The 56,115-nt window shown below is 66.1% G+C and carries 58 protein-coding genes and 1 tRNA gene; 48 read left to right on the top strand and 11 right to left on the bottom strand.

What is annotated here, in order from left to right; translation table 11 throughout:
- Nucleotides 1–33 precede the first annotated feature (33 nt).
- On the bottom strand, nt 34–1,821 hold the full coding sequence (locus tag V8Z74_RS13255) for an acetolactate synthase 3 catalytic subunit (RefSeq protein WP_349709585.1): 1,788 nt from the start codon (nt 1,819–1,821) through the stop codon (nt 34–36).
- A 274-nt stretch (nt 1,822–2,095) separates the two neighbouring features.
- On the opposite strand from V8Z74_RS13255, the gene V8Z74_RS13250 reads away from it, so the two are divergent.
- From V8Z74_RS13250 to V8Z74_RS13225, 6 genes are all read left to right on the top strand, one after another.
- A complete protein-coding gene (locus V8Z74_RS13250; RefSeq protein ID WP_066481875.1) occupies nt 2,096–2,662 on the top strand; it encodes an RNA polymerase sigma factor in 567 nt (188 codons plus the stop codon).
- The gene (locus V8Z74_RS13245; protein WP_066481878.1) at nt 2,659–3,132 is read left to right on the top strand and encodes a DUF3619 family protein; all 474 of its coding nucleotides are present in this window, start codon (nt 2,659–2,661) and stop codon (nt 3,130–3,132) included. The genes V8Z74_RS13250 and V8Z74_RS13245 overlap by 4 nt, the downstream gene beginning before the upstream one ends.
- Before the next feature lie 40 nt (nt 3,133–3,172).
- Entirely contained in the window at nt 3,173–4,012 is an 840-nt protein-coding gene (locus V8Z74_RS13240; protein WP_349709584.1) for a DUF3106 domain-containing protein, read from the top strand.
- A gap of 63 nt (nt 4,013–4,075) precedes the next feature.
- A complete protein-coding gene (locus tag V8Z74_RS13235; protein WP_245633436.1) occupies nt 4,076–4,570 on the top strand; it encodes an RDD family protein in 495 nt (164 codons plus the stop codon).
- 32 nt (nt 4,571–4,602) lie between these two features.
- Nucleotides 4,603–5,001 carry a diacylglycerol kinase gene (locus V8Z74_RS13230; RefSeq protein WP_349709583.1) on the top strand — a complete coding sequence of 133 codons (399 nt, stop codon included), beginning with the start codon at nt 4,603–4,605 and terminating at the stop codon, nt 4,999–5,001.
- On the top strand, nt 4,998–5,591 hold the full coding sequence (locus V8Z74_RS13225) for an LOG family protein (protein WP_066481896.1): 594 nt from the start codon (nt 4,998–5,000) through the stop codon (nt 5,589–5,591). Before V8Z74_RS13230 ends, V8Z74_RS13225 begins: the two co-directional genes overlap by 4 nt.
- Before the next feature lie 77 nt (nt 5,592–5,668).
- Here the strand turns inward: V8Z74_RS13225 and V8Z74_RS13220 are convergent, their stop codons facing one another.
- Nucleotides 5,669–6,007, bottom strand: coding sequence for a P-II family nitrogen regulator (locus tag V8Z74_RS13220; RefSeq protein ID WP_066481915.1), 339 nt, complete (start codon nt 6,005–6,007; stop codon nt 5,669–5,671).
- A 49-nt stretch (nt 6,008–6,056) separates the two neighbouring features.
- A complete protein-coding gene (locus V8Z74_RS13215; RefSeq protein WP_066481922.1) occupies nt 6,057–7,703 on the bottom strand; it encodes an NAD+ synthase in 1,647 nt (548 codons plus the stop codon).
- A 96-nt stretch (nt 7,704–7,799) separates the two neighbouring features.
- Between V8Z74_RS13215 and V8Z74_RS13210 the strand changes: the two genes are divergently transcribed.
- Complete coding sequence (locus V8Z74_RS13210; protein ID WP_349709582.1) at nt 7,800–9,209, top strand: GNAT family N-acetyltransferase; 1,410 nt, start codon at nt 7,800–7,802, stop codon at nt 9,207–9,209.
- Here V8Z74_RS13210 and V8Z74_RS13205 read toward each other — a convergent pair.
- Both V8Z74_RS13205 and acs read right to left on the bottom strand, forming a co-directional pair.
- Nucleotides 9,206–9,667, bottom strand: a complete 462-nt coding sequence (locus V8Z74_RS13205; RefSeq protein ID WP_349709581.1) for a LapA family protein — start codon at nt 9,665–9,667, stop codon at nt 9,206–9,208. The two genes, V8Z74_RS13210 and V8Z74_RS13205, sit on opposite strands and share 4 nt — an antisense overlap.
- Before the next feature lie 205 nt (nt 9,668–9,872).
- Nucleotides 9,873–11,867 carry an acetate--CoA ligase gene (gene acs / locus V8Z74_RS13200; protein WP_349709580.1) on the bottom strand — a complete coding sequence of 665 codons (1,995 nt, stop codon included), beginning with the start codon at nt 11,865–11,867 and terminating at the stop codon, nt 9,873–9,875.
- Nucleotides 11,868–12,249: 382 nt separating this feature from the next.
- Here acs and V8Z74_RS13195 point away from each other — a divergent pair, with 382 nt between their 5' ends.
- From V8Z74_RS13195 to V8Z74_RS13155, 9 genes are all read left to right on the top strand, one after another.
- Nucleotides 12,250–12,861, top strand: a complete 612-nt coding sequence (locus tag V8Z74_RS13195; protein WP_349709579.1) for a YqhA family protein — start codon at nt 12,250–12,252, stop codon at nt 12,859–12,861.
- Between the two features lie 724 nt (nt 12,862–13,585).
- On the top strand, nt 13,586–14,860 hold the full coding sequence (proV, locus tag V8Z74_RS13190; RefSeq protein ID WP_349709578.1) for a glycine betaine/L-proline ABC transporter ATP-binding protein ProV: 1,275 nt from the start codon (nt 13,586–13,588) through the stop codon (nt 14,858–14,860).
- 15 nt (nt 14,861–14,875) lie between these two features.
- Nucleotides 14,876–16,162, top strand: a complete 1,287-nt coding sequence (gene proW / locus V8Z74_RS13185) for a glycine betaine/L-proline ABC transporter permease ProW (protein ID WP_502879537.1) — start codon at nt 14,876–14,878, stop codon at nt 16,160–16,162.
- Between the two features lie 52 nt (nt 16,163–16,214).
- Nucleotides 16,215–17,282, top strand: coding sequence for a glycine betaine/L-proline ABC transporter substrate-binding protein ProX (proX, locus tag V8Z74_RS13180; protein WP_502879536.1), 1,068 nt, complete (start codon nt 16,215–16,217; stop codon nt 17,280–17,282).
- Nucleotides 17,283–17,442: 160 nt separating this feature from the next.
- The gene (gene proX, locus V8Z74_RS13175) at nt 17,443–18,519 is read left to right on the top strand and encodes a glycine betaine/L-proline ABC transporter substrate-binding protein ProX (protein WP_349709577.1); all 1,077 of its coding nucleotides are present in this window, start codon (nt 17,443–17,445) and stop codon (nt 18,517–18,519) included.
- Between the two features lie 221 nt (nt 18,520–18,740).
- A complete protein-coding gene (proX, locus tag V8Z74_RS13170) occupies nt 18,741–19,700 on the top strand; it encodes a glycine betaine/L-proline ABC transporter substrate-binding protein ProX (RefSeq protein ID WP_502879541.1) in 960 nt (319 codons plus the stop codon).
- Between the two features lie 253 nt (nt 19,701–19,953).
- Entirely contained in the window at nt 19,954–20,646 is a 693-nt protein-coding gene (locus V8Z74_RS13165) for a DUF3334 family protein (protein ID WP_066481955.1), read from the top strand.
- Nucleotides 20,647–20,809: 163 nt separating this feature from the next.
- A complete protein-coding gene (locus V8Z74_RS13160; RefSeq protein ID WP_349709575.1) occupies nt 20,810–21,295 on the top strand; it encodes a MarR family winged helix-turn-helix transcriptional regulator in 486 nt (161 codons plus the stop codon).
- Nucleotides 21,296–21,351: 56 nt separating this feature from the next.
- Nucleotides 21,352–22,536: a multidrug effflux MFS transporter gene (locus V8Z74_RS13155; RefSeq protein WP_349709574.1), complete on the top strand. Its 1,185-nt coding sequence runs from the start codon at nt 21,352–21,354 to the stop codon at nt 22,534–22,536.
- Here the strand turns inward: V8Z74_RS13155 and V8Z74_RS13150 are convergent.
- The 3 genes from V8Z74_RS13150 to fumC form a co-directional block, all read right to left on the bottom strand.
- Nucleotides 22,459–24,213, bottom strand: a complete 1,755-nt coding sequence (locus V8Z74_RS13150) for a SulP family inorganic anion transporter (protein WP_349709573.1) — start codon at nt 24,211–24,213, stop codon at nt 22,459–22,461. The genes V8Z74_RS13155 and V8Z74_RS13150 overlap by 78 nt on opposite strands.
- A 1-nt stretch (nt 24,214) precedes the next feature.
- A complete protein-coding gene (locus V8Z74_RS13145; RefSeq protein WP_502879534.1) occupies nt 24,215–24,865 on the bottom strand; it encodes a ParB-like protein in 651 nt (216 codons plus the stop codon).
- A 79-nt stretch (nt 24,866–24,944) separates the two neighbouring features.
- Nucleotides 24,945–26,336 carry a class II fumarate hydratase gene (fumC, locus tag V8Z74_RS13140; RefSeq protein WP_066481968.1) on the bottom strand — a complete coding sequence of 464 codons (1,392 nt, stop codon included), beginning with the start codon at nt 26,334–26,336 and terminating at the stop codon, nt 24,945–24,947.
- A 366-nt stretch (nt 26,337–26,702) separates the two neighbouring features.
- On the opposite strand from fumC, the gene V8Z74_RS13135 reads away from it, so the two are divergent.
- The 15 genes from V8Z74_RS13135 (at nt 26,703) to murI (ending at nt 38,068) form a co-directional block, all read left to right on the top strand.
- Nucleotides 26,703–28,256, top strand: a complete 1,554-nt coding sequence (locus V8Z74_RS13135) for a fumarate hydratase (RefSeq protein WP_066481969.1) — start codon at nt 26,703–26,705, stop codon at nt 28,254–28,256.
- An 80-nt stretch (nt 28,257–28,336) separates the two neighbouring features.
- Nucleotides 28,337–29,203 (top strand): ornithine carbamoyltransferase, encoded by an 867-nt coding sequence (locus tag V8Z74_RS13130; protein WP_349709571.1) that lies wholly within the window; start codon nt 28,337–28,339, stop codon nt 29,201–29,203.
- 178 nt (nt 29,204–29,381) lie between these two features.
- A complete protein-coding gene (locus V8Z74_RS13125; RefSeq protein WP_066482313.1) occupies nt 29,382–29,780 on the top strand; it encodes a GFA family protein in 399 nt (132 codons plus the stop codon).
- 120 nt (nt 29,781–29,900) lie between these two features.
- Complete coding sequence (locus V8Z74_RS13120; protein WP_349709570.1) at nt 29,901–30,275, top strand: VOC family protein; 375 nt, start codon at nt 29,901–29,903, stop codon at nt 30,273–30,275.
- A 33-nt stretch (nt 30,276–30,308) separates the two neighbouring features.
- Nucleotides 30,309–31,166: a class I SAM-dependent methyltransferase gene (locus V8Z74_RS13115; RefSeq protein WP_349709569.1), complete on the top strand. Its 858-nt coding sequence runs from the start codon at nt 30,309–30,311 to the stop codon at nt 31,164–31,166.
- A 23-nt stretch (nt 31,167–31,189) separates the two neighbouring features.
- A complete protein-coding gene (locus tag V8Z74_RS13110) occupies nt 31,190–31,483 on the top strand; it encodes a hypothetical protein (RefSeq protein WP_349709568.1) in 294 nt (97 codons plus the stop codon).
- Nucleotides 31,484–31,494: 11 nt separating this feature from the next.
- The gene (locus V8Z74_RS13105; protein ID WP_349709567.1) at nt 31,495–32,046 is read left to right on the top strand and encodes an SMI1/KNR4 family protein; all 552 of its coding nucleotides are present in this window, start codon (nt 31,495–31,497) and stop codon (nt 32,044–32,046) included.
- Nucleotides 32,047–32,088: 42 nt separating this feature from the next.
- On the top strand, nt 32,089–32,490 hold the full coding sequence (locus V8Z74_RS13100) for a YybH family protein (protein WP_349709566.1): 402 nt from the start codon (nt 32,089–32,091) through the stop codon (nt 32,488–32,490).
- A gap of 4 nt (nt 32,491–32,494) precedes the next feature.
- Nucleotides 32,495–33,133, top strand: coding sequence for a DUF938 domain-containing protein (locus V8Z74_RS13095; protein ID WP_066482007.1), 639 nt, complete (start codon nt 32,495–32,497; stop codon nt 33,131–33,133).
- An 11-nt stretch (nt 33,134–33,144) separates the two neighbouring features.
- Entirely contained in the window at nt 33,145–34,629 is a 1,485-nt protein-coding gene (cls, locus tag V8Z74_RS13090; protein WP_349709565.1) for a cardiolipin synthase, read from the top strand.
- A gap of 58 nt (nt 34,630–34,687) precedes the next feature.
- The gene (locus V8Z74_RS13085) at nt 34,688–35,287 is read left to right on the top strand and encodes a hypothetical protein (RefSeq protein WP_349709564.1); all 600 of its coding nucleotides are present in this window, start codon (nt 34,688–34,690) and stop codon (nt 35,285–35,287) included.
- Between the two features lie 57 nt (nt 35,288–35,344).
- Nucleotides 35,345–35,809, top strand: coding sequence for a DMP19 family protein (locus V8Z74_RS13080; protein WP_066482024.1), 465 nt, complete (start codon nt 35,345–35,347; stop codon nt 35,807–35,809).
- On the top strand, nt 35,806–36,426 hold the full coding sequence (locus V8Z74_RS13075; protein ID WP_349709563.1) for a hypothetical protein: 621 nt from the start codon (nt 35,806–35,808) through the stop codon (nt 36,424–36,426). The genes V8Z74_RS13080 and V8Z74_RS13075 overlap by 4 nt, the downstream gene beginning before the upstream one ends.
- Nucleotides 36,427–36,558: 132 nt before the next feature.
- Nucleotides 36,559–37,080 (top strand): hypothetical protein, encoded by a 522-nt coding sequence (locus V8Z74_RS13070; RefSeq protein WP_349709562.1) that lies wholly within the window; start codon nt 36,559–36,561, stop codon nt 37,078–37,080.
- Between the two features lie 115 nt (nt 37,081–37,195).
- Nucleotides 37,196–38,068, top strand: coding sequence for a glutamate racemase (gene murI, locus V8Z74_RS13065; protein ID WP_349709561.1), 873 nt, complete (start codon nt 37,196–37,198; stop codon nt 38,066–38,068).
- A 23-nt stretch (nt 38,069–38,091) separates the two neighbouring features.
- Here murI and V8Z74_RS13060 read toward each other — a convergent pair whose 3' ends face one another.
- The 3 genes from V8Z74_RS13060 to V8Z74_RS13050 form a co-directional block, all read right to left on the bottom strand.
- Nucleotides 38,092–38,724, bottom strand: coding sequence for a YgjP-like metallopeptidase domain-containing protein (locus V8Z74_RS13060; RefSeq protein ID WP_349709560.1), 633 nt, complete (start codon nt 38,722–38,724; stop codon nt 38,092–38,094).
- A gap of 166 nt (nt 38,725–38,890) precedes the next feature.
- A complete protein-coding gene (locus V8Z74_RS13055) occupies nt 38,891–39,517 on the bottom strand; it encodes a DUF6806 family protein (protein WP_066482040.1) in 627 nt (208 codons plus the stop codon).
- A gap of 319 nt (nt 39,518–39,836) precedes the next feature.
- A tRNA-Leu gene (locus tag V8Z74_RS13050) sits at nt 39,837–39,928 on the bottom strand.
- Between the two features lie 768 nt (nt 39,929–40,696).
- On the opposite strand from V8Z74_RS13050, the gene V8Z74_RS13045 reads away from it, so the two are divergent.
- From V8Z74_RS13045 to V8Z74_RS12965, 17 genes are all read left to right on the top strand, one after another.
- A complete protein-coding gene (locus V8Z74_RS13045) occupies nt 40,697–41,443 on the top strand; it encodes a hypothetical protein (protein ID WP_349709559.1) in 747 nt (248 codons plus the stop codon).
- 118 nt (nt 41,444–41,561) lie between these two features.
- Nucleotides 41,562–41,774 (top strand): AlpA family transcriptional regulator, encoded by a 213-nt coding sequence (locus V8Z74_RS13040; RefSeq protein ID WP_087535285.1) that lies wholly within the window; start codon nt 41,562–41,564, stop codon nt 41,772–41,774.
- 43 nt (nt 41,775–41,817) lie between these two features.
- A complete protein-coding gene (locus V8Z74_RS13035) occupies nt 41,818–42,693 on the top strand; it encodes a ParA family protein (protein ID WP_087535286.1) in 876 nt (291 codons plus the stop codon).
- Nucleotides 42,677–42,919: a hypothetical protein gene (locus V8Z74_RS13030; RefSeq protein ID WP_087535287.1), complete on the top strand. Its 243-nt coding sequence runs from the start codon at nt 42,677–42,679 to the stop codon at nt 42,917–42,919. The genes V8Z74_RS13035 and V8Z74_RS13030 overlap by 17 nt, the downstream gene beginning before the upstream one ends.
- Entirely contained in the window at nt 42,912–44,513 is a 1,602-nt protein-coding gene (locus V8Z74_RS13025; protein WP_087535288.1) for a ParB family protein, read from the top strand. The genes V8Z74_RS13030 and V8Z74_RS13025 overlap by 8 nt, the downstream gene beginning before the upstream one ends.
- Before the next feature lie 15 nt (nt 44,514–44,528).
- Nucleotides 44,529–45,089, top strand: coding sequence for a DUF2857 domain-containing protein (locus tag V8Z74_RS13020; RefSeq protein ID WP_087535289.1), 561 nt, complete (start codon nt 44,529–44,531; stop codon nt 45,087–45,089).
- 3 nt (nt 45,090–45,092) lie between these two features.
- A complete protein-coding gene (locus V8Z74_RS13015; protein ID WP_087535290.1) occupies nt 45,093–46,346 on the top strand; it encodes an STY4528 family pathogenicity island replication protein in 1,254 nt (417 codons plus the stop codon).
- A 316-nt stretch (nt 46,347–46,662) separates the two neighbouring features.
- Complete coding sequence (locus tag V8Z74_RS13010) at nt 46,663–47,451, top strand: PFL_4669 family integrating conjugative element protein (RefSeq protein ID WP_087535291.1); 789 nt, start codon at nt 46,663–46,665, stop codon at nt 47,449–47,451.
- A complete protein-coding gene (locus V8Z74_RS13005; RefSeq protein WP_087535292.1) occupies nt 47,448–47,975 on the top strand; it encodes a DUF3158 family protein in 528 nt (175 codons plus the stop codon). The genes V8Z74_RS13010 and V8Z74_RS13005 overlap by 4 nt, the downstream gene beginning before the upstream one ends.
- Nucleotides 47,976–48,048: 73 nt before the next feature.
- Nucleotides 48,049–48,489, top strand: a complete 441-nt coding sequence (locus V8Z74_RS13000) for a single-stranded DNA-binding protein (RefSeq protein ID WP_087535293.1) — start codon at nt 48,049–48,051, stop codon at nt 48,487–48,489.
- A 277-nt stretch (nt 48,490–48,766) separates the two neighbouring features.
- Nucleotides 48,767–50,788, top strand: a complete 2,022-nt coding sequence (locus tag V8Z74_RS12995; protein WP_087535294.1) for a DNA topoisomerase III — start codon at nt 48,767–48,769, stop codon at nt 50,786–50,788.
- Between the two features lie 520 nt (nt 50,789–51,308).
- Nucleotides 51,309–52,907: a DNA cytosine methyltransferase gene (locus V8Z74_RS12990; protein ID WP_087535295.1), complete on the top strand. Its 1,599-nt coding sequence runs from the start codon at nt 51,309–51,311 to the stop codon at nt 52,905–52,907.
- A 243-nt stretch (nt 52,908–53,150) separates the two neighbouring features.
- Nucleotides 53,151–53,708, top strand: a complete 558-nt coding sequence (locus V8Z74_RS12985) for a hypothetical protein (RefSeq protein WP_349709558.1) — start codon at nt 53,151–53,153, stop codon at nt 53,706–53,708.
- A gap of 333 nt (nt 53,709–54,041) precedes the next feature.
- Nucleotides 54,042–54,266, top strand: coding sequence for a hypothetical protein (locus V8Z74_RS12980; RefSeq protein ID WP_021264244.1), 225 nt, complete (start codon nt 54,042–54,044; stop codon nt 54,264–54,266).
- Between the two features lie 21 nt (nt 54,267–54,287).
- The gene (locus tag V8Z74_RS12975; RefSeq protein ID WP_058489326.1) at nt 54,288–54,680 is read left to right on the top strand and encodes a hypothetical protein; all 393 of its coding nucleotides are present in this window, start codon (nt 54,288–54,290) and stop codon (nt 54,678–54,680) included.
- 210 nt (nt 54,681–54,890) lie between these two features.
- Entirely contained in the window at nt 54,891–55,628 is a 738-nt protein-coding gene (locus tag V8Z74_RS12970; RefSeq protein ID WP_021264242.1) for a DUF5983 family protein, read from the top strand.
- A 93-nt stretch (nt 55,629–55,721) separates the two neighbouring features.
- Nucleotides 55,722–56,000 carry a hypothetical protein gene (locus tag V8Z74_RS12965; RefSeq protein ID WP_021264241.1) on the top strand — a complete coding sequence of 93 codons (279 nt, stop codon included), beginning with the start codon at nt 55,722–55,724 and terminating at the stop codon, nt 55,998–56,000.
- The last annotated feature ends 115 nt before the right edge of the window (nt 56,001–56,115 follow it).

Genomic DNA, 56,115 nt, shown 5'->3' with positions numbered 1-56,115 from the left:
ATATCCAAAGAAAATGAAGCCGGCCCCGGCGGATCACAGATCGTCCGCGCCCAGCAGCATTTCCGTGATGCCGCGGCCCGCCTGCACCATGGGGAACACGTTCTCGGTCGGGTCGGTCCGGAAATCCAGGAACACCGTCTTGCTCTCTTCGCGGACAATGCGGCGCGCTTCGCGCAGCGCGCCCTCCACGTCGGCAGGCTTTTCGATCAGCATGCCGCGGTGGCCATAGGCCTCGGCCAGCTTCACGAAGTCGGGCAGCGAGTCCATGTAGCTACTGGAATAGCGGCCCGAATACTCGATCTCCTGCCACTGGCGCACCATGCCCAGATAGCGGTTGTTGAGCGCGCAGACCACCACCGGCGTGTTGTACTGGCGACAGGTGGCCAGTTCCTGGATGTTCATCTGGATCGAGCCTTCGCCCGTGATGCAGAAGACTTCCGATTCAGGCTTGGCCAGCTTGATGCCCATGGCATAGGGCAGGCCCACGCCCATGGTGCCCAGGCCGCCGGAGTTGATCCAGCGGCGCGGCTCGTCGAAGCGGTAGTACTGGGCAGCCCACATCTGGTGCTGGCCCACGTCGGATGTGATGTAGGCATCGGCATCCTTGGTCATGTTCCAGAGCGTGTCCACCACGTACTGGGGCTTGATCACCTCGGTATTGGCCTTGTCATAGCTCAGGCAGTCGCGGCTGCGCCAGCCTTCGATGGTCTCCCACCACTGCGCCAGGGCGCCGCCATCGGGCTTCTGGGCGGATTCGCGCAGCATGGCGATCAGCTCCCCCAGCACGTCCTTGACGTCGCCCACGATGGGCACGTCCACCTTGACGCGCTTGGAGATCGAGGACGGATCGATGTCCACATGGATGATCTTGCGCTCCACCGACATGAAATGCTTGGGATTGCCGATCACGCGGTCGTCGAAGCGCGCGCCCACGGCCAGCAGCACGTCGCAGTTCTGCATGGCGTTGTTGGCTTCGATCGTGCCGTGCATGCCCAGCATGCCCAGGAACTTGCGGTCGCTGGCCGGATAGGCGCCCAGGCCCATCAATGTATGGGTGACCGGGTAGCCCAGCATGTCCACCAGGGTGCGCAACTCGTTGCAGGCATTGCCCAGCAGCACGCCGCCACCGGTGTAGATATAGGGGCGCTTGGCGTTGAGCAGCAGCTGCAGCGCCTTGCGGATCTGGCCCGCATGGCCCTTCTTGACCGGGTTGTACGAGCGCATCTCCACTTTTTCGGGATAACCCGTGTAGAGCGCCTTCTTGAAGGACACATCCTTGGGGACGTCCACCACCACGGGACCGGGACGGCCGGTACGGGCAATGTGGAAGGCCTTCTTGATGGTCTCGGCCAGATCGCGCACATCCTTGACCAGGAAGTTGTGCTTGACGATGGGCCGGGTGATGCCGACGGTGTCGCATTCCTGGAAAGCGTCGGTACCGATGTAATTGGTCGATGTCTGGCCCGCGATCACCACCATGGGGATGGAGTCGGTATAGGCGGTTGCGATGCCGGTCACGGCATTGGTCAGTCCGGGGCCGGAAGTCACCAGCGCCACGCCCACCTCGCCCGTGGCGCGCGCAAAGCCGTCGGCCGCATGCACTGCCGCCTGCTCATGGCGGACCAGCACGTGCTGGATGGAATCCTGCTTGTAGAGCGCGTCGTAAATGTACAGAACCGCGCCGCCAGGGTAGCCCCACAGGTGCTTGACACCTTCGGCCTGCAGCGATTTGATGAGGATTTCGGAGCCCATCAGTTCCTGGGCGCCCGTCTGGGAGGATGCTGCGGCCGCGGAGGCCATCTCAGCCTTGGAGATTTCCATGATCAACCTTTGTGAATTTCTCTAACGAAAAACCTTGGGTGCCTCTAGCCTGAAGCCCTTGTGAGGCCGGTGCGAGACTTAAGGCCACATGCCATGGGCGAAATGTTGAACGCCGGACCGTGACCCGTTTGCTTCTTTGAGTTGCTCGACGATTATCGCACTGCAACAAGACCTTTCATTGCAGTACGTTATAAATCATTTGCCGATGCCATAATTGCCCACTTTGCAAGTCCAGCTCCGCCCGTTCTCCTCTTCTGCATAGGGCCCGTCTCTCTTGGCCACCGAACAAGAACTTTCCGATTTCCTCAAAGGCGTAGAAAAGCGCGCATTCAAGCGCAGCGTATTCCACGTCCGCGACGAAGAGGCGGCACTGGACATCGTGCAGGACAGCATGCTCAAGCTGGCCCAGCACTACGGGGACAAGCCTGCGGACGAACTGCCCATGCTTTTCCAGCGCATTCTCTCGAACAGCACGCTGGACTGGTTCCGGCGGCAAAAGACCCAGAAAGCCGTTTTCACCCACATCAGCGACCTGGAGGCCTCGGACGAGGACGGCGAATTCGACTGGCTGGAAACCTACGCCAGCAACAGCAACCAGGAGACCGCGCACAGCGCCGAAGACCTGACAGAACGCAAGCAGGTATTGCAAAGCATAGAAAAAGAGATCCAGGAGCTTCCGGCACGTCAACGGGAGGCATTTCTCATGCGTTACTGGGAAGAGATGGATGTTGCTGAAACCGCTGCTGCCATGGGGTGTTCCGAAGGCAGTGTAAAAACACATTGTTTCCGGGCAATCCAGACACTGAGTAAGGCACTCAAGGCCAAAGGAATCGAATTATGAAATCCGCGCCCTCTTTGCAATGCGAAATGGCCGCTGACCGTATCGCCCGTCAGATCACTGCCCGGTTGAGTGAGGGCGAAGCCTTGCTGCCCTACGAAGTCACCGAACGGTTGCGAGCCGCGCGCGAGCGCGCCATCTCCGAGCGCCGCCGCGAGGTGCGCGTTCTCCATGCCAGGACTCAGGCTGCCTCCTCCGCTTCCATCCAGGGCGGCACCATGGTGCTGGGCGGCCCCGGCGACAGCGGCGACGAAGGCGGCAACTGGCTGCGCGCCCTGATTTCGGCGATTCCGGTCTTTGCCCTGGTTGCCGGCCTGGTGATCTACAACGTCAAGTCGGATGAAACCGTTCTGCACGAAGTGACCGAAGTGGATACGGCCCTGCTGACTGACGACCTGCCGCCGGCAGCCTATGCCGACCCCGGATTCATCCAGTACCTGAAGACCTCGGCGACCGCCACCGAACAGCACTGACCCTCTTGCCTGCAAGCCCCGCGCGCCACCGACCGCCTGAATGCCCACTGAAAAGCGCTCCCTGATCCGCCCCGACAATGCCGCCGCCGTTCTGGCGGCGGCATTGTTGATGACACTGGCCTGGACGGGCTGGTCCGTGGTGCAGCAGGTCAGGCTGGCCCCCAGCACGGTGCCGCCCGCCACTGTCGCATCGTCCAAGACCATGCATGGCGATCCGGCCACCAGGCAACGGGCCACCTCGCTGGCCACGGGCCCGCGCTGGGGCGAGCTCAATGCCACGCAGCGCCGGGTCCTGGAGCCGCTGGAAGAGCGCTGGCCCATGATCGGGGCGGTGCAAAAGCGGCGCTGGATGGCCCTGGCCGAAGGCTATGACAAGCTCAGCGAGAAGGAGCAGGAAAAACTGCGCAGCCGCATGCAGGCCTGGTCCAGCCTCAGCGCCCAGCAGCGCAGCCAGGCGCGGCTCAATTTCGCGCTGACCAACAAGATCGCGACCGACAAGCAGGCCCAGTGGGAGGCCTACCAGGCACTCAGCGACGAGGAAAAGCGCCTGCTCGCGGCCCGCGCGGCACCCAAGGTGACTTCGGCGGCCCCAGCCATCAAGCCGCCACCGGCCAAGCGGCTGGCCCGCATTCCGGCCGCCACGGCGGCGCCCAGCACCGTGCCCAACCCGCCCAAGATTCCGCCGGCGACCATCCACCACCCGCCGCCTCCCGTACCGGCCACGCCGGCCATGGTGGAAACGCATCCGGTTCGGCCGTCCGGCGCCGTTGTGGAGACGGCGCCCGTGGACATCCCGAGCGCCACGCCCATGGCGCTGCCGCCACTGGACAGTGGCAGCAGCCGCCTGCATCCTTCGGGAGACGGCAGCGGCACCCCCTAAAATGCAGGGATGAGCTCCAACGCATCCGTCGGCAATCCCGGCCTTCCTTCCTCTGCCAGCCCGATGGCAGCGGTGCCCGGCCTGCGTCGCCGCATGGCCTGCTGGCTCTACGAAGGCATGCTGCTGTTCGGCGTGGTCTTCATTGCGGGATATCTGTTCAGCACGCTGTCCCAGACCCGCAATGCGCTGGATAACCGCCATGTGCTGCAGGCCTTCATGTTCGTGGTGCTCGGCATTTACTTCGTCTGGTTCTGGAGCAAGGGCCAGACCCTGGCCATGAAGACCTGGCATATCCGTGTCGTCGACCGCCAGGGCCGGCCGCTCACGCAGCCGCGCGCCCTGCTGCGCTATCTGCTGAGCTGGATGTGGTTTCTGCCGCCGCTGGTCGTGCTGGCTCCGCTGGGGCTGCCCGTGCTCGAAGCCATGGTGCTGCTGGCGGGCTGGATCCTGGTCTGGGCCCTGCTCAGCCGCTTCCATCCGCGCCGGCAGTTCTGGCATGACGCCTGGGCCGGCACCCAACTCATCCATCAGCCACCCGCGCCCAAGCGCGTTCGCTGAGTCGTTTTTTACCCAGGGCCTGCAGCCTCCTCATGAATCTTCCTCTTCCGGACCCCGTGAACCCGCAAAAGTCCCGCAAGGGCCTGTCGCGCGTCTTCCATGCCGGCGCCTATTCGATTGCCGGGCTGCGCGCCGCATGGTTCGAAAAGGCGTTCCAGCAGGAGGCCATTTGCGCGCTGTTCATGCTGCCGGCGGCCTTCTGGGTCGGCCGCAGCTGGGAGCAGACCGCGCTGCTGTGCGCCACGGTCATGCTGGTGCTGATCGTCGAGCTGCTCAATACGGGCATCGAGGCCGCCATCGACCGCATCGGCCCCGAATGGCATGAGCTGTCCAAGAAGGCCAAGGACATGGGCAGCGCCGCCGTCCTGCTGTCCCTGCTGCTGTGTGGCGGCGTCTGGGCCGCAGCCCTCTACCATCGTTTCATCGCATGACAAATCCTGCTTTTTCCGTCTGTGTCTATTGCGGCTCGCGCCCGGGCACCAATCCCCGGTTCACCGAAGCGGCCAAGTCCGTGGGCCAATGGATAGGCCAGCATGGCGGCCAGCTCGTCTATGGCGGTGGCCGCAGCGGCCTGATGGGCGTGGTGGCCGAGGCCACGCGCCTGGCCGGCGGCCGCGTGGTCGGCATCATTCCCCAGGCGCTGGTGGACAAGGAGCTGGCCAACCAGGCCTGCGACGAGCTGCATATCGTGCAGAACATGCACGAGCGCAAGGCCATGATGGCCGAGCGCAGCGACACCTTCGTCGCCCTGCCCGGCGGCATCGGCACGTTCGAAGAACTGTTCGAAGTCTGGACCTGGCGCCAGCTGGGCTACCACGACAAGCCTATCGGCCTCATCAATGTGGACGGCTACTACGACACCATGCTGCAGTTCCTGCAGTCCTGCGTGGGCAACGGCCTCATGAGCGAGTGGCAGATGGGCCTGATCGAAAGCGGCGCCGAGATCGACGCCCTGCTGCAGCAACTGGTGCAGTCCTCGGGCACCCGGCTCGAGACGCCTTCGCTGCGTTCGGTGATCTGAGCCTTGCGGCCCTGCGGGCAGCCGGATCAAAAAAGCCAGACACGGGGTCTGGCTTTTTTGTGGCTGCGCGGCATGGCTCAGATGGCCGTGTCGTCGAGTTCGCCGGTGCGGATGCGCACCACGCGCTCGACCGGGGTGACGAAGATCTTGCCGTCGCCGATCTTGCCGGTGCGCGCCACGTTGACGATGGCGTCCACGCAGCGGTCCACGTCTTCCGTGCGGACCACGACTTCGACCTTCACCTTGGGCAGAAAGTCCACCACATATTCGGCGCCGCGGTACAGCTCGGTGTGGCCCTTCTGGCGTCCGAAGCCCTTGACCTCCGTCACCGTCAGGCCGTTCACCCCGCACTCGGCCAGAGCTTCTCGCACTTCCTCGAGCTTGAACGGCTTGATAACGGCAGTAATCATCTTCATGGGGCAGACTCCTTGACAAATTGAATTCGAAAGCACGGGCGCATCGTCGTCAGGCGCGGAACTTGTTGGTGATGGGGTAACGCCAGTCCTTGCCGAAACTGCGCACCGTCACGCGCGGGCCGACCGGGGCCTGGCGGCGCTTGTACTCGTTGATCTGGATCAGGCGCGTGACGCGCTCCACGTCGGCCGCGGCAAAACCGCGGTCCACGATGGCGCTGATGCTTTCGTCATTTTCCATATAAAGAGAAACAATGGCGTCCAGCACCTCATAAGGGGGAAGGCTATCCTGGTCTTTCTGGTCCGGGCGCAGCTCGGCGCTGGGCGGGCGCGTGATGATGCGCTCGGGGATCGGGTCCAGGCCCGTGCCGAACGGGTCGTTGGCATTGCGCCAGCGTGCCAGCGCGAAAACCTCGGTCTTGAGCACGTCCTTGATCACCGCAAAGCCGCCCGCCATGTCGCCGTACAGCGTGCAGTACCCGGTGGACATCTCGCTCTTGTTGCCCGTGGTCAGCACCACGGAGCCGAACTTGTTGCTCATGGCCATGAGCAGCGTGCCGCGGATGCGGGCCTGCAGATTCTCTTCGGTCGTGTCCTCGGCCCGGCCCGCAAAAGTGCCGGCCAGCGCAGCCTTGAAGGCCTCGAACTGCGGGCCGATGGCGATTTCCTCGTGCTGCACGCCCACGCGCTCGGACATCTCGCGTGCATCCAGCCAGCTGATGTCGGCCGTGTAGGGCGAGGGCATCATCACCGTGCGCACCTTGTCCGCACCCAGCGCATCCACGGCAATCGACAGCACCAGCGCAGAATCCATGCCGCCCGACAGGCCGATCAGCGCGCCCGGAAAGCGGTTCTTGCCCACATAGTCGCGCACGGCCAGCACCAGGGCCGACCATAGCGCATGGTGGTGCCCCGGCAGCGGCTGCACCTCGCCCATCAGGCGCACGCGGCCTTCGGCCAGGTGGGCCACGATGGTCGGCAGGGCTTCCTCGAAGGCCGGTGCGCGTGCGGCGATCTGGCCGCTGGACTCCACGGCAAACGAGCAGCCGTCGAACACGACTTCGTCCTGGCCGCCCACCAGATGGGCATAGACCAGGGGCACGCCGCACTCGCGGGCACGCTCGGCCAGCACCTGTTCGCGCTCGGCCTGCTTGCCGCTGTGAAACGGCGAGGCATTGATCACCGCCAGCAGCTGGGCGCCGGCGGCCACCGCCGCCCGGGCGGGTGCGGGATGCCAGGCATCCTCGCAGATCAGCAGGCCCACCTGGATGCCGGCCACATCCACCACGCAGGGCTCGGAGCCCGCGGCAAAGTAGCGCTGTTCGTCGAACACGCCGTAGTTGGGCAGCAGCTGCTTGGCGTAGCGGGCCCTGACGCTGCCATCCTGCAGCACGCTGGCCACGTTGTAGAGCGCGCCGCTGGCTTCGTCGCGCTGCGGATGGCCCAGCACGATGGCCAGACCCGGCCACCGTGCGCTCGCCTCGGTCAGTGCCGTCACTTGCTGCTCGCAGGCCGCGATGAAGGCCGGGCGCAGGTACAGGTCCTCTGCCGCATAGCCGCACAGCGACAATTCCGGGGTGAGCAGCAGGCGTGCGCCGCTGGCATGGGCGTGCTCGGCGGCAGCAATGATTTTCTGGGCATTGCCCGACAGATCGCCCACAACGAAATTGCGTTGGGCGCAGCAGATGGAAAGCGTCATGGAAAGCAAGCAAGGCAGTATGGCCTTGGCCCCAAGAGCGTGTTGACGTTCTCCCTGCGGCCTGCAGCATGCTCTGGCCGCCACGACAATCAGGACATGGCCGAAAACACGATTATCACTCGCATGTTCGATAGCGTGCAGCAGCTGCCCGCCGAGACCTGGAACGAGCTGCTGTCACGGCAAAGCGAGCCCACGCCTTTCATGCGCCATGAATACCTGGCCGCGCTGGAAAGCAGCGGCAGCGCCACCGGGCGCACCGGCTGGATCGGCCGCGTCGCCACGCTGTGGCAGGCTTCAGGCAAAGAAGAGGTCCTGCTCGCGGCCTGCGTACTCTATGCCAAGGCCCATTCCTATGGCGAATATGTGTTCGACTGGGCCTGGGCCCGCGCTTACGAGCAGCACGGCCTGCCCTATTACCCCAAGGGCGTGCTGGCCGTTCCGTTCACGCCCGTGCCCGGCCCGCGCCTTCTGGTGCGCGCGCCGCAATGGCGGCTGCCGCTGGTGCAGGCCGTGCGCGCCTTTGCCGAGCAAGCGCAGCTGTCGTCGCTGCACCTGCTGTTCGGCCAGAACGCGGATCTGCAGGCCTGCGAGCAGGACGGCTGGATGACGCGCAGCACGGTGCAGTTCCACTGGAGGAACGAGGCCCCACGCCTCGGTACTGGCGTGTCTTCCCTGGCCACCGAAGTTGCACGTTTCGCCTTGGGGCGGCCCGGCGGCGAAGACTCCGCCCCCACGCTCGGCGCTGGCGCGTCCTCGCTGCCCCCCGAGGGGGCGCGTTTCGCCTTGGGGCGGCCCGGCGGCGAAACCAGGCCTTTCAAGGATTTCGACGACTTTCTGGCCTCGCTGAACCAGGAAAAACGCAAGAAGATCCGCCAGGAACGGCGCAAGGTCGCCGAAGCCGGCGTGCGCTTTGAGGTGCGGCAAGGCCGCCAGATCACGGCCGAGGACTGGGCCTTCTTCTACCGTTGCTACGAGCGCACCTATCTGGAGCACGGCAACCCGCCCTATCTGACGCCCGGCTTTTTCGAAGCCATGGCACAGCACATGCCCAACCACTGGGTTCTGTTCATCGCGGAACGCCAGGGACGGCGCATCGCTAGCAGCTTGATAGCTGTCAGCGCACCACCATCTTCAATTTCAGAATCGAACTATTCAGGAAACAAGGAGGGATGGGCGCATGAAGCTCCTGTATCCATAGCGCACGGTGCGATAGCCTATGGCCGCTACTGGGGAGCCCTGGAGCGTGTGGACTGCCTGCATTTCGAGGCCTGCTACTACCAGCCCATCGCATGGTGCATCGCGCACGGCTTTGCGCGTTTCGAAGGCGGCGCCCAGGGCGAGCACAAGATGGCGCGCGCCCTGCTGCCGGTGGTCACGCCCAGCGCGCACTGGATTGCGCATCCGGCCTTTGCCGAGGCCATCGGCCGCTTTCTCGACCGCGAGGGCGAAGGCATGGCGGGCTATGTCGAAGAACTGCAAGCGCACAGCCCGCTGCGCAAGGCTTAGCTGCGCGAGGTCAGCTGCCGTACCTGCTGCTCCAGCTGACCCACGTAGGCCGCCGTGCTGTTGTCGGATTCCTGGGCGCGGCTGGCGAGGTGGGCCTCCAGCGCATCGATGCGGGCCAGCAGGTCCTGCCGGTTCTGCGCATGCAGGGTCTCCAGCACGCCGCGCAGCTCGGTGAAGCGCGAAGCCTCGGCCTTGTCGGCCAGGTCGCGCTGCGCCTGCATCTCCTTGGCATGGCGACGCGCCTCCATCAGCACCGAGCCCTGCATCCACAGCACATAGGCCAGGAAGAAAACGGCCATCAGGCAGGTCAGCGCCAGCATGAGCACGCCCAGGGGCGCCTGGATCTCGGCCACGCCCAGCGAGACGGTGGACGGCGTGGCCAGCGTGTTCCAGTTCAGCGCCGCCAGCAATGCGATCAGGGCCACGATGATGAGCAGGGAGAAAGTGCGCAGATTCATAGTTGTTCCTCGAAGCCGGCCATTGTCGGCCTGCGCCCTGTTGTACCCGAAGTTGCGCAGGCGCTGCGTCAGCCCGGTTCAGCAATGAACGCGGCCCGGCATCGCCCGCCGGTCGCGCAGCCGCGCCTGCGGAGCAAGAAAAAAGCCGCTGCAGGCAGCGGCTTCAGGAAAGCGCGTGGCGTCTGCCGCGCAGGAGATGCACGCGTCAGTGCGTGTCGGCCAGCTGCTCCAGGATGGCCGGGTTTTCCAGCGTGCTGGTGTCCTGGGTGATGGCCTCGCCCTTGGCCAGCGAGCGCAGCAGGCGGCGCATGATCTTGCCGCTGCGGGTCTTGGGCAGGTTCTCGCCGAAACGGATGTCCTTGGGCTTGGCGATGGGACCGATTTCCTTGGCCACCCAGTCGCGCAGCTCCTTGGCGATCTGCTTGGCCTCCTCGCCGTGCGGGCGGCCGCGCTTGAGCACCACGAAGGCGCAGATGGCCTCGCCGGTCAGGTCGTCGGGGCGACCTACCACTGCGGCCTCGGCCACGAGGTCGGTCTTGGCCACCAGGGCCGATTCGATCTCCATGGTGCCCATGCGGTGGCCCGAGACGTTGAGCACGTCGTCGATGCGGCCCGTGATGCGGAAGTAGCCGCGGTCGGCACTGCGCACGGCACCGTCGCCGGCCAGGTAGTAGCCCTTGAGTTCCTCGGGGAAGTAGCTCTTCTTGAAACGCTCGGGGTCGCCCCAGATGGTGCGGATCATGCTGGGCCAGGGCTTCTTGACCACCAGGATGCCGCCCGCGCCGTCGGGCATATCGTTGCCCGCCTCGTCGACGATGGCCGCGGCAATGCCCGGCAGCGGCAGCGTGCACGAGCCCGGCACCAGTGGCGTGGCCCCCGGCAGCGGCGTGATCATGTGCCCGCCGTTCTCGGTCTGCCAGAAGGTGTCCACGATGGGGCAGCGTTCGCCGCCCACATGCTTGTGGTACCACATCCAGGCCTCGGGATTGATGGGCTCGCCCACGCTGCCCAGCAGGCGCAGGCTGGACAGGTTCCAGTTCTTCGGGTGCACCTTCTCGTCGGAATCGGCAGCCTTGATCAGCGAGCGGATGGCCGTGGGCGCGGTATAGAAGATGGTGCAGCCATGGCGCTCGATCATCTGCCAGAAGCGGCCGGCGTTGGGATAGGTGGGCACGCCTTCGAACACGATCTGCGTGGCGCCGGCTGCCAGGGGGCCATAGGCCACATAGGTATGGCCGGTGATCCAGCCGATGTCGGCCGTGCACCAGAACACGTCGCTGTCCTTCAGGTCGAAGGTCCAGTTCACGGTCTGGCGCGCCCACAGCATGTAGCCGCCCGTGGCGTGCTGCACGCCCTTGGGCTTGCCCGTGGAGCCGCTGGTGTAGAGGATGAACAGCGGGTGCTCGGCCTCGACGGCCACCGGCGCGCACTCCGTGCTCTGGCCCTGCAGCACCTCGCCGAAGGTCTTGTCGCGGCCGGCCGCCATGGCGCAGGCCGTGGGGGTGCGCTCGTACACGAACACATGGCGCACGCCTTCGCAGCCGCCCAGCGCCAGGGCCTCGTCCACGATGGCCTTGAGTGGCAGCTCCTTGCCGCCGCGCATCTGGTAGTTGGCCGTGACCACCACCGAGGCGCCCACGTCGACGATGCGCTCCTGCACGGCCTTGGCCGAGAAGCCCCCGAAGACCACGCTGTGCGTGGCGCCGATGCGCGCGCAGGCCTGCATGGCGACCACGCCCTCGATGGTCATGGGCATGTAGATCAGCACGCGGTCGCCCTTTTGCACGCCATGGGCCTTGAGCGCATTCGCGAACTGCGAGACACGTTCCAGCAGCTCGCGGTACGTGACCTTGGTGACCTGGCCGTCATCGGCTTCGAAGATGATGGCGGTCTTGTGCTCCACGGGCGTGCCGATATGGCGGTCCAGGCAGTTGGCGCTGGCATTGAGCTCGCCATCTGCAAACCAGCGGAAGAACGGAGCGTTGCTGTCGTCCAGCACCTGGGTGAAGGGCTTGGTCCAGACCACGTTCTCGCGGGCCAGGCGGGCCCAGTAGCCTTGGTAGTCCTTTTCGGCCTCGGTACACAGCGCCTGGTACTGATCCATGCCGGATACGGCGGCCTTGGCGCTGAAGCCGGCGGGCGGCGGGAAAACACGGTTTTCCACCAGAACCGATTCGATGGGGGATGTCGCGGTGCTCATCTTTGTCGTCTCCTAAAGCGAAGCAATGAAATTATTGTGGGCATACTGTCAAGGGTCGGTCTTACACCCCACTGACTGAAATCACATTCGGCATTGTCGCCCTGATGCGGGGCAGCGGCGTCCGTGGGCGGCCTTCGTGCCAGCAGGTGCTAGCAGGTGGCCAACCCGGCCTGCAGCCACCGTCCCGGCCGCGGTCCGGCGCCCTTAAAATCGCGCGCCGGCCGCGATGCCACCGGGCTTTCCTGCCCGGCAAGGCACGCGCGGCATGGCGCCAGCCCGCTATATCCAACACTACAGCCGCAGGCCTGGCACCTTGTTTCCTGCACGCCCGGGCAGCCGCCCTGCACCGGCGCGCACTTCCCCATTCCCGGAAATACCGCCCATGAGCCAACTGCCTTCCGACCATCCGTCTTCCGCCGGACTGCCTTCCGGCGCCCTGCGCCCCCTGCCCACGCTGATCTTCGCCAGCCGCTGGCTGCAGCTGCCGCTGTATCTGGGCCTGATCGCCGCCCAGGCCGTCTATGTCTGGCATTTCCTCGTCGAGCTGTGGCATCTGGTCGAGGCCGTCTTCGGCAACCAGGAAGCGCTGCAGGCCCTGGTCGCCAATATCGGCTACAAGAGCGACGTGCCGCTGCACGCACTCAACGAGACCGTGATCATGCTGGTGGTCCTGGCGCTGATCGACGTGGTCATGATCTCCAACCTGCTGATCATGGTCATCGTCGGCGGCTACGAGACCTTTGTGAGCCGCCTGGGCCTGGAAAGCCATCCGGACCAGCCCGAATGGCTCAGCCATGTGAACGCCTCGGTGCTCAAGGTCAAGCTGGCACTGTCCATCATCGGCATCAGCTCCATCCATCTGCTCAAATCCTTCATCAACGCCGGCAGCTACGAGGTGCAGGTGCTGATGTGGCAGACCATCATCCATGTGGTGTTCCTGCTCAGCGCGCTGGCCATCGCGCTGACCGACCGGCTCACCAGCCACCATCATTGAACCCGGGGCGCCGCTGCAGGCGGCTCGCGCCAAGCCCAGGCCCCGCAATGCGGGGCTTTTTTCATGGCCCGGCGGGTGTTGGCGCGCAAAGCCTTTCCCTTTCCTGACGATGACTGCACAATGCAGGAAGATGCCATCCAAAGCCTTTCAAATCAGGCGTCTGAAGCTATCGTTTTTGTAATAAAAGCCGGCTCAGGCCGGTGTTTCACGGCGGATGAAGGGCCGTTTTGGAACATTTTTTGCCATTCATTCTTTGACAAAAAAGAATGGAATGCATATATTAAATAGTCGTTTACAACCTGCCGAGCAGGTAATCTGCGTGTTTCCGGACGCGCAGATCCACTTTCCCGGCGGATCGTTGTGTCAATTTCTTCATTGGCGCAGCCCCGTCAACCGGGCCGAAACATGGCCCTGATGTGAGGGGGTCTCCCCGGCCGACCGTGCCGGGGATGGCCTGTCCGAGAAGCCTTTGTGCAGCCCGCTTGCAGCGCGCCCGTCCGGTGCGACTGCCCGCTGCCGTCTTCTCGTCTGTTCCAGCCCTTGCGCACACACCGCTTGTGCCATCCGGGCTGTCGAGCCGGCGTTCATACGCTATTGCAATGCCCCCGCCTCGCGCGGTCCGGGCTGCGGCATCAGGGCTTTCATTTTGGCTTGTGCGCCGGCACACGGCTCGTCCGTGCGCCGGACTGTGTTCCATCCCGAATAAACAAAGGAGAACGCCACAGTGGCCAAGCAAATCGTTATCGACCATGTCTTCAAGGTCTTCGGCGACGATCCGAAAACCGCGCTTGAGCTGGTCCAGCAAGGCGTGAGCAAGCAGGACATTCTCGCCCGCACCGGGCAGTCCATCGGCGTGTTCGACGCCAACTTCACCATCGAAGCCGGCGAGATCTTCGTCGTCATGGGCCTGTCGGGCTCGGGCAAGTCCACGCTGGTACGCATGCTCAACCGCCTGATCGACCCCACCAGCGGCCGCATCCTCGTGGACGGCCAGGACATCAACCGGCTCTCCGACAAGGACCTGCGCGCGCTGCGCCGCAAGGACATCTCCATGGTGTTCCAGTCCTTTGCGCTGATGCCGCACCTGACGGTGCTGGACAACACGGCCTTCGGCCTGGAGCTGGCCGGCGTGGACCGCGCCACGCGCCAGAAGCAGGCGCAGGAAGCGCTGGAGCAGGTGGGCCTGGGCGCCTGGGGCGCGAGCTATCCCGACGAACTGTCGGGCGGCATGCAGCAGCGCGTGGGCCTGGCCCGCGCGCTGGCGTCCGATCCTTCCATCCTGCTGATGGACGAAGCCTTTTCGGCGCTGGACCCCATCATCCGCACCGAGATGCAAAGCGAGCTGCTGCGCCTGCAGCAGATCAAGCGCCGCACCATCGTCTTCATCTCGCACGACCTGGACGAGGCCATGCGCATCGGCGACCACATCGCCATCATGAAGGACGGCCAGGTGGTGCAGGTGGGCACGCCCGACGAGATCCTGCGCAGCCCGGCCAACGACTATGTGCGCCACTTCGTCCGCGGCGTGGACACGGCGGCCGTGTTCAAGGCCGCCGACATCGCGCGCCAGGCGCTGACGGTGATCTCCGAGCACAGCGACCGCGGCTGCCGCGCCGCCCTGCGCCTGCTCGAGGACTCGGACCGCGACCATGCCTATGTTCTCAATGCGCGCAAGCGCTTCCTGGGCGTGGTGTCCTCCCAGTCGCTGCGCGATGCGCTGCGCGGACACCAGGGCCCGCTGGGCCTGCAGCATGCCTTCATTCCGGATGTGCAGTCCATTGCCAGCGACACGCCCGTGGCCGACCTGTTCGGCGCCGTGGCCTCGCCGCCCTGCCCGCTGCCCGTGGTGGATGCGGACGGCAAGTACCTGGGCGTGATCAGCCGCACCACCATGCTCAAGTTCCTGGACCGCGACACGCCGCCCGTGCCGCCGCCGCAAAAGGAAATTCCACCGGTCAAGCTCGATGCGCACTACCAGCCGCAAGCCGCCGCACAGTAAGAAGGAGGAACAGATTTGAACGAGAACACGCAGAACACCCCGGTCGCCGACAACACGCCTCCCGTGACCGACGATCCCTGGGCCGCAGCCTCCGTGCCCGCAGATACGGGCAACGCGCCTGACGCCGCGGCCACCGGCGCCGCCGATGCCGATCCCTGGGCGGCATCCTCCGCCAGCCCCGACGCCGGCACCGATGCCTGGAGCGGCGGCGACGCCGCCGGCGGGGCCGCCAACACCGACTGGCTCAACGCGCCGGCGTCCGCAGGCACGCCTGGCGACGACGGCGGCCTGGCCCATCTGTGGCACCAGATCACCACCGACGGCCTGCCCGTGCAGGGCTGGATCAACGACGGCCTGTCCTGGGTGGTCGACCACTTCCGGCCCTTCTTCCAGAGCGTGCGCGCGCCCATCGACGCCACGCTGACCGGCGTCACCGATGTGCTGCTGGCCGTGCCGTGGCCCGTGCTCACGCTCATCATCGCCTTGCTGGCCTGGCAGTTCGCCAGCCGCACGCTGGCCGTGGGCACGGTGCTGTCGCTGCTGGTCGTGGCGCTGCTGGGCATCTGGCCCGACGCCATGGTCACGCTGGCCCTGGTGCTGACCTCGCTGCTGTTCTGCGTGATCATCGGACTGCCCGCGGGCATTTTCCTGGCCTCGAGCGACCGCGCCCAGCGCTGGACGCGACCCTTCCTCGACGCCATGCAGACCACGCCGGCCTTCGTCTATCTGGTGCCCGTGGTCATGCTGTTCGGCATCGGCAACGTGCCGGGCGTGATCGTGACCATCGTGTTCGCGCTGCCGCCGCTGATCCGCCTGACCAACCTGGGTATCCGCCAGGTGCGCCCCGATCTGATCGAGGCCAGCCGCGCCTATGGCGCCTCGCCTGCCCAGCTGCTGTGGAAGGTGCAGCTGCCGCTGGCCATGCCGTCCATCATGGCCGGCATCAACCAGGCGCTGATGCTGTCGCTGTCCATGGTGGTGATCGCCTCCATGATCGCCGTGGGCGGCCTGGGCCAGATGGTGCTGCGCGGCATCGGCCGCCTGGACATGGGCCTGGCCACCGTCGGCGGCCTGGGCATCGTGCTGCTGGCCATCGTGCTCGACCGCATCACCCAGGCCATGGGTGAGCCCCGGCGCGGCGGCGCCCACTGGTGGCATGGCGGCCCCGTGGGTCTGGTGATCCGCCTGCTGCGCGGCACGCCCAAGGCCGCCGCGCCACGCAGCGAGCCTGCGCCGGCTGCCACCGCCGCTGCCACGCAGCAAGCGCCCAAGCCCCTGGGCCCTGCGGCCCCGCAGGCGTGAATCCCCCGCCCCGACATCCGACACAGACAACCCGATACGAGAAGGAGCAAGCATGAAGCAAGACAAGCAAGCCACCCGGAACCTGCGCCACAGCCTGGGCCGCTGGTTCTTCACCAGCGCCACCGCCGCCACCATGGCCGTGGCCATGGTGGGCACCAGCGCCTTTGCGGCCGATGCGGCCGGCGACCTGCCGGGCAAGGGCGTGGCGGTGCAGCCGCTCAAGAGCTCGATCGCCGAGGAGAGCTTCCAGACCCTGCTGGTCATGAAGGCCCTGGAAAAGCTCGGCTACGACGTCAAGCCCATGAAGGAAGTCGAATACCCGACGGCCCACATCGCCATCGCCAACGGCGACGCGACCTTCATGGCCAACCACTGGAATCCGCTGCACGCCGACTACTACAAGAACGCCGGCGGCGATGCCAAGCTCTACCGCAAGGGCATCTACTCGGCCAATGCGGCCCAGGGCTACCTGATCGACAAGAAGACCGCCGACGCGCACAAGATCACCAATCTGGGCCAGCTCAAGAACCCCGAGATCGCCAAGCTGTTCGACACCGACGGCGACGGCAAGGCCGACCTAACGGGCTGCACGCCCGGCTGGGGCTGCGAGGCCATGATCGAGCACCAGCTCACGGCCTACAAGCTGCGCGACACCGTCACGCACAAGCAGGGCACCTACTCGGCGCTGATGGCCGACACCATCACGCGCTACAAGGCCGGCAAGCCCATCCTCTACTACACCTGGACCCCGTACTGGGTGAGCAATGTGCTCAAGCCCGGCAAGGACGTGGTGTGGCTGGAAGTACCGTTCTCCTCGCTGCCCGGCGAGCAGGCCGGCACCGACACCAAGCTGCCCAACGGCAAGAACTATGGCTTCATCGCCAACAACCAGCAGATCGTGGCCAACAAGGCCTGGGCCGAGAAGAACCCCGCGGCCGCCAGGCTGTTTGAAATCATCCGGCTGCCCGTGGGCGACATCAACGCCCAGAACTACATGATGAGCCAGGGCCAGAACAAGATATCGGACGTGGAACGCCACACCGATGCCTGGATCAAGGCCCACCAGAAAACCTTCGACGGCTGGATCGAACAGGCCAAGGCAGCAGCCCGCAAGTCCTGATCCCCGCAGCTCACGGCGCTTTCGGATGCATGTCCGGGCGCCGTTTTTCATTGACGGGCCGCACCAGGACGAAAAGCCCCCTGCCGAAGAAACGCCTTTGCCGGAGTGCCGCCCGCTTTCCCCGGACCACTGCATCGACACACAAGGAGAAAACCCAAGGATGACAAAGACCGCGCACACCATGACTTCCCATCGCCCCGCCCTGGCGGGCAGCCGCCGGCGCGAACTGCTGGCAGGCGGCGCGGCCGCCGCCATGCTGGGCCTGGCCGGCCTGCCGGCACGGGCGGCCGAGGAGCTGCCCGGCCAGGGCGTCACGGTCAAGCCGCTCAAGAGCGCGCTGGTGGAGGAGAACTTCCAGACCTTGCTGGTGATGAAGGCCATGGAACGCCTAGGCTACACGGTCAGGCCGTGGGAAGAACTGGACTACCCGCTGATCCATGTGGCCGTGGCCAGCGGCGATGCCACCTTCATGGCCAACCACTGGAATCCCCATCATTCGGAGTTCTACAAGCAGGCAGGCGGCGACGCCAAGCTCTCGCGCAAGGGGGTGTACGCGGCGGGCGCGGCCCAGGGCTACATGATCGACAGGAGAACGGCCGAAAAGCATGGCATCACCCGCCTGGACCAGCTCAAGGACCCGGCGCTGGCCCGGCTCTTCGACGTCGACGGGCGCGGCAAGGCCAGCCTCATCGGTCCCAATGCGGGCTGGGGCGGCGAGGCCGTGGTCTACCACCAGATCGAGGCTTTCGGGCTCAAGGACACGGTGCACTACACCCAGGGAAACTACCCGGCGCTGATCTCGGACACGCTGGCCCGCTTCAAGGCCGGCAAGCCCGTGCTCTATTACGCCTGGACGCCCTACTGGCTCAGCAACGTGCTGCGCCCGGGCCAGGAAGTTGTCTGGCTGCAGGTGCCGTTCTCCTCCATGCCCGGCGTGCAGTCGGGCCTGGACACCCGGCTGCCCAACGGCCGCAACTACGGCTTTCCGCTCAACAACGAGCACATCGTGGCCAACAGGGCCTGGGTCGCGCAGCATCCCGCGGCCGGCAAGCTGTTCGAGACCATGCAGATTCCCATCGGCGACATCAGCCTGCAAAACCGCCTGGTGCATGACGGCGAGAACAAGCCCGCCGACATCAACCGCCATGCGGACAACTGGATCAAGGCCCATCAGAAGACCTTCGACGGCTGGATCGCCCAGGCCCGGGCCGCCCACCGCTCGGCCCGCCAGGCCTGATGCCCCGGCACGGCGCCTGCCCGGTGGCGGGCGCCGCTTCCGCTTTCACGCACCCGCTTTTTCCGTCCCGCCGATTCCGGGGTAGGCACCCATTGCAAAGGAGACACGCCATGCAGCCCGCAAAGTTTGCCATCCATGTTCGTCCACACCACCAGGCCGTGAAGGCACTCGGCAGCCTGCTGATCGCGGCCGGCGCGGCAGCCGCGCTGTACGCCCCGGGCATGGCCCGGGCCGAGGCCGCAAAGCCGGCCCTGCCCGGCAAGGGCGTCACGGTGCAGCCCGTCAAGGGAACCGTGGACGAGGAGATCTTCCAGACCGAGCTGGTCTCGCGCGCGCTGGAAAAGCTGGGCTACAAGGTCCTGCCCGTCAAGAGCCTGGAAAACGGCACCCAGCACGTGGCCGTCGCCCAGGGCGACGCCACCTTCACCGCCACGCACTGGATGCCGCTGCACCGCTCCTTCTACGAGAGCAACGGCGGCGACAAGGCCTTCTACCGCGCGGGCGTCTATTCGCGCAACGCCGTGCAGGGCTATCTGATCGACAAGGCCACGGCCGACAAATACAGGATCACCAGCATCATGCAGCTCAAGGACCCCCAGCTGGCCGCGCTGTTCGATACCAACGGCGACGGCAAGGCGGACCTGACGGGCTGCAACCCCGGCTGGGGCTGCGAGCTGGCCATCAACAAGCATCTCAAGGCCCTGGGGCTGGAGGCCTCCATCACCCACAGCCAGGGCAATTACCAGGCACTGATTGCCGACACCATCACCCGCTTCAAGAACGGCAAGCCCATCCTCTACTACGTATGGACGCCGTTCTGGGTGAACACCGTGCTGCGCCCCGGCAAGGAAGTCAGCTGGCTGGAAGTGCCCAACATCCCGGGCGCGACCGGCGACGACGACACCCGGCTGCCCAATGGCAAGAACTACGGCTTCCAGCTCAACCAGCAGTACATCCTGGCCAACAAGGCCTGGGCCGCCCAGAACCCCGCGGCCGCCCGGCTGTTTGCCGTGATGCAGCTGCCCATCGAGGACATCAACGCCCAGAACATGCGCATGCGCCAGGGCGAGAGCAGCCCGGCCGACGTGAGCCGCCATGTGGACAGCTGGATCAAGGCCCACCAGCAGACCTTTGACGGCTGGATCGCCGAAGCCCGGGCCGCGGCAGCCGCTCCCAAATAAGAAGCATTCAGCGCACTCCATGCATTGGTTTCAGGTCTCATTTTCCATGGAAACAATGCAGAACAAGCGCCAGCAGCTTCACTATCCATAGCACCCGGCCGCGCCTCCCGGCCCTGGGTGCTTTTTCGTGCCCGGGCAAGCGCCGGCCGCCCGGCTTCTGGGCTGAAGAATCGGCCGGTTTGGCCGATAGAGGTAACAAAAAGTCTCGAAAATGCAATCCATGCCCATAATCGGGCAGATCCAAAGTCCGAACATGAGCCCACACAACGCCCCCATCATCCACCGCACGGAAGACGTGCTCGTCAGCCTGTGCAACTCCGTCTCGCGCGTGCTGCAGGTCGCCACCCAGTGCCCCATCCAGTACTCGGGCATGGTGCAGCGCATCACCAAGACCAGCCTCAAGCCCGACATCGGCTGCTTCGTGCTGATCGACGGCAGCTTCTCGGGCCTGATCATCATCAACTTCTCGGCCGATGCCGCCATGGAGCTGTACCGCAGCTACCTGCTGTCCATGGGCATGGCCGAGAGCGACCTGGCCAGCTCCTACACCTCGGACGAGGTCAGCAACGTCATGGGCGAACTCATGAACCAGGTGGTGGGCGACTTCACCAGCAAGGTGCAGCGCGAGATGCAGACCCACATCACGCAGAGCCAGCCCAAGATGATCCGCCTGAACAAGCAGGTCAACCTCAGCGTGGACGCCAACCTCGACGCCCCCGAGGCCCGCCGGGTGACCTTCTATACCGGCAACAACAACATCTTCTACCTGGAAATGGCCGTGGACCACACGGAGTTCATCAAGATCGTGGACTTCGAGCCCCAGGAAAAGCCCGATCCCGACGCGCTCATGGCCCAGGCCCAGCATGCTCCCGCCGCTGCGCCGGCGGCCGCCGTGGCCACACAGGCCGACGAAACCGACGACCTGCTCAAGTCCCTGGGCCTCTGAGCCCGGGCCCTTGTGCCCGCCCCCCCCGGCCAAGCGACCTGCGGGTCGCTTTTTCTTTGCCTGTCCCCTTTTATGCGCCTGCCGGCATGACCCCATGGCCGACCGCGATATGCCGATTACCAAATAATTTGAATACCAACTATTTGCATACCTTCAATTCTCCATGACCGCACCCACGCCTACACCGGCCGCCACGCCGCTGGAGGAGCGCCAGCGCCAGCTCATGTTCGCCATGGCACAGGTCAACAAGCAATGGCGCCGCACGCTGGACCGGCTGCTTGCCCCCATGGGCCTGACCCAGGCACTGTGGCTGCCGTTGCTGCACCTGGAACACGGCCACGGCCCGATGCGGCAAAAGGATCTGGCGCATTCGCTGGGCCTGGACAGCTCCTCCGTGGTGCGCCTGATCGACGGCCTGGCGGCCCAGGGCTGGGTGGAGCGCATCGACGACAGTGACCGCCGCGTCAAGCGCATCCAGCTGACCGCCGCTGGCCAGGCCCAGGTGCGGGCCGTCAAGCAGGTGGTGGCCGCGGCGCGCTCCGAGGCGATGCGGGATATCGCCCCCGAAAGCGTGGACGCGGCGCTGGCGCTGCTGCAGACCCTGCTCGCGGCCATGGACGGCATGCAGCCCGAACCGCCCGGGCCGTGACGGCCCCAAGGTCCCGCTTCAGACATCACCCCGTTCGCGCCCCTCCTCATCGCCCCATGCAAGACACCGCATCTCCTGTTCGCAAGGCTCCGCTCTGGCTGCTGGCCTGCATCACCATCGTCGGCACCCTGGCCATGCACATGTTCATTCCGGCGCTGCCCGATGCGGCGCGCGGCTTCGGCGTGGGCCCGGGCCAGATGCAGCAGACCATCACCGTCTACATCCTGGGCATGGCGCTGGGCCAGCTGATCTACGGCCCGCTGTCGGACAGCCTGGGCCGGCGCCCCATGCTGCTCGCGGGCCTGGCCCTCTACACGCTGGCCAGCACGGCGGCCTTTGTCGCGCCGTCGGCGCCGTGGCTGATCGGCGCGCGCCTGTTCCAGGCGCTGGGCGGCTGCGCCGGCCTGGCCCTGGGCCGTGCGATCGCGCGCGACACGGCCACGCCCGAAACGGCGGTCGGCACCCTGGCCCTGCTCAACCTCATCATGATGGCCGGCCCCGGCGTGGCGCCGACCATAGGCTCGCTGGTGGATGCGGCCTGGGGCTGGCGCGCCATCTTCGCGCTGCTGGCCATACTGGGCCTGCTCACGGCCGTGAGCGTGTGGCGCATGCTGCCCGAGACCGGCCGCCCCACGGGCCAGCTGCACTGGCGCACCGTGCTTGGCGACTACCGCCGGCTGCTGGGCACGCCGCAATTCCTGGGCTTTGCCATCGGCGGCGGCTGCGCCACCACGTCGATCTATGCCTTCCTCGCGGCCGCCCCCTTCATCTTCATCGAGCAGCTGCATGCGACCAAGCCGCAGGTCGGCCTCTACCTGGGCATTCTGATGGCCGGCATGGCCGTGGGCAATGCGCTGGCGCGCCAGCTCATCAAGCGCTGGCCGCTGGAAAAGCTGATGCTGGGCGGCAATCTGCTGAGCATCGCCTGTGCGGCCCTGCTGCTGGCCCTGGCGCTGCTGGGCCAGCTGGGCGTTGCCGGCGTCGTGGGCCTCATGGTGCTGTTCAGCCTGGGCTCCGGCATGACCAGCCCCGCCGCACTGAGCAAGGCCCTGGGCGTGCACACCGATCTGACCGGCTCCGCCGCAGGCGTCTACGGCTGCACGCAGATGGTGGTGGGCGGCCTGTGCACGCTGGGCGCCAGCCTGGGCGGCAACCCGGCCCTGTCAGCCTTTGCCGTGCTCTTCATCGCAGGCAGCATCGGCCAGCTGGGTTTTCGCGCCGCCCTGCGCCTGGGCCGATGAGGCGCCGGGTGCCGGCGCCTGCGCCCGCAGCCATGGCCTGACCGCATCGTCCACGCTCCAGGCCGCATAGGCACTGGTTTGCAGCCCTGGCGGCTGCACGCGCGCCAGCAGTTCGCGCACGGCATCCTTGGTGCGCGCCAGCACCAGCGGCAGCCCCTGCCGCTGCATCTGCGCGGCAAACTCGGCCAGCGCCTCCAGGCTGGTGCCGTCGAGGTCGGGCGACTCCTCCAGGCTCAGCACCACGGCGCGCAGGCCCGCGCCGTCCTTTTCATTCTTTTCGTCCTTTTGTCCGCTCACCGCATCCACGCGCTCGCGGATGGCGGCAAAGATCGCATCGGCATTGCCGAAGAATAGCGGCGCCTCGGGCCGGGCGATCAGCAGGCCCGGCACGGCCACCGCCTCGGGGTGGCGCGCGGTGTCCACATAGTCGCGCGACTGCGCCAGCTGCCCCAGCCAGCTCACGCGCGGCTCGGCAAAGCGCTTGAGCAGCATGGCGATGCTGACCGCGATGGCCAGCAGCAGTCCGTCGAGCACGCCCAGCAGGATCACCGCCACGAAGGCCGCCAGCACGACGAAGCGGTCGCGCTTCCAAGCGAAGTACGGCCGCACCACCGCAGGGTTGAGCGTATGGGCTACGGCATGGATGACGATGGCCGCCAGCAGCGGCTCGGGAATGCGCTCCATCCACGGCAGCAGCTGCCATACCAGCAGGCCCACCACGGCGCAGGCGATCAGGCCCGCGGCCTTGCTGCGCGCGCCCGCCACCTCGTTGGCCGAGCTGGCCGAATACCCGGCCCCCACCGGCATGCCCTGGAACAGCGCCGACAGCGCATTGGCCGCGCCCAGCGCCAGCAGGTCGCGGTTGGGCGAGACCGCATCGCCATGGCGCAGCGCCAGGCTGCGGATGGAGCTGTAAGACTCGGCATACAGGATCAGCGCCAGCGCCATGGCCAGCTGGCCCGCGCGCAGCCAGTCGGCCAGTGCCAGATCCGGCACCTCGGGCCGGCTGCCGCCCAGGGCCAGCGAGCCCACGGCCTTGATGCCCCATAGCCCGCAATAGCCCAGCGCATCGAGCGCAATGCCGGCCGCGATCACCAGCAATGCCCCCGGCACCGCCTTCCACCGCCCGAGCAGGCGCAGCACCAGCAGCGCCGCCAGCATCATCGCCAGGCCCTGCGGATTCCACTGCCGCCACCGGCCCAGCAGATCCCAGGCATAGCGCAGAAAATCGCTGTGCTGCGGATGCACGCCCACCGCCACCGGCAGCTGCTTGACCACGATGGTCAGCGCCAGCCCCAGCGCAAAGCCGCGCAGCACGGGCTTGGCGATGAACTGCGAGACCGCGCCCAGCCGCGCCAGCCCGGCCAGCGCGAAGATCACCCCGGCCATCAGCACCATGGCCACGCCCATCAGGTGGCGCTGCGCCTCGCTCACATGCAGCACCGAGGCCATGGCGGCCGCCAGCACCGCGGCCGCCGACGAAGTGGACGAGACGATGGCAAAGCGGCTGCTGCCCAGCAGCCCGTAGGCCAGCAGGCCGGCGAACAGCGCCATCACGCCGGCCTGCGGCGGCAGGCCGGCAATGCCCGCATAGGCCACGGCCTCGGGCAGCAGCAGACCGGCGATCGACAGCCCGGCCACCCAGTCCGCCCCGGCCGGCAAAGCAGGCGCGCGCATCTCAGGCCCTGGGAGCCACGGGAGCCTCCACGCCGGACCAGCCGGGCAGAAAGCGCGCCCTGGGGCTGCGCGCCAGGGCCACGGCGGACACGACCGCAGATTCGGGCAGGCCCTGACCGCCCGCGCTGCGCAGCGCCGCCTTGTCGAAATGCGGCCGGAAGAAATCGGCCCACAGGAATTCGGCAAACGGCGCCGCATCCTTGGCGTAGCCGCCGGCCTTGCGCACCTCGCCGGCCAGGCTGCGGTAGGGATCGTCCTTGAGCTGCGACAGGCGCCTGGGGATGGACGCGAACTCGTGGCGCCGGCCTTTTTCGTCGTACGGATGCGCCCAGTGGTGGAACTCCATCAGCCGCCAGAACATGTCGGGCTCCACGTCGCTGAAGTCGGCCAGCTGCATCACCCAGACATTCGCCACCTGCTCCTGCGTCAGTGCCTGGCCCAGGTGGTGGTGGTCGACGATGAAAAAGCGCCCGCGCGGCCCGCGCACCGCCGGGAACCAGTGGCTTTGCAGCAGCTTGTCGCGCGCCTTGGGCTTGAGCTGCGCCCATTGCGCGCGCTTGACGGCCACCTCGGCCGCGCCCACCGTCATCTGCGTGGGCCGCAGATCGGCCAGGGCGGCCTGCTCCATATGCTGCTGTGCGGGCATGCGCATCTCCAGGAAACCAGCGATGCGCCATTGTGGGCCTGCCCGCCGCCGCCCGCAGCAGGCCTTGCGCGAATGCGCCTCTCGCCTACAGATTGCCCACCATGTGCTCGGGCACCACCCACTGGTCGAACTGCTCGGCCGTGACGTGGCCGCTGGCAATGGCCGCCTCGCGCAGGCTGGAGCCCTCCTTGTGCGCCTTCTTGGCGATGAAGGCGGCCTTGTCGTAGCCGATGTGGGTGTTGAGCGCCGTCACCAGCATCAGCGAGCGGCCGACCAGCTCCTCAATGCGCGCGCGGTTGGGCTCGATGCCCACGGCGCAGTGGTCGTTGAAGCTGACCATGCCGTCGGCCAGCAGGCGCACGCTCTGCAAAAAGTTGTGCGCCACCAGCGGGCGGAACACATTCAGCTCGAAGTTGCCCGAGGCGCCGCCGAAGTTGATGGCCACGTCGTTGCCGAAGACCTGGGCGCACAGCATGGTCATGGCCTCGCACTGCGTGGGATTGACCTTGCCGGGCATGATGGACGAGCCGGGCTCGTTCTCGGGGATGGAAAGCTCGCCCAGGCCGCTGCGCGGGCCCGAGGCCAGCCAGCGCACGTCGTTGGCGATCTTCATCAGGCTGGCCGCCAGCGTCTTGAGCGCACCGTGCGCGGCCACCAGCGCGTCGCACGAGGCCAGCGATTCGAACTTGTTCGGCGAGGTGACGAAGGGATAGCCGGTGATGGCCGCCAGCTCCCGGGCCACGCCTTCGGCATAGCCCTTGGGCGCATTCAGCCCCGTGCCCACGGCCGTGCCGCCCAGCGCCAGCTCGTACAGGTGGGGCAGCGCATGGCGCACATGCCGCTCGCCATGCGCCAGCTGCGCCACCCAGCCCGAGATTTCCTGGCCCAGCGTCAGCGGCGTGGCATCCTGCAGATGGGTGCGGCCGATCTTGACGATGTCGGCAAAGGCGCCGCTCTTGGCCTGCAGCGTCTTGCGCAGCTTGGCGATCGCCGGCAGCAGCCGGCTCTCGATGGCGGTGACGGCCGCCACGTGCATGGCCGTGGGATAGACGTCGTTGCTGGACTGGCTCTTGTTCACGTCGTCGTTGGGATGCACCAGGCGCGCTTCGCCGCGCTCGCCGCCCAGCAGCTCGCTGGCGCGGTTGGCCAGCACCTCGTTGACATTCATGTTGGTCTGCGTGCCCGACCCCGTCTGCCACACCACCAGGGGGAATTCATCGGGGTGCCTGCCGGCGATGACTTCGTCCGCGGCCGCGACGATGGCGCGGGCCTTCTTCTCCTCCAGCAGGCCCAGGTGGTGGTTCACGGTGGCCGAGGCCTTCTTCACCTGCGCCAGCGCATGGATGATCTCGCGCGGCTGCCGCTCGCCGCTGATGTCGAAGTTCTGCAGCGAGCGCTGCGTCTGCGCGCCCCAGAGCTGGCGGGCGGGCACGTCGATGAAGCCGAACGTGTCTTTTTCCTGGCGGGTTGCTGTCATGGGAATTCACTCCTTGCAATACAACGCGGTGCAGCTGGCTGGAACAAGGGTCTGGCTGCCGTGGGCCGCAAACAAAAGGCGGCCGGCCCCTGGAGCGCATGGACGCCCGGGCCGGCACACCCGGAAACCGGACCATGCTAGCGCAGTGCGGCAATCTGCCTGCCGGCATGGGAAAGGGCCGGGCGCCATCCCCTGGGATGAGCGGAGAGCGCGCACCGCCTGCGCAGGCGCCATGCCGCAATCCGCGGCAACCCAGGTCATATATAAGACTAGTCGGTTTTAGCCTGCATGAACCGGCGCTTGAGCCGATAATGAACAGGTTTACCGCGCCCCCAGCGCAAAGTTTGCAACCCGAGAAGCTTCACGATGACCACCTCCATCCGCCAGCAGGACCTGATCGATTCGATCGCAGGCGCCCTCCAGTACATCAGCTACTACCACACGCCCGACTTCATCCAGCATCTGGCCCGCGCCTACGAGCGCGAGCAGAGCCCGGCGGCCAAGGATGCGATGGCCCAGATCCTGACCAACTCCAAGATGAGCGCCACCGGCCAGCGCCCCATCTGCCAGGACACCGGCATCGTCAACGTGTTCCTCAAGGTGGGCATGGACGTCAGGTGGGAAGGCTTCACCATGGGCCTGGAAGACGCCATCAACGAAGGCGTGCGCCGCGGCTACAACCACCCCGACAACACGCTGCGCGCCTCCGTCGTGGCAGACCCCCAGTTCGCCCGCAAGAACACCAAGGACAACACGCCTGCCGTCATCAACGTGCAGATCGTGCCCGGCGACAAGCTGGACGTGACCGTGGCGGCCAAGGGCGGCGGCTCGGAGAACAAGTCCAAGATGATCATGATGAACCCCAGCGACAACCTGGTCGACTGGGTGCTCAAGACCGTTCCCACCATGGGCGCAGGCTGGTGCCCCCCGGGCATGCTGGGCATCGGCATCGGCGGCACCGCCGAGAAGGCCGTGCTGCTGGCCAAGGAAAGCCTGATGGAAGACCTGAACATGTACGAGCTGCAGCAGAAGGCCGCCCGCGGCGAGAAGCTGGACCAGGTCGAGGAACTGCGCCTGGAACTGTACGAGAAGGTCAACGCCCTGGGCATCGGCGCGCAGGGCCTGGGCGGCCTGACCACGGTGCTGGACGTCAAGATCAACATGTACCCCACGCACGCGGCCTCCAAGCCCGTGGCCATGATCCCCAACTGCGCCGCCACGCGCCATGCCCATTTCGTGATGGACGGCTCCGGCCCCGTGTACCTGGAAGCGCCCTCGCTGGACCTGTGGCCCAGGATCGACTGGGCGCCCGACTACAACAAGTCCAAGAAGGTCGACCTCAACACCCTGACCAAGGAAGAAGTGGCCAGCTGGAAGCCCGGCGACACGCTGCTGCTCAACGGCAAGATGCTCACCGGCCGCGACGCCGCGCACAAGCGCATACAGGACATGCTGGCCAAGGGCGAGAAGCTGCCCGTAGACTTCACCAACCGCGTGATCTACTACGTGGGCCCCGTGGACCCCGTGCGTGACGAGGTCGTCGGCCCCGCCGGCCCGACCACCGCCACCCGCATGGACAAGTTCACCGACATGATGCTGTCGCAAACGGGCCTGATCGCCATGATCGGCAAGTCCGAGCGCGGCCCGGTCGCCATCGAGGCCATCAAGAACCACAAGAGCGCCTACCTGATGGCCGTGGGCGGCGCCGCCTACCTGGTCTCCAAGGCCATCAAGGCTGCCAAGGTCGTGGGCTTCGAGGACCTGGGCATGGAAGCCATCTACGAGTTCGACGTGGTCGACATGCCCGTGACCGTGGCCGTGGATGCCGGCGGCACCAGCGCCCACATCACCGGCCCCGCGATCTGGAAGGACAAGATCGCGACCGGCGAATTCAAGGGCATCGAAGTGGCATCGGCCTGAAGCCTTCGCTGACTGGCAGGAGAAACCGCCTTCGGGCGGTTTTTCTTTGGGCGTGGCGCAAGGCGGCTAGAGTTGCATCCTTGCAGACCGGCTTCCGCCATCCGCTTCTGCGCGAATCCATCCGTTCCTCACAAGCCCTGACGCCCATGCAGCTCATCCAGCTCTCAGATCTTTGCGCCAGCGACGTGGCCGCCATCTGGTCGCTGGTCGACACCCCCGATCCGGCACTCGATGGCACGGCCGCATGGTCCTTCGAAGGCAACGGCATCCGCACCCGCACCACCTTCATCCAGGCGTTCAGGGAGCTGGGCCTGCAGTTCACCGAACTGCCCAACCTCCTCAAGACCGGCGAACGTGCCGAGGACCTGGCCGGCTATCTCGATCCCTTCTATGCGCTGTACGTGGTGCGCGAATCCGACCATGACAGGCTGGCCGCGTTTGCGCGGGCCAGCACCCGCCCGGTGATCAATGCCATGTCCAGCCGCGGCCACCCTTGCGAAGTGCTGACCGATGCCTGCTACATCGACCGCGCCATCCGGCCGCTGAAAACGGCCACGGTCTGCCTGTGGGGGCCGACCACCAATGTCTTTCGCTCCTGGCACGAACTGGCTGCCGTGCTCGGACTCCGGCTCGTCCAGGTCTGCGACGAACGCCACCACGACCCCGCACTGCCGGTGCATTTCACGGCCACGGCTCCCGGGCATGCCGATGTGGTCATCACCGACGGCTGGCCCAGGGGATCGGAGGACGGTGCCGTCCCGCTCGATGCCCGGCATCTTGCGCACATGGGTTCGCCTGCTTTGCTGCCGACGCCGCCCTTCACCGTGGGCCGGGAACTGATGATCGATCCGCGGGCCTACCCGGGCTTCACCGGCTATCGGCAAAAAACGCTGCTGCTGGGGGTGCAGAAAGCCATTGTCAGATATGTATTGCAGGGCCATGCCTGACAATCCGGCGCTGCACGCTCCTTTTCTTGCAGCAACCTGTATGAATAAAGGTGCACTCCGTGGGGGCAGACGGTGCGCGCAAGCCGCGCGCGGCATACCCGCCGGCGCGCCCGGGCATTGGCAACCGGGCCGGATACAGGCCTTAGGATTTCCGCATCACCCATGAAAGGAGATCGGCATGAAAGGCAAATGCCTGTGCGGCGCCATCGAAGTCACGGCCCCCGACCACCACGAAGCCGGCCTGTGCCACTGCACCATGTGCCGGCGCTGGACGGGCGGGCCCATGTTCGCGGTCCATTGCGGCGCCGACGTGCAGTTCAACGGCGCGGCGCCGGCCGTCTATCGTTCGTCCGACTGGGCCGAACGGGGCTTTTGCCCGCAGTGCGGCACGCATCTGTTCTATCACCTGCTGCCGGCCAACGAATATGTGCTGTCGGCCGGGCTCTTCCAGGACCAGCCGTTCGAGCTGCGCAACGAGATCTTCATCGACGAAAAGCCCTCGTACTACGCATTCAGCAACGAGACCCGCAAGATGACAGGGCAACAGGTCTTCGAGCAGTACGCTCCCGGCGACTGAAAGCGTCTACAAGCCATTTCGGCCTTCAGCCCTTTACCGCACTGCGATGGCAGCTCCTCTTTTCATAGTCCGTTTCCACGAAGCCGGATAATGGCCGGTCTTGCACCTCGGGAGCTTTCCGTGATCGATCTTCAGGCCGGCGATCTGCGCACCTTTGTCCCTTCCCGGGACTTTGCGCTTTCCCAGGCGTTCTACACGGCGCTGGGCTGCGAGCTGGAATGGTCGGACGAGGGCCTGGCCCTGTTCCGGCTGGGGGCTTCGCGCTTTTACCTGCAGGCCCATTACGTGAAGGACTGGGCCGAGAACACCATGCTGCATATCGGCGTGCAGGATGCCGCCCGGTGCCATGCGGACATTGAACGGCTGCTCGCGTCGGATCGCTTTGCGCCGGCGCGTGTCGCGGCGCCCAGGCGCGAACCCTATGGCGCGCTGGTCACCTATGTCTGGGACCCCGCGGGCGTGCTGCTGCACCTGGCCCAATGGGATCGCCCCTGAGCCCACAAGCCCTTTTTTGCGAGGAGGACGCACATGGCTGGCACATCGCTACCGCAACCCGACAACACGGCCGTGCGCACCGCGCTGTGGCGCGCCTTGCATGTGCTGGCGGATGCGCCGCCCCATGTGTTCGACGACCGCCTGGGCCTGGACCTGGCCGCCCCCGGGCCCGGCTGGACCGCGCGCGGCGACATGGGCGAGTTCACGCGGCCGTTTCGCGCCTCCATTCTTGCGCGGGCCCGCTTTGTCGAGGACCTGCTGGCCGAGCAGGCTGCCGCCGGCATCGCGCAGTATGTGATCCTGGGCGCCGGCCTGGACACCTTTGCGCAGCGCAAGCCGCAGCTGGCTGCGCGGCTGCAGGTGTTCGAGATCGACCAGCCGCAGCCCCAGCAATGGAAACGCCAGCGCCTGCTCGATCTGGGCCTGGGCATTCCGGACTTCCTGCACCTCGTGCCCGTGGATTTCGAGGCCGGAGAGGACTGGCTCGCGCAGCTGGTGGCAGCCGGCTTCGATGCGCAAAAGCCCGCCGTGGTGGCCTCCGCGGGCGTGAGCATGTACCTGAGCCGGGAGGCCATCATGGCCACGCTGCGCCAGGTGGCAGCGCTGGCGCCGGGCTCCACGCTGGTCATGAGCTTCACGCTGCCCGTGGAATGTGCGGATCCCGCGATACGCGCCGGCATGGAGAAAGCCATGGAAGGCGCGCGCGCCAGCGGCACGCCGTTCCTGAGCCTGCTCACTCCCGCCGAAATGCTGGCCATGGCGCGCGAAGCGGGCTTTCGGCAGGTCGCGCACATCCCCGCCACCGAGCTGGCCCGGCGCTATTTCGCCGACCGCACCGACGGACTGCGGCCGCCCGCCCACTCGGAAGAGCTGCTGGTGGCGGGCATCTGACCGGCAGTTCCTTTGCAACCACCATGACGACCTATCAATGCCCCTTGTGTGCCACGGCCCTGCAGCCGTCCGACCGCTATCCGCGCCATGTGTGCCCGGACTGCGCTCAGCGCGCGCAGTCGCCGGACGGCAGACGCCTGGAATTCTTCAATCTCGGCCTGTCGGGCGGCTATGGCGCACGCTATGCGGACACGGGCCAGCCCTACGACAGCCATGACTGTTTCATCGACGGCCGGCTCTGCCACGCCGGCGAGGCCCGCTTCGGCGGCATCGTCATCGAGCTGGCCGACGACGCGCGTGCGGCACCCGCCCGCTAGGAGGCCTGGCCATGGATTTTTCCCGCTATCTGTCCAGGCTGGCACCGCTTTATACGCAAGGCGGCGAGCCGCTGCAGCTGCGTGGCGGCGCACCGGAGCAGGAGCTGCGCGCCGCCGAGCGCGAACTCGGCTTTGCGCTGGACCCGCAGCTGCGCCGGGCCTGGCAGCAGGCCGATGGCGGCCGGCGCTGGCAGGCCGTGTTTGCGCGGCCCGGCTTTTATACCGGCTATGAGTTCCTGCCGCTGTCCGAGGCGCTGCGGCAAAGGCGCGCCATGGCCGAGCGCGCCCCCCGGTACGGGGGTTATGTCCAGCCGCACGAACGCGACGCGAGAATCCGGCCCGGCTGGTACCAGGAAGGCTGGCTGCCGTTTGCCTCGTTTGGCGGAGCCAGCCTGCTGCTCATCCTCGACCATGCGCCCGCGGTGCAGGGCCGCCGCGGCCAGGTCATCGCCTTCACGCATGATCCCGATACCATCGACCATGTCAGCGAGGATTTTGCGGGCCTGCTGCAGGCCTCGCTGCAACAGATCGAAGCCGACCCCGAAGAGTTCATCATGGAATGAGCGGCCCGCGGGCCGCCGCCTTGCCACCCAGAAGGAGTGCCCATGCGCAACGACGAGCAGCAGATACGTGAACTGCTGGCCACCTGGATCCGCGCCAGCAAGGCCGGCGACACCGCCACGGTGCTGAGCCTGATGACGGACGATGCGCTGTTTCTCGTGCCCGGCCAGGCGCCGTTCGGCAGGCAGATGTTTGCCGCGGCCGCCGAGGGGCAGCAGCAGGCGCTCATGGAAATCGACGGCGACAGCGAGGTGCTGGAAATCCAGGTCGCGGGCGACTGGGCCTATATGCTGACGCGGCTGACCGTCACGGTGCGCCAGGGCCCTGCGGCGCCCGTGGTGCGCAGCGGACACACGATGACGGTGCTGGCCAGGCGCGGGGGCCGCTGGCTGCTGCACCGCGACGCCAACCTGCTGGTGACCGTGCCCCCGCAGACTGCCGCCTGAACCGATGACAGAGTCCTCCGCCCTGCCCCCATCCCTGCCCTTCTCGCAAGCCTGCGAGAACAACCGCGCACCCATCCTGGCCGTGCTGCAGGCGGCTTTTGCCGATTGCCGCCATGTGCTGGAGATCGGCTCGGGCACGGGCCAGCACAGCGTCTATTTCGCGCCGCGCCTGCCGCACCTGGTCTGGCAGACCAGCGATCTGCCCGGCAACCATGCAGGCATCGCGGCCTGGCATGCGGCCCGGCCCTCGCCCAATCTGCGGCTGCCGCTGCGCTTTGACCTGCAGGCCGATGCCTGGCCGCACACCGCGGACGGCCCATTCGATGCGGTGTTCTCCAGCAATACGGCCCATATCGTGGCCTGGCCGCTGGTGGTGCGCATGTTCGCGCAGATCGGCATGCACCTGCCGGCCGGCGGCCGGTTCGCGCTCTATGGGCCGTTCAACTACGGCGGTCGCTACACCAGCGAGAGCAACCGCGCCTTCGACCAATGGCTGCGCGAGCGCGATGCACACAGCGGCATACGCCACCACGAGGACATCGTGGCACTGGCCCAGCAGCACGGCCTGGCGCCGGAGCACGACCATGCCATGCCCGCCAACAACCGGCTGCTGGTGTTCGTGCGGCGCGGCGCAGATTCCTGATCCCCGACGACATGACCTGGCTGCTGCTGCTGTTGCATGTGCTGCTGATTGCGGCATTCACGCTGCGCATTCTGCTGCGCGACGATTTGCGCCCCGATGTGCGCATGGGCTGGCTCACCGTCATGGTGCTGCTGCCCTATGCGGGCTGCGCGCTGTACTACCTGTTCGGCGAAGCCGCGCTCGGGCGCCTGGGCAGCGACCGGCAGCACAAGCGCTATCCCGGCGTGAGGGCCTTTGTGCAGCAGTATGTGGCGCTGCCCGAAGTGGCCGCGCAGCTGATGGCGCCGCACCCGGCCGCACCCGTGCGGCAGCCGGGCGGCGTCCCGGCGGTCGCTGCGCAGTGGCAGGCCGCGTTCCGCTATGCCTCGTCGGTCAACGGCTTTCGCGTCACCACGGGCAACAGCGCCCGGCTGATGGCCGACGGTGCCCAGGCCCGAGCGCAGATGCTGGCCGACATGGACGCGGCCCGGCACGAGATCCACCTGCTCTACTACATCTGGCTGACCGACGGCACCGGCACCGGCATCGCGCAGGCGCTGATGCGCGCCGCGCGCCGCGGGGTAGCCTGCCGCGTCATGGTCGACGGACTGGGCTCGCGTGCGCTGACCCGCTCGCCGCTGTGGCGGCAGATGGCCGAGGCCGGCGTGGAGCTGGCCGTGGCCCTGCCCGTGGACCATCCGCTCAAGGTGGTGCTGACCAGCCGCATCGACCTGCGCAACCACCGCAAGATCACCGTGATCGACGGCACCATCGCCTACTGCGGCAGCCAGAACTGCGCCGACGAGGCCTTTGCCGTCAAGGCCCGGTACGCGCCCTGGGTGGACATCATGCTGCGCCTGCAAGGGCCCGTGGTCTCGCAGATGCAGCTGATCTTCGCCAGCGACTGGCTGCAGGCGACCGGCAAGACCTTCGCGCCCCGGATGCCGGTGGCCCCCGCCCAGACGCCCGGCTTCACGGCCCTGGCGATTGCCGAAGGCCCGGCCGAACGGCGCCGGTCCACGCCGCAGCTGGTGTCCACCCTGCTCGCCAGCGCACGCCGCGAGCTGGTGATTTCCACGCCGTATTTCATTCCCGACGCCACGGTGCTCGAAGCCCTGTGCGCGGCCGCCTGGCGCGGCGTGGAAACCACGCTGATCCTGCCGGCGCGCAACGACTCCTGGATCGTGGGCGCGGCCAGCCGCAGCAACTACCGGCGCCTGCTGGCCGCGGGCGTGCGCATCCTCGAATACCGCCCCGGCCTGCTGCATGCCAAGACGCTGTGCGTGGACGGCGAAGTCACGCTGCTGGGCTCGACCAATCTGGACCTGCGCAGCTTCGATCTGAATTTCGAGAACAATGTGCTGCTGCAGGATACGGCCCTGACGGCCGCCATCCGCGAGCGCCAGCAGGCCTATGCGCAGCAGTCCGACACCATCACCGCCGAACAGGTGCGCGCCTGGCGCTGGACCACGCGCATCTGGCACAACCTGCTGGCCACGCTCAGCCCCGTGCTGTGAAGCCGCCTGCTCCACTGCCCGCCGCGCTGCGGGCACATCCGTACCCCGACACTTTCCCATGCCCAGCTTCGAACAACTGAAAGAACTCCTGCACCCCTGGGGCCCGCTGCGCGCGCAGCCGGCCAGCGACTGGCGCGGCACGACCGCGCTGCCGCCCGCCGTGGCCGATTTCTATGCCCGGGTCGGCCCCTGGGGCGAGACCTACCACGCATCGGTGGGCCCGGTGGGCTGCACGCTGGCCGTCCATGGCAATCCGGTCTGCATTCCACCGCTGCACCGACTGATGGACTACCAGGCCGGATATGCCTGGGTGTCCCACCCGGGCCAGCCCATCGCCGGCTGGCCGGCCCACTGGCTGGTGATTGCCGAGCAAGGGGGCGATCCCTTCATCTTCGATACGCAGACGCAACAGGTCCTGTTTGCCTTCCACGGCGCCGGCAGCTGGAAACCCGTGGTGTTCGCGCCCGATCTCCCCACGGCGGTGGGCGCGCTTGCCACCGTGGCCAATGCCTTCAGCGCCCTGAGCGACGAGGAGGCCGACCCGGACGGGGGCCTGGCCGGGCAGGGCCGGCAGAAAATCACCGACGCCCTGGCCGGTTTTCTGGGCAGCCAAGAGCGCGCACTGCAGATGCTGGCTGCCTGGGAGTATTTCGAATGACCCGCGGTCCCGGCACCGTCCGTTCTGCCCTCTGCGCAATCTCCGAGGCTTCTTCGCATGTCTGATACCCCGTCGCCCCCCTCCACCTGGGAAATCCTGGAGCGGCGCTGGCGGGCGGGCTTTCACCAGCTCACCGAGGAAGAGCAGCAAACCATCGCCCTGTGGTGGCTGGAGGCCGAAACCATGAACGGCACGCTGGACCAGTTTTTCTGGAACAGCGCGGGCGACCTGGCCCTGGTGGCCCGCGCCGGCTTGGTGCGACTGCAGCAGCACACCACCCTGCAGGCGCTAGACAGCGCGCTGGCCCACTTCGGCCCCGGCTATCCCACGGACCGCAACCGGCGCATCGACATGCTCGAAGCCATAGAGGCCGAGCATGGCGAGGACGTGTTCGAGGCGCCGTCGCGCATCATCCAGGATCTGCCCGAGGACTTCGTGGCCGCGGCCCTGGAGCAGTTGGCTCCGCGCTATGCCAGGGAGCAGGAGACGGCACAGCCGCCCGCAGCGAAAGGCGACGCATGAGCCCGCTCGACGACATCCACGCCAACCGCACCGGAAAGCCGAAGATGTCGCGCCGGCAGAAATGGCTGGCCTGCGCCTTCCTGCTCGCGATGCTGGGCGCCGTGGTGCCCGTCATGGTCAACCGCAGCTTCGTGCCCTCGGCCAGCTGGCAGGCCCGGGCCCTGTACCTGAGCATCGCCCTGCTGGCGATTTCGGGCGTGCTGCTGCGCAACTGGCACCGGCGCGGCCTGTGGCAGCCCGGTCCTCCCTGGCCGGCCTACGGCCCCGTCAGGCGCGGCATGATGCTGCTGCTGTGCCTGGGCTTCATGCTGTTCATTTTCTGGCTCAACCTTGCCGCCACCCTGCCCATGGCCTACACGGCCGTGCTGGGGAAACGCGAGGTGCGCGAGGCCATGGTCGAGGCCAAGCGCGGCTCGGGCCGGCGCAGCTGCGCCCACCAGCTCAAGGTGCAGGGCGTGAACTACCTGTTCTTCGAGTTCTGCATCGACGCCGACGACTACGACGCCCTGCCTTCCGGCCCCCTGCCCGCCAGGCTGCTGGTCCGGCAAAGCTATTTCGGCGAACTCATCGGCTCGCTGCGCCTTTCCGTGCCCGCCCCGCCTGGAGCCGCTGGATAAAACCATAGCTGTTTTCACTTGCCACCAGCCAAATGCAGATATAAAACATATTGAGCCCTTTGCTGCTCAAGCGAAGGCAGCTATCTTTTCAAAGCCATATTTTTCCGGATGCGACCGATATTCACTCTTTTCATGCTGGTGGCCGGCCTGGGCCTGGCCGCCAGCATGGTGCTGCACCTGGCTGCGCTGTTCGGCTTGGCGCCGCTGCTGCTGTCTCCCCTGGGCAGCGATGCACAAGCCCTGCCCATGGCGCTGATCATGGGCATCTTCGTGGTCTGGCTGCCCGCGGTGCTGCTGGGCCATCGCCTGAACACCACCGGCAACACCCGCCCCTCCATCCAGCAGATGCTGGCGGGCTGCCCCACCTGGATGCAGTACGGCTTCTTTGCCATCTTCGGCTATGCCGTCCTCAACTTCTTCATCAGCCTGTCCGGCCGCAGCCCCGGCGATGACGGCCTGGCGCAGGAGCTGCGCCTCGTCACCGGGCATGCCATGCTGTTCTACGGCATCGCCTTCGGCTCCTTCTACTCGGTGCTGAACCGGCCCGGCCTGCTGGCGCCCCGCTACTGCCCCGCAGGCCACAAGGTGGGCCATGAGGATCATTTCTGCGCCGTCTGCGGCCTGCCCGCGCCGCGGGACGGGCAGCAGCCCTAGGCCGGCCGCCTGCAGCGGCCCGCGCGGGGGAATCTGCAGCGCCGGGCCCCGGCGGCGGCCAAAGCGGCGCATACTTGCGCCCACCGTCCCTAAAAACACATTGCTTTCCGGCGCCATGTCCTCACCCAGCTCCCCCATCGGCATCTTCGACAGCGGCATCGGCGGCCTCAGCGTGCTGCAGGCCCTGCTGCACGAGCTGCCCCACGAACAGTTCGTCTACCTGGCCGACAGCGGCAACGCCCCCTACGGCGACGCCCGCGGAGACGCCTTCGTGCAGGAGCGCACCATGGCCATCACCCGGTATCTGCGCGAGCGGCATGGCATCAAGATCCTGGTGATTGCCTGCAACACCGCCACCGCCGCCGCCGTGGAAATGCTGCGCGCCCGCATGCCGGACCTGCCCGTGATCGGCGTGGAGCCGGCCATCAAGCCGGCTTCATTCTCCAGCCAGACCCACCATGTGGGCGTGCTCGCCACGCGCGGCACCGTCACCAGCCCGCGCGTGGCCAAGCTCGTGGCCGAGCACGGCCAGCGCGCCCATTTCCATCTGCAGCCCTGCGACGGCCTGGCCCGCGCCATCGAGCGCAGCACCGAAGAACCCGTGCCCGAAAATCCGGAAGCTACCGAAATCAGAGCGCTTTGCGCAAAGTACACGAGCGCTTTGGGCGATTTCGGCCAGAAGACCGGACAAATGGACACGCTGGTGCTGGGCTGTACCCACTACATCTTCGTCAAGGACCATCTGCGCGCCCTGCTGGGCCCGGACATCCAGTTCCTGGACACCGGCGCCCCCGTGGCACGCCAGACGCGGCGCATTCTGGAGCAGCAGTCCATGCTGGCGGACATCCAGGCGCAGGCAGCACCGGTCCGTATGCTCACCACGGGCAGCCTCTCGGCCCTGCAGGCCGCGGCACAGCGCTGGCTGGGCATGCCGGCCGACTGCTGCGCCGGCGTCGACGTACCGCAGCAGGCGCTGGCCGCCGCCTGAAGCCATGGGCCGCGGGGCCGGCTTCAGGCTCGGCCTTCGGCCCCCGCGCCCCACAGGGGCGCGCCGCCCGTGTCCAGATAGCTCAGGTACAGGCGCACCTCGAACTCCAGCTGATGGTATTGCGGCTCCATGTAGGTGCACAGCTGGTAGAAAGCCTTGTCGTGATCGAGTTCACGGAGATGCGCGAGCTCGTGCACGCAGATCATGCGCAGGAATGCCTCCGGCACATGCTTGAACATGGAAGCCACATGGATCTCGTGGCGGGCATTCAGGCGCCCGCCATGGGCGATCGCACGCCGCGTGTGCAGGCCCAGCGCATTGCGCACCACGTGGATCTTGCTGTCGTAGGCCACCTTGTGCAGCAGGCCCGCATTGCGCAGATGCTCGTTCCTGAGCGCATCCACATAGTCGTACAGGCTTTTGTCGGTGCGCCGGTTGTGTGCTTCGGGATGCCTGTCCAGCAGCCACTGCCCGGCCTTGCCCGCCTCCAGCCAGTCGCGCACCTGCTGCAGCAGCGCCGGCGCATAGCCCGACAGATACGGCAGAGCCAGCGGCGCATTGCCGCCCGGCATTCCCCCATCGTCCCGCAAAGCCGCCTTGCGGCGCCCGGGCTGGCTGATCGCCCCCGAATATTTGGGTGTGGCAATAGGTTTCATGGCGCTATACCGGGCGCCGCATCTGCGCACAACTTGCGCGCGGCAACCCACAAAAGCCCGGACCTCCTGGCTCGGCACGGCATGGCGGCAATACAGGCGGCAAGAGGGCCTTGAACATCCCGGTCAGGCAGCCGATCCGGCGCCTGACGGGAAGGAAACGAGCGCTTCAGTGCAGATGGCGCGGACGGCGGTTGCCGCCGTGCCCCGAACCCGAACCGCCGGTGCCGCGCGGCGGCTTGCCCAGCTCCAGGGAACTCACCAGGGCCTCGAAGCGCTGGGAGAACAGCTTGTCGATCTCCTGCACCACCCCGCCCAGCTCGGCGCTGTCGAAGTGGCGTTCCATCATGTTGATCACGTCCTGCACCAGCAGGTCGCGCTGCACCTGCATGATGGCGGCCGGATTGGGGCCGACGAACAGCATGACGAAGTCGTCGCGGCTCTCGGCATCCGCCGGCGCATCCTCCTCGTCGAACTCGGTGTCGTAGAACGTCACCTCGATGGCAGCGCCCTGTTCGGCCAGATCGTTGAGGCCCATGCACATATCGTCCAGCGCCTGGCGGAAATCATCGTCGCCGCGCACGGTCCAGCACATCTGCAGCAGGTGCTCGGGCGCATCGAACTGGATGCCCGGCTCCTCCTCGTAGTAGCTCGGGGAACCATCGACCAGCGAGCGCGCGCCCGCATAAGCCCACAGGGGACGCAATGCGTCCTGCAGCTGCTCATACGTAGCATCGGCACGGAGCAGAACCTGGCCGTGGACATGAATTTCGAAAGCAGCGTTGTAACTCGACATCTTTTCTTCTCTAGAGCCCTGATCGGACCCGCAGGTTCCACTGGGACTCCATATTGCAGGCATCTCGGGGTTTTTCCAAGCACGCAAACAGCACTCGACGCTTGGCCCAGCCCCTGAGCATTGAGCGGCGATTCTCGCATGTTCGCCAGGGCGACATCCGGGCATTGTGATTTTCTTGCGTTGTCAAAGCCGCAAGCCGGCCATGACACATGGCACAAGACAGGTTCGCGCAGGAACGTGATTTCAGATGGCGGCATGGAGAGGCCGCAGCCATGCCTGCCCCGGTTCAAAAGCTGCATGCGCCTGCAGCGTCCGTCATTGGTGCCCCGAGCCGGGGTCGAACCGGCACGCCCCTTTTACGGAAGCGGCGGATTTTAAGTCCGCAGTGTCTACCAATTTCACCATCGGGGCCCATTCCTGGCAGTCAGGCAAAAACCCGACCCGGGAGTATTGCACCGGCCATGCGGACAATGCAACAAAAAAGGGAAGCAGAGCTTCCCTTTTTTAACTGGAGCGGGAAACGAGACGTTTACTAGGCTCGTAAGTCGTTGTTTCCCGAACACTTTCTTCGCCGAGGTGGCCAGCGAAGACCTCAATTGTAGCCTTATTTTTGGCCCTCGACAACAAGTTCGTCCAAAGAAGTCCACCGACATCCATAGACCCACACGCAGCACACCAGCGCTGCACTCGGTACATCCCCGTCCCCAACGGACTCGAACTGACCACGAACCTGCTCGCTCGCAGCTCGCGCATCCACGCTCGCGCGTCACCGCACGATTCTTAATTGCTATATCAGGATGCCGGGCAAGCATGACCGGCTCGGGTTCCGCTACGCCCCGTTGAGGGGCGCGCAACGATTGCCATCCCTTCGCGCGCTGTGAAACCGCTGGCATATCAGGCCATACCGAAACGGTTTTGCGGAGGTCGCTGCCACTTGTGACGCTGCCAATGTGACCGTCACAGTCGAACCTTACCTGCGGGCAGATCGACTATCTTGCGATCACGAATTCTTACACATTGAGCGCATGGCGGCTACCAGCGACACGAGCTGGCGAATAGTGCTCAGGACTGATGACGAAGCGGGTCCGGGACCTCGCTTCATGGGAAGACAACAAGCCGACCCAAGAGGTCGGCACCAAAGGAGTCGGCCATGTAGTTCTCCTGGAAGGAGATGGGAGCATGAACAACAATGCACCAACATCAAAGGTGTTCTATCACCCGATTGAAGCCTCCCTGCGATGGGCCGGGTTACTGCGGTTCGAGCCGGTCATCCTGGCCTCGATCTCATCGCCAAGGAACCTGCCACAGTCGTTGGACTTCCCACGCTGGGGCGAACTGAGGCTGTACACCGAACGCATCTACGACGGCATCCTCAATGGCGAACTTCCTTTCGGTCGGAACGGCATCACGACACGGGATACCGCCCTGATCGACTCCCCCGATCTGACGGTTCGCCACGTTGATCTGAAGTGCTGGATGCGACAGCACTACCCCGAGCAGCGACCCGGCTTCCTCTTCTCCCGCAGCGAGCGCATCGCCCATCCCTTCATCTCACTGGAAACGGGGCAAGCCATGCTGGTCGAGCGGCTGGCCCTGAAATCCGCCCTGGATCAGTGCAAGCGCCAACTCCACAAGCTGCAGGAGAAGCACGACGCGATGCTCAAGCAGTCCGCGATGATCCCGGCCAACGTGCAGTGCTCGATCAGCGACCGTGCCGAGACCACCTACCTGAACATCATCGGCGGCATGTTGGACCTGATGCTCGGCCAGTCCCCATCAGGCACGCCGTACTCCAGCTTCAAGACGCAGGAGGCCGTGGTGAGCGCTATGGTCGCTCATCACAGCGGCGCCATGGGCATTGCGGAGCGGACGTTGAACGGCAAGTTCGCCACAGCGCGGCGCCGGCTGCGTAGCGCAACCTTGTGAGGTACACCAGCTTGTATGTGCAGTCGCGGAGATTGCATTTGCAATGTCTTTTCGCGGTCAGGTCTATTGAATAGAGGTCACGCCAATAAACGCCACTGAGCGTTCAGGAGTGACCGCCATGTCGCAAACACCTGCACTGCCACCGATCGAGCGCCGCATTCTGCGGCTTGAAGAAGTCGAAACCAAATCCGGCTTCAAACGCGCCCACATCTACAACTTGATGCGCAAGGGCCAGTTCCCGAAGGCGCTGCGCCTGGGCGTGCGAGCGGTCGGCTGGGATTCGATCGAGATCGACCAGTGGATCGCCGAACGCCTCAACAACCGGACCTGAGCGGCTCTCCCCGCTGACTTCCCACCCTCGACCGGAGAGCGCCATGCAGGTTGTATCCATCATCTCGACCAAAGGCGGCGTTGGCAAGACAACCACGGCCGCGAACCTCGGCGGACTTGCCGCCGATGCGGGCCTGCGCGTGCTGCTGCTTGACCTCGACGTACAGCCCACGCTGTCGTCGTACTACGAGCTGGCCCACCGTGCGCCCGGCGGCATCTACGAGCTGCTGGCCTTCAACGAGCGCGACCTCGGCCAACTCGTGTCCCGCACGATCATCGCGGGGCTGGACCTGGTGCTCTCGAACGATCATCGCGGCGAGTTGAACACGCTGCTGCTACACGCCCCGGACGGGCGCCTGCGACTGCGCCACCTGCTGCCAATGCTTGAGCCCCTCTATGACCTGGTGCTGATCGACACCCAGGGCGCCCGTTCCGTGCTGCTGGAGATGGCCGTGCTGGCCTCAGGCCAAGCGCTGTCGCCCGTCACCCCGGAAATCCTCGCCGCGCGCGAACTGCGACGCGGCACCATCCAACTGCTGGAGGACATCGCCCCATACCGGCACCTGGGCATCGAGCCGCCGCCGCTGCACCTACTCATCAACCGCGTCCACCCTGTTTCCGCCAACGCACGCCTGATCCAGCAGGCCCTGCGCGACCTGTTCCAGGACCACACCGGCATCCGCGTGCTGACCACCGATGTGCCCGCCATCGAAGCCTACCCGCGCGCCGCGACGCGCGGCTTGCCGGTGCATCGGGTCGAACATCGCCAGCCGCCAGGGAGAGTCGCGCCGGCGGCGCTAGACACCATGCGCTGGCTGGCCGATGAATTGTTCCCGCAGTGGCAGGAAAGATTTGCTCAGGTGTCCGGTCGTCCACCGCGCCCTCTTGATACCGGGAGGCCTCATGGCGAACGCACATGAACTGGCACGGGGCCACAAGCGCCTGCGCACCTTGATCGAGTTCGCCGTGGGCGAAGGCTGGCACGTCAAGCGCACGCCGGGCGGACACCTCAAGTTCACCAAGCCGGGCTGCGCCGCGATCTACACCAGTTCGACGGCGAGCGACCACCGGGCGACCCTGAACGCCCGCGCGCAAATACGTCGTGCCGAGCGCGAAGCCGTGACGCGGGGAGATGTCCATGGCTGAGATGACCTCCCAGGAGATGGCCGGCAAGCTGCTCGCCGCCGGGTTCGATCGCAGTGGCCCGTCGGCCGCAGCCTTGAGCGACCCGATCGCCGACACGCCGATGATCGTCACCCTGGATCAGTTGCGCCCCTACGACCACGATCCACGCAAGAAGCGCAATCCGGCCTACGAGGACATCAAATCTTCGATCCGCGAGCGCGGCCTCGACGCGGCACCTGCGATTACCCGGCGCCCCGGCGAGGATCACTACATCATCAGGAACGGCGGCAACACACGCCTCGCGATCTTGCGTGAGCTTTGGTCGGAGACGAAGGACGAGCAGTTCTTCCGCATAGCGTGCCTGTTCCGGCCGTGGCCCAGCCGTGGCGAAGTGGTCATGCTGACCGGCCATCTGGCCGAGAACGAACTGCGCGGCGGACTCACCTTCATCGAGCGCGCCCTCGGTGTCGAAAAAGCCCGCGAGTTCTACGAGCAAGAAAGCGGCACCAACCTGAGCCAATCCGAACTGGCCCGCCGCCTCGCGGCCGATGGCTTCCCAGTCCAGCAGTCGCACATCAGCCGCATGAACGACGCGGTGCGCTACCTCCTGCCCGCGATCCCCACCGTGCTCTATGGCGGCCTCGGCCGCCACCAGGTCGAGCGCCTGTCGGTCATGCGCAAAGCCTGCATGCTCGCGTGGGAGCGCTACGCCAAGGGCCGCACTCTGGTACAGGACTTCGACGACTTCTTTCAGGAGGTGCTGTCGCAGTTCGACACGCAGGCCGACGAGTTTGCTCCCCAGCGGGTGCAGGATGAGCTGATCGGCCAGATGTCCGAACTGCTGGGCATCGACTACGACGTGCTGGCCCTCGATCTCACCGAATCCGAAAGCCGCCATCGCGCCCTGATCAGCGATCCGACCCCGACATCACCGCCGCCCACATTGCCCGAACCCGGAACCACTGCACGCCCGCCGGCCGCGCCGACACCATCGGCCTCGACGCCGGCACCCGCTCCCCCGACGCGCGAGAGCAATTCGACTGCAGACGGTGGGGCCGCGGCAGGCGACCTTCTGCAAGGGCACATCGTTTCGCCTGCACCTACGACCGAACGGCTTCAATCCATTCAACGGCTGGTCGCGGAAGAATTGGGGGATGCGCTGCCACCGGATTTTTCTGCCCGCGTATTGCAGTCGATCCCGGTCCAGGCCGGCGGGCTCTATCCGATTTCCGACATCTGGCACATCGACCCGGGCCTGGACACGCCCGACCGTCTGCGCATCCACATCGCGCAGTTCGCCCGCGAGATCGCGGGCGAGGCAGGTCTCGATACGTGCATCGAAGAGCGCCCCGATGGCGTTGGCTTCGTATGCCATACCCAGGCCCATCCACCGCAGGGCCGCACCGTGCTTGCGCTGCTGGCGTGTCTGGCCGGCCAGGCCTTCTCCGAGGCTGGCCTGGACGACAGCGAGTTCGCCACCGACCTGCCTGCGCTGCTCCATGCTGGCGGGGCGCGACGCTTGAGCGACACCGCCCTGGTCAAGCTGTTCCGCCTGTTGCGCCTGGCCCGGCGCTTGCTGGATCTGGAATCCGGCACCGCAGGCTCTGGGGCGTGAGCGAGGGAGACCAGCATGTCCGCTCAACACCCGCTCAATCAAGCCGTGATCGCCCAGGCGCTCTACGACCTGCGCAACGGACAACTGCGCCGCTGCAAGGCAATGGGCTTCGGTGAATCTGAGCTAGACGCGCTCAAGCATCCAGCCATGGTGAGCGTGCTGGCCAACGCCAATGTTTCGTGGTGCTCAGTGACGGTCAACCGCGAAGTGCTGCGGCGCCTGCTCAACCAGGCGCAGGACGTGGAGAAGGAAATCGCCACGGTCGATCGCATGCTGCGCCTGGGTGCCAGCACGGAAATGGTGAGCCGCTTCTACGGTTTGACCCACCAGGAAGTCGCCTTGCGCCGGGAAGTGCTTGGCCTGCCCAAGCGCAAGGGACGCCATCCTGTCCTGGACGAAACCCAGGACACGGAACTGTGGCGGCGCTGGAAAGCCATCACCAGTACCAGAAACGTCGATCTGGAGGACGAGACCTCGATTCTCGACGCGGCAATGGACCTCGCCGAAGGCATGGATTTGCCGCTGTCGGTGGTCTGGGCTGCGCTCAAGTCTTGGGTCGATCAGGGATTGGGTTGAGCCATGGCCGTGGACGACACTGCACCACGCCGTGGCCCAGTCGCACTCGCTGATCTGTTCGACAGCGCGCTCAAGAACCTTGCGCCCAAAGTCAGTCCCGGTGCCGTCACGCCCAGTCCCGCGCCGGCACCGCCGACACCCAGTTCCGGCGATGCTTTCCTGTTCAGTGGCAATCGGCATGAGACGGTGCCGCGGCGGCTGTTCCTCGACCGCCGCCTGACGCCGCTGGAGCGAAACGCATGGCAGGTGTTCCGCCTGCTGCTCAACGACGACGGCGTGACGGCATTCCCGACGTATGAGCAGCTTCGGCCCTGGCTCGCATCGATGCCCTGCGCGGGCCAAGCCTCCCACGAGACCGTGGCACGGGCGCTGACGCTGCTGCGGCTCACCCGATGGCTGAGCCTCGTGCGGCGACGGCGAGACCCCAAGACCGGCCGCATCCTCGGCAACCTGTATGTGCTGCACGACGAGCCGCTGACACCCTTTGAAGCGATGCAGCTCGACCCGGACTACCTGCAGCTTGTCAGCCAGGCGCTGGGCCATTCCGCCAAGGCCGTGCAGGTCGTGGGCCTGCACACGCTCACGGAGATCAGTGAAGACCCCTTGCTGGCCGGGCGCACCCTGCCGTCCAGGCTGCAAGTCCTGGCCGGACGCCTCGCCAGCCAGGGCATCGGGGCGCACGAAGGTTATCCACAGGAGGACGCCACGCACGAATCCGAAGAAGGCGTTCCAAGCCTTCTTCGGAATCCTGATGACCCCACTTCGGATTCCGAAGCAGGGTTGAAACCCGCGCCAGACGCCTCTCTTCCGAATCCGAAGCAGGCCCGTACAGTACGTAGTAGTCGTATTAATGAAGTACGTACTACCGCGCAGGTACAGGCGCAGGCGCGCGCGCTGGGCGACCTGCAATGGCCCAAGCGCTTCGCGGAACTGAAGGCAGAACAGCAGACAGGTGCGCGGGTGGCATTGCAGCAGGTCGATGCCTCGCTAAGGCAGGCGGTGCTGGACGAGTGGGCCGCACGCTGCGGCAACCAGGGCATCCGCAATCCTGCGGGATACCTGTTCGGCATCATCCAGCGCGCCATCCATGGCGAGTTCAATGCCTGGGCCAAGAAGGACGCGCCATCGGCACCCGCCCCGCCGAACGAACGGCCGCCACCACCAACACCACCACCCCCACCGCAGGGCAAGCCGGTGCCGCCGGAAGTCGCCAAGCAGCACATCGAGCGGCTGCGCAACCTGCTTGCCAGCAAGTGAGCCTGCCTGCAAGGCGGCGAAGTGGATGCCGGTGGCTTCCAGTAGAGCTATCCCCTGGGGATAGTTCCACTGACGGCTACGACGTCGAACCGATGCACGCCAGGCCTTGATCGCCTGTCGCGGGATCGGCCTTGCCCGCACTGATCCTGACCTGCAGAGTTCCTTGGCGCTCCATGGCGCTATCCCCTGGGGATAGCTTGCGCCGCATGCAACCGCCACGCCCTGAACCGGGGCCTGGCGGGTTTCGGTTTGTTGACTGACTGCCTTCCGCTTCCTGCCGAAGCTGACCGCTCTTTTCCCACAACGAGCGGACACCATGGCAACTACCAACGAACCCCTGCAACTCAATCTCGGCTCCTTGCGCAGCGCCATGTCGCTGACGCTCCACACCCACCACGCTTCGCGTATTTGGCACGGCCGCGCCGCAGCGGACGGGCGACCCGGCATCGTCGGGCTCAACGGCTACATCGCCCAGATGAACAAGATGAAGCGCGGTTCGGAGCAGGACGACCCGTACAGCGATTGGTGGATGTTGCGCATCGAGGAAAAGCTCGACCAGACCAAGGCCACGCTGCAATCGCTGCGCGAGCAGGTGGACCAGGCACTGGCCGGCGTGCCCGCCGCGCTGAGCCTGGGCGAAAACCTCAACGTGCAGCCGGTCAAGCTCCCGCTGTTCGTCAATGCGCAGTTGGGCTTTGCCGCCGTCTATCTCCTGGCCGACTACGACGACATCGCCCGCAAGCTGATCCTGGCGCACCACACCGCGCTCATCGACCGCAGCACGCTGGAACGCTGGCTCAACGAAGGCGCGCACGCGCTGCGCAGTCTTTTCAGTCTGGCACAGCAGTACCGCTATTCAGGATGCGTCCGCGACGACTTCGCGTCGAAGAATGCCGCAGCGCGGGCCGCGCTGGAGAAGTTCGGGGAACTGCCGCAGGACGTGCTGGAAGGCACGCGCCGCTCGAAATTCGCGCCGCCCATCGTGCGCCGTGGCCTGCAACAGCGCGGTGATAGCCCTGCAGCAGTGGCTTCCCCCAGCGACGAAGCCATCGCCGCCGAGGCACCCGAGGCCGGCGCTGGCGAGGACGAGGACGAGCAGGCATGAACGCCCCGATCCGCGAAACCCGCTACTTCCAGGGTCTGCAACAGGGAGCCTTCATGCGGCTGGAACACGCAGCCTCTCTAAAGGGCTTTTTAAAGCCTTTTAAGGGTAAAGGGGACTTCGAGGCCTGGGCCAGCCAGTGCTTCGCCATGCGCGACGAATTGATTGCCCTGGCGCAGCGACAGGTGCTGCAACAGGCAGTCGGGCATCCCTTCCACCTGCTCCCCATCGAACTGGCCCAGCAGACCACTGGCGCAGGTACGGCGTTTCTGCGCTGGCGCAGGCACGACAGGTCAGCCATGGGCGTGGCCTTGTGGCAGGAGCTGATGGCGAGCACCAGCACGCCGGTCAACCTGCTGGCCGACCTGCACGCGATCGAGCTTCAGCGCATCACGCTCAACATGCAGATCAGCCTGTTGCACACCTTGGGCAGGCAGGCCCAGGAATGCGCCAGCAAAGCCGCCGAGGCGGAAGACGCCTACCTGCGCCGGCTCAAGTCCACCCCACCCGCAATGCGCGATCGGTGATCGCGTCGGGCATCCCAGCATGCGCCCGCCACCGACCAGGTGTGGGTATTTCAACCACCAAGGAGATTGCAACATGAGCACGCATTTTTCTGGCGAGGGCAACATCGGTTCGCCCCCCGAGTATCGGGAGTTCCCCAACGGCAACGACGAACCCAGCCGCCTGCTGCGCCTGAACGTCTATTTCGACAACCCCATCCCCAAGAAGGATGGAACCTTCGAGGATCGCGGCGGCTTCTGGGCGCCGGTGGAAATCTGGCACCGCGACGCCGCGCACTGGAAGGACCTCTACCAGAAGGGCATGCGCGTTCTGGTCGTCGGCCGCATGGAGCGCGAACCCTGGACGGACAATGAGGATCAGCCGCGTGAGACCTGGCAGATCAACGCGCGCAGCGTCGGCATCCTGCCATTCCGCATCGAGTCCGTGGCCCTCAGTCCGAAGCCGCAGGAGGCAGAACCCAAGCCCCAGGCCGCGCAGGAGCCGGCTGCGCCGAAAGAAGCCAAGCGCAGGAAGTGAACCGACATGGAGGGCGGTCGCACGTCTTCGCCGCCCTCCATGCTCTCGCGAGCTATCCCCAGGGGATAGCTCCATCAACGTCCACCGGCTTCCACGCGCTCCTGAAAATCGCGGCTCCTGGCCCGCACACCCCCGGCCACACGCCATTCCCGCCCCAGCCATTCCATCCCGTGAAAGTGGTCGCCGCCGCATGCGGCTTGTTTGCTGCTGCCTCTGGTGGTGCTCGGCATCCTCGTTTCCAGCAACTCAGTGAACCACGGAAATCGGATGGACGGACATGCGGCTGTTCTTGTGCGAGAAGCCCTCCCAGGGCAAGGACATTGGCCGGATTCTCGGCGCGACACAGCGCGGTGAAGGCTGTCTCAGCGGCTCCGGCGTCACCGTCACCTGGTGCATCGGCCATCTCGTAGAAGCGGCAGCACCCGAGGTCTATGACGCAGCGCTCAAGCGCTGGTCGCTGGACCAGTTGCCCATCATTCCCCAGCAATGGCGGGTCGAGGTCAAACCGAAGACCGCCACGCAATTCAAGGTCGTCAAGGCGCTTCTGGCGAAAACGACCCACCTGGTCATCGCCACCGATGCCGACCGCGAGGGCGAGCTGATCGCCCGCGAGATCATCGACCTGTGTGGCTACCGAGGCCCCATCGAACGCCTGTGGCTGTCGGCGCTCAACGATGCCTCGATCCGCACCGCGCTCGGTAAGCTGCGGCCGTCGTCCGATACGCTGCCGATGTACTTCTCGGCACTGGCACGCTCGCGGGCCGACTGGCTCGTGGGCATGAACCTCAGCCGGCTGTTCACGGTGCTGGGGCGGCAGGCGGGCTACGACGGCGTGCTGTCGGTCGGGCGCGTCCAAACCCCGACGCTGAAGCTCGTGGTGGACCGCGACCGCGAGATCGCGGCTTTCAAGTCGGTGCCGTTTTGGGCCATCGACGTGTCCCTGTCCGCAGGCGGCCAGATTTTCAGCGCGCAGTGGGTCCCGCCCGAAGGCTGCACAGACGACGCCTGCCGATGCGTGCAACAGTCCGTCGCCCAGCAGGCCGCGCAGCAGATCCGCACAGCCGGCAGTGCCCAGGTGGTGTCGGTCGAGACCGAGCGCGTGCGCGAAGGTCCGCCGCTGCTGTTCGACCTGGGAACGCTCCAGGAGGTTTGTTCCAAGCAGCTTGGATTGGACGTTCAGGAGACCTTGGAAATCGCCCAGGCCTTGTACGAAACGCACAAAGCCACCACGTACCCGCGTTCCGATTCCGGCTACCTGCCCGAAAGCATGTTCGCCGAGGTGCCCACGGTTCTGGACAGCCTGCTCAAGACCGATCCATCGTTGCGCCCGATCATGGGCCAGCTCGACCGCTCTCAGCGCTCACGCGCCTGGAACGACGGCAAGGTCACAGCGCACCACGGCATCATCCCGACGCTCGAACCGTCGAACCTCTCGACCATGAGCGAGAAGGAACTGGCGGTGTACCGGCTGATCCGGGCGCACTACCTCGCCCAATTCTTGCCACATCACGAGTTCGATCGCACCGTGGCGAACTTCTCCTGCGGCCAGCAAACGCTGGCGGCCACGGGAAAGCAAGTCATCGTCAAGGGCTGGCACCTGGTGCTGGCCGAGCCGCAGCCCGACGAGGATGGCGAGGCCGCCGCGCGCAGCCAGGCTCTGCCCGCGCTGCGCGAAGGCATGGCATGCCAGGTGGCCGAGGCCGAGATCAAGGCGCTCAAGACGATGCCACCCAAGCCCTACACCCAGGGCGAATTGGTCAAGTCGATGAAAGGTGTTGCGCGCTTCGTGACCGACCCGCGCCTGAAGCAGAAGTTGAAGGACACGACGGGCATCGGCACCGAAGCCACGCGCGCCAACATCATCACCGGCCTGCTGACGCGGGGCTACCTCGTGAAGAAGGGGCGCTCCATCCGCGCCTCGGAAGCTGCCTTCACCCTGATCGACGCGGTGCCCGCAGCGATTGCCGACCCAGGGACCACCGCCGTCTGGGAGCAGGCGCTGGACATGATCGAGGCCGGCCAGCTCACGCTGGACATGTTCATCGGCAAGCAGGCCGCATGGATTTCCCAGTTGATCGCGCAGTACGGCAGCACATCCCTGTCCATCAAGGTTCCCCAAGGGCCGGCTTGCCCGCAGTGCGGCGCACCCACGCGCCAGCGCACCGGCAAGAGCGGCCCGTTCTGGTCGTGCAGTCGCTACCCCGACTGCAAAGGCACGCTGCCGGTCGAATCCGGCACGTCCAAGCGCGGGGCCTCGCGCCCGCGCCGTACCAGTGACAGCGCCCGCAAAGGCTCCTGACCGACCCCGTTCCCCGTGAGCCGTGTCCGCCATCGGCGGCGCGGCCTGTGTCCCGCACGCCCTGCGGGACGCCCAGCGCGCAACGCCTTCTTGTCCGTGTGCGCGTCCCACGCGACCGTCCCCGGTCGCGCGGGACCAGAAGGTGGCTTCTCGCCGATGCACGCCATGCGTGCTCTGTTGATCCGGTTCTCCCGCCTACTGCGAAGGGTTCCCCGATGGCTTGCCAAGCTGCGCGAGCCACCCGGAGACCCTTCGTGGTCAGCGGTATTCGGTGCCGGTGCCCGCCGGCGAAACACTGGGCTCCGTTTGTGTGTGGATACACGCCAGACGATGCCGGCCCCAGCCACGACATGGGCCGGGTGTGATTGCTGATGTGCAGACGGTTCTAGCGACGACCGGGCCTGCAACAGCCCACGGGTGGTTCTGTCCTCCCGAGCCGAAGGCCGCAGGGCCTTCGGCGCCTTTCTCCTGCCGATCAACGTCCCGGCCCGCCCAGGGCCACACGAACAGGAGACCCGACATGAACCCGCAACCTCGCACCCTTCGCGGTGCGCCCCAGGCCGCGCCACTGCTGTACGGCAGCGTGTGCAGCGGCATCGAGGCCGTGAGCCTCGCCTGGCATCCACTCGGCCTGCAAGCCGCGTGGTTCGCCGAGATCGACGCCTTCCCGAGCGCCGTGCTCGCCCACCGTTACCCCCACGTGTCCAACTTGGGCGACATGACCGCGATCGCCCGCCAGGTGCTCGCCGGCACCGTGCCGGCACCCGACATCCTGGTCGGCGGCACGCCGTGCCAGTCGTTCAGCGTGGCCGGCGCGCGCCAGGGGCTGAATGACCCGCGTGGAGCCTTGACCCTTGCCTATGTGGAGCTTGCAAATGCCATCGACCAAACCCGCCACCAAGACCGCCGCCCGCCGGCAACGCTCGTCTGGGAAAACGTCCCCGGCGTCCTCAACGACCGCAGCAATGCCTTCGGGCATTTCCTGGGCGCACTGGCCGGAGAAGGCCGTGCGCTCCAGCCGCCAGGGGAAAAATGGGCGCACGCTGGTTGTGTGTCTGGACCCCGCCGCCGCATCGCCTGGCGCGTGCTCGACGCTCAATATTTCGGTGTCGCCCAACGCCGCAAGCGTGTGTTTCTTGTGGCATGTGGTGGTGATGACCTCGATCCCGCCGAAGTACTTTTTGAGCGCGCAGGCCTGCTCGGGGATTCTTCTGCGGGCCGCGCGCCGTGGCAAGAAGCTGCCCGCGCTGCTGGACCGGGTGCTGAAGCAGCAGGCGGATACGCAGGACTGAAGCAGCCCTACGGCCAGGTCACGACGACGTTCGGATTCAGCAATGGGCGTGGTCCGACCGATCTTGCAGCCAGTTTGATGGCGGGTGGCCCGAAGCACGACATCTGCACCGAGACCTACTTGGTGCAGTCCGTCGCGGGCAACATCAGCCATACCCTCGACACCGCCAACAACGGCAAGGGCAGCAGCGAGGACGGTACGGGCAAGGGTGTGCCGATCATCGCCTTCACCGCCCAGGGCAGCGGCGCGGATGCCACGCTCGACCTGACGCCGACGCTGCGTGCCGGCGGGCATCGCCACAGTCATGCGAACGCTGGCGTGGTGCCCGCCATCGCCTTCGCGCAGAACAACCGCGGCGAAGTGCGCTACGAGTCGGGTCATGGACAGGTGGCTTGCACCGTCCTGTCCAACGGCAAGCCGGGCTATGGCGTGCCGATGGTGGCCTGCGTTGCCCTGCGGGGACGGCAGCAGGGTCTTGCCGCCGAGCTGGGCGGCAACGTAGCGGCCGCGCTGCGCGCCAGCGGCGGCGGCGCGGACAAGCCCCATGTGCTGGCTCCCGACTTCGAGGCGCATTTCCGCTACGACTGGAACGACCCCGGACCCGGCGACTGGTCGCACTGGCGGGTGCGGCGGCTGATGCCCATGGAGTGCGAGCGGCTGCAAGGCATGCCCGACGACTACACGCTGATCCCGTACCGCGGCAAGCTCGCCGCGGATGCTCCTCGCTACAAGGCGATCGGCAACTCCATGGCCGTCCCGTGCATGGCTTGGCTGGGCCACCGGCTGGTGCAGTGCCTGCACAAGACGGGCTCGACCGCTTCGGATTGATCGGCGACGCAGCCTGCGGGCTGCGCCATTCTCCTTCCTGCATTGCCGATGTATCGGCAGCAGCCCGCAGCCAGGGTGTCCAGGCTGCCGTGGGTTCCGCCCACGCCACCCGCCAGTTCGCTTCGGCATCTCACCGGCGAACGCTGCCCACCGGGGCATCGATGCCTCCTTTCTCCAACCCAAGGGATGGTCGCCACGTCCCGTCAGGGGCATGTCGCCGCCCGGTCGATTTCAGGACTTCCCATGGAAACCATCACCAAGCAAGACCGCATCACGCTGAAGAACCTCAAGGTGGCAGATTTCGCCAGCGAGGAAACGATGTGCTTCAGCGCCACCGTCGTGTTCGACGGCACTCCCATCGCCGAGGCCCGCAACGACGGCCACGGCGGCTCGACGTTCCTGCGTGCGCTCAGCGGCAAGGTGGCGCTGCTGGCGCAGGCCGAAGCCTTCGCCAAGGGCCTGCCGCCTGCGCCGCTCCACCTCGGCCAGGAGGGCGAAGACCCTCACTACATCGACATGACGCTCGACTTCCTGGTCGATGAACTGGCCGATGCCATGCACGCGGAACGCAAGGTGCGAGCCGCGTTCAACCGCGACATCGCCAACAAGGTGCTTTTCATCAAGGACGGCAAACTGCTGTTCATCAAGGGCATCAAGCTCAAGGCCATCGCCGACCGCAAAGCGTACTTCGCTTCGCTGCGCGCCCGGCAGGCCCAGCCCATCGTCATCCTCGCCGAGCTTGCGCCCGAGCAGGCATTCGACCTGTGGAAGCAGCATGTGCTGGGCGACAAGGCCGACTGACCCAGCACCATCGCACCCTCCTGACAGCCCTGCACTCGTGCGGGGCTTTTTCTTTTCCCCGTGCCTATCAATCGGGGCTGGACCGGATGCCGTTTTCCAACTAACGCGACGCGGCCCGCGCACGAAGCTGCCCGCATGTTCGCTGATTCCGGTCAGCACATGCCAGCAGCCAGGGTTCCAGGCTGCCGCGGGTCTCTCCCGCGTTGCCCGCCAGTCCGCATCGCATCAATTCCGCGGACGCGCGTCCTCGTGACGCTGATGCTTTTTATCAACCGCGTGCGGGAGCTGCCATCCCGTGAGGGACGAGGCCCCGCTTTTCCAAGGAGCCCGTCCATGTCCCAGCAAGCCTCTTTCGGCCAAACCTTCGGGCAATTGGCCTCGACCTACTGCGGCAAGTTCCTGCCGCTCGAAGTCCTGCAAAGCGCCGCCGGCCACTACATCGGCACGCGCGATACCGAAGGTCCCGTTTCGCGGGAATCCCGCGAGTACTTCCGCAGCTACGCCGCGGCCCGGCGTGCCCTCGAAAGAGGCGGCTGGTCCCAGCTCGCCATTCCCTGATCCAACTGGAGGAATCACGTCATGAACCAGCTACTGCCGCGGGAAGTCGTCGATCAGATCATGCGGGAAGAACAGCATTTCGCTGCCGCGCCCCAAGCCTTCTTCGAGGCATGGAAGCGCGGCGTCGAGATCGCTGGCCCCGAGTGGTTCGGCGACGGCACCCGCGAAGGTCTGAACCAGGCCAAGAGCAAGTGGGACCTGCGTCCCAACATGCTGCGGCTCAACGATGCCCTCGGCGTCCTGAGCAGCGGCGAACGCATGTTCCTGTCCGCTATGGTCAGCTTCTACAACGCGCGCGAGGGCGGTGCCATGCTCAAGCGCTGCCACTTCCACGGGCTGTCGGACTTCGACGGTCTCGACCTGCAACGCCGCAAGGTCCTCGCCGACCTGCTCGTGAACTACAACGGCTGGTGAGCCGGTCTCCGGCACACCACCACGTCTTCGTTCACTCCCCACGAGGGGCACGCGCCCACGAGGCCGTGCCCCTCATTTATTTCCCGTAGTCCAGCGCAGTGCTGACAACGCCATGGTCGGCACTTCCTGACGCTTTTTCCATTTTTCAACCCACCGGGTCCAATTCCCGGTGGCGGGGATTGGCTCCATTATTCAATCTGGAGAGATCCCATGTCCCAGAATCCTAATCCCTTCCTTCGCGGCTACTGGAATCTGAAAATCGTCCGCACGCTGTGCATCAGCTACGACGATGGAAGCCCGCATGTTTGGCGCAACATCCACGCGAGCCAGCAATTCCTTTCCGACGAAGAACTGGTTTCATCGTCCTGCATCGTCACCAACGATTTCGCCGTGATCAGCAATGGCCCTGAACCCTTGAGCGACGAAGTGCTGGCCGAATGCGATGCTGGTGAAGGCGTCAGCGGCGAAGGCGTGATTGGTGCCGTGGTCTATGCCATCCATGGCGAGGACTTCGACGGCCGCCCAGTCCACGTCGGCGATGCCTATTCGGCCGAGGCAGCGCGGGAAGTGGTGCAGCGCCTGAGTTTCGAGACCGGCTACTACAGCCGGTGCTGGGAGATCAGCCGTGAGCACATCACGGTCGATACCTGGCACTACCTCGCCGACCTGGCGGACATCGCTACGCCGGAGGCCATGCTGTTCATCGCCTTCCGTGTGCCGTACAGCCCGGCGATCGGCGTCAAGCTGATCTCCACGCCCTGGACGGATCAGAACCTGGAGCACGCCGAGGGCATCACCGCCGAGCAGCTTCGGCAGGAGCACCGGAACAAGGGCATGCCGGACGACCTGGCAAACATCCTTGAACTGGCCGGCCAAGCCGATGTGCGCATCCTCATCTTCGATGCCGACGCACCCGCGCTGCTGGGCCTGCCGCTGGCCGAGTCCTAGCAGCCGCGCGACACGCCGGCCTTCCTCATTGTTTCTCCATGCCAGCCCGTCTCCCCCAGGAGCCGGGCTGGTCCATTTCATAGGAGCAACCTCATGTTCCCCGACCTCATCTCGCGCGCACCCGACTTCGAGCACCAGCTCGGAGCCTGCGTCAACGCCATGAGCCAGGACGATGCCATCGGCCAGATCCTGGTATTCGAGCGCACGCACGGCACGCTGCACATGCGCCATATCGCCAGCGCCGACTTGGCAGACACCGACATCGACGACTACGAAATGGTCGTGTTCGACGGTGGTAACACCAGCGGCGACACGTGGAAGCATGTCTTCTTCCCGCGTCAGCGCGAGCACTACTTCGTGTACGAAGCCTGACCCAACCAGCCCCTTTCGAGGGGCTTTTTCTTGCCCGCAGCGAAGGAAAGCGGATGCGGCGCGGTGCGGTTTCCTACGGGCGGACCGCTCACTCCAGGGCCATTCTTGCCCCATG

The sequence above is a fragment of the Comamonas sp. w2-DMI genome, from assembly GCF_040187735.1.
Classification (GTDB): Bacteria; Pseudomonadota; Gammaproteobacteria; order Burkholderiales; family Burkholderiaceae_C; genus Comamonas; species Comamonas terrae.
The sequence above is the reverse complement of the archived record's forward strand: the minus strand, read 5'-3'. Positions and strand labels throughout refer to the sequence as shown.

Coding starts and splice junctions, on each gene's coding strand:
- V8Z74_RS13205 (WP_349709581.1), bottom strand. CDS start 9,667: ATGAATCTGCGCACTTTCTCCCTGCTCATCATCGTGGCCCTGATCGCA.
- V8Z74_RS13100 (WP_349709566.1), top strand. CDS start 32,089: ATGCGCAACGACGAGCAGCAGATACGTGAACTGCTGGCCACCTGGATC.
- cls (WP_349709565.1), top strand. CDS start 33,145: ATGACCTGGCTGCTGCTGCTGTTGCATGTGCTGCTGATTGCGGCATTC.
- V8Z74_RS13195 (WP_349709579.1), top strand. CDS start 12,250: ATGAGCCAACTGCCTTCCGACCATCCGTCTTCCGCCGGACTGCCTTCC.
- V8Z74_RS13055 (WP_066482040.1), bottom strand. CDS start 39,517: ATGTCGAGTTACAACGCTGCTTTCGAAATTCATGTCCACGGCCAGGTT.
- V8Z74_RS13015 (WP_087535290.1), top strand. CDS start 45,093: ATGGCCGTGGACGACACTGCACCACGCCGTGGCCCAGTCGCACTCGCT.
- fumC (WP_066481968.1), bottom strand. CDS start 26,336: ATGACAGCAACCCGCCAGGAAAAAGACACGTTCGGCTTCATCGACGTG.
- V8Z74_RS13085 (WP_349709564.1), top strand. CDS start 34,688: ATGCCCAGCTTCGAACAACTGAAAGAACTCCTGCACCCCTGGGGCCCG.
- V8Z74_RS13005 (WP_087535292.1), top strand. CDS start 47,448: ATGAACGCCCCGATCCGCGAAACCCGCTACTTCCAGGGTCTGCAACAG.
- V8Z74_RS13060 (WP_349709560.1), bottom strand. CDS start 38,724: ATGAAACCTATTGCCACACCCAAATATTCGGGGGCGATCAGCCAGCCC.
- V8Z74_RS13025 (WP_087535288.1), top strand. CDS start 42,912: ATGGCTGAGATGACCTCCCAGGAGATGGCCGGCAAGCTGCTCGCCGCC.
- V8Z74_RS13125 (WP_066482313.1), top strand. CDS start 29,382: ATGAAAGGCAAATGCCTGTGCGGCGCCATCGAAGTCACGGCCCCCGAC.
- V8Z74_RS12980 (WP_021264244.1), top strand. CDS start 54,042: ATGTCCCAGCAAGCCTCTTTCGGCCAAACCTTCGGGCAATTGGCCTCG.
- V8Z74_RS13240 (WP_349709584.1), top strand. CDS start 3,173: ATGCCCACTGAAAAGCGCTCCCTGATCCGCCCCGACAATGCCGCCGCC.
- acs (WP_349709580.1), bottom strand. CDS start 11,867: ATGAGCACCGCGACATCCCCCATCGAATCGGTTCTGGTGGAAAACCGT.
- V8Z74_RS13020 (WP_087535289.1), top strand. CDS start 44,529: ATGTCCGCTCAACACCCGCTCAATCAAGCCGTGATCGCCCAGGCGCTC.
- V8Z74_RS13070 (WP_349709562.1), top strand. CDS start 36,559: ATGCTGGTGGCCGGCCTGGGCCTGGCCGCCAGCATGGTGCTGCACCTG.
- V8Z74_RS13110 (WP_349709568.1), top strand. CDS start 31,190: ATGACGACCTATCAATGCCCCTTGTGTGCCACGGCCCTGCAGCCGTCC.
- V8Z74_RS13150 (WP_349709573.1), bottom strand. CDS start 24,213: ATGCGCGCGCCTGCTTTGCCGGCCGGGGCGGACTGGGTGGCCGGGCTG.
- V8Z74_RS13080 (WP_066482024.1), top strand. CDS start 35,345: ATGTCTGATACCCCGTCGCCCCCCTCCACCTGGGAAATCCTGGAGCGG.
- V8Z74_RS13075 (WP_349709563.1), top strand. CDS start 35,806: ATGAGCCCGCTCGACGACATCCACGCCAACCGCACCGGAAAGCCGAAG.
- V8Z74_RS13030 (WP_087535287.1), top strand. CDS start 42,677: ATGGCGAACGCACATGAACTGGCACGGGGCCACAAGCGCCTGCGCACC.
- V8Z74_RS13095 (WP_066482007.1), top strand. CDS start 32,495: ATGACAGAGTCCTCCGCCCTGCCCCCATCCCTGCCCTTCTCGCAAGCC.
- V8Z74_RS13040 (WP_087535285.1), top strand. CDS start 41,562: ATGTCGCAAACACCTGCACTGCCACCGATCGAGCGCCGCATTCTGCGG.
- V8Z74_RS13000 (WP_087535293.1), top strand. CDS start 48,049: ATGAGCACGCATTTTTCTGGCGAGGGCAACATCGGTTCGCCCCCCGAG.
- V8Z74_RS13145 (WP_502879534.1), bottom strand. CDS start 24,865: ATGCGCATGCCCGCACAGCAGCATATGGAGCAGGCCGCCCTGGCCGAT.
- proX (WP_349709577.1), top strand. CDS start 17,443: ATGACAAAGACCGCGCACACCATGACTTCCCATCGCCCCGCCCTGGCG.
- V8Z74_RS12990 (WP_087535295.1), top strand. CDS start 51,309: ATGAACCCGCAACCTCGCACCCTTCGCGGTGCGCCCCAGGCCGCGCCA.
- V8Z74_RS13220 (WP_066481915.1), bottom strand. CDS start 6,007: ATGAAGATGATTACTGCCGTTATCAAGCCGTTCAAGCTCGAGGAAGTG.
- V8Z74_RS13160 (WP_349709575.1), top strand. CDS start 20,810: ATGACCGCACCCACGCCTACACCGGCCGCCACGCCGCTGGAGGAGCGC.
- V8Z74_RS13245 (WP_066481878.1), top strand. CDS start 2,659: ATGAAATCCGCGCCCTCTTTGCAATGCGAAATGGCCGCTGACCGTATC.
- V8Z74_RS13035 (WP_087535286.1), top strand. CDS start 41,818: ATGCAGGTTGTATCCATCATCTCGACCAAAGGCGGCGTTGGCAAGACA.
- V8Z74_RS12995 (WP_087535294.1), top strand. CDS start 48,767: ATGCGGCTGTTCTTGTGCGAGAAGCCCTCCCAGGGCAAGGACATTGGC.
- V8Z74_RS13135 (WP_066481969.1), top strand. CDS start 26,703: ATGACCACCTCCATCCGCCAGCAGGACCTGATCGATTCGATCGCAGGC.
- V8Z74_RS12985 (WP_349709558.1), top strand. CDS start 53,151: ATGGAAACCATCACCAAGCAAGACCGCATCACGCTGAAGAACCTCAAG.
- V8Z74_RS13105 (WP_349709567.1), top strand. CDS start 31,495: ATGGATTTTTCCCGCTATCTGTCCAGGCTGGCACCGCTTTATACGCAA.
- V8Z74_RS13010 (WP_087535291.1), top strand. CDS start 46,663: ATGGCAACTACCAACGAACCCCTGCAACTCAATCTCGGCTCCTTGCGC.
- V8Z74_RS12970 (WP_021264242.1), top strand. CDS start 54,891: ATGTCCCAGAATCCTAATCCCTTCCTTCGCGGCTACTGGAATCTGAAA.
- V8Z74_RS13235 (WP_245633436.1), top strand. CDS start 4,076: ATGGCAGCGGTGCCCGGCCTGCGTCGCCGCATGGCCTGCTGGCTCTAC.
- V8Z74_RS13115 (WP_349709569.1), top strand. CDS start 30,309: ATGGCTGGCACATCGCTACCGCAACCCGACAACACGGCCGTGCGCACC.
- V8Z74_RS13230 (WP_349709583.1), top strand. CDS start 4,603: ATGAATCTTCCTCTTCCGGACCCCGTGAACCCGCAAAAGTCCCGCAAG.
- V8Z74_RS13045 (WP_349709559.1), top strand. CDS start 40,697: ATGAACAACAATGCACCAACATCAAAGGTGTTCTATCACCCGATTGAA.
- proX (WP_502879541.1), top strand. CDS start 18,741: ATGGCCCGGGCCGAGGCCGCAAAGCCGGCCCTGCCCGGCAAGGGCGTC.
- V8Z74_RS13210 (WP_349709582.1), top strand. CDS start 7,800: ATGGCCGAAAACACGATTATCACTCGCATGTTCGATAGCGTGCAGCAG.
- V8Z74_RS12965 (WP_021264241.1), top strand. CDS start 55,722: ATGTTCCCCGACCTCATCTCGCGCGCACCCGACTTCGAGCACCAGCTC.
- V8Z74_RS13225 (WP_066481896.1), top strand. CDS start 4,998: ATGACAAATCCTGCTTTTTCCGTCTGTGTCTATTGCGGCTCGCGCCCG.
- proX (WP_502879536.1), top strand. CDS start 16,215: ATGAAGCAAGACAAGCAAGCCACCCGGAACCTGCGCCACAGCCTGGGC.
- murI (WP_349709561.1), top strand. CDS start 37,196: ATGTCCTCACCCAGCTCCCCCATCGGCATCTTCGACAGCGGCATCGGC.
- V8Z74_RS13255 (WP_349709585.1), bottom strand. CDS start 1,821: ATGGAAATCTCCAAGGCTGAGATGGCCTCCGCGGCCGCAGCATCCTCC.
- V8Z74_RS13165 (WP_066481955.1), top strand. CDS start 19,954: ATGAGCCCACACAACGCCCCCATCATCCACCGCACGGAAGACGTGCTC.
- V8Z74_RS13155 (WP_349709574.1), top strand. CDS start 21,352: ATGCAAGACACCGCATCTCCTGTTCGCAAGGCTCCGCTCTGGCTGCTG.
- V8Z74_RS13215 (WP_066481922.1), bottom strand. CDS start 7,703: ATGACGCTTTCCATCTGCTGCGCCCAACGCAATTTCGTTGTGGGCGAT.
- V8Z74_RS12975 (WP_058489326.1), top strand. CDS start 54,288: ATGAACCAGCTACTGCCGCGGGAAGTCGTCGATCAGATCATGCGGGAA.